We start from the raw sequence: 55,725 nt of genomic DNA on the forward strand, positions 1-55,725 counted from the left end.
CCCGGCCGGCGACGACCGCGCTGCTCTCGCCCGGCCCGCTGCGCAGCGCGGCGCGGCTGACCGGCAGCACACTGAGCTGCAGGTCGACGCGGTCGAGCAGCGGCCCGGACAGCTTGGCCAGATAGGTGCGTTGCACGAGCGGCGTGCAGGTGCAGCCCTCGCCGCGACCGACGCGGCGTCCGCAGCGGCACGGGTTGGCCGCGAGGATCAGCTGGAAGCGCGCCGGGAAGCAGACCATGCCCTGCCCCCTGGCCACGGTGACGCGCCCCGACTCCAGCGGCTGGCGCAGCGCCTCGAGCACGTCGCGTCGGAACTCCGGCACCTCGTCGAGGAACAGCACCCCGCGGTTGGCGCGGGAGATCGCCCCTGGCCGCACCCGACCCGTGCCGCCGCCGATGATCGCGCTCATCGACGCGCCGTGGTGCGGCGCCACGAACGGCGCGCGGTCGATCAGCGCCCGGTCGCCGAGCTCCCCGAGCACCGAGTGGACGGCGGTGACCTCGAGCGCCTGGGGCCGCGTCAGCCGCGGCAGCAGCCCGGGCAGCCGCTCGGCCAGCATCGTCTTGCCGGCGCCCGGCGGGCCGATCATCGCCAGGTGGTGGCCGCCCGCGGCCGCGATCTCCAGCGCCGCCCGCGCCTCGTCCTGCCCGGCGACGTCGGCGAGGTCCGGCCCCTGCTCGTCGTACGTCCGCAGCGGCTCGGGGATCGGGCGCGGCTCGACCGCTCGCCCGCGGTGCAGGTCGCGGCAGCGGCGCACCAGCTCGGCCAGGTCGGCGACCGGCACCACCTCGACGCCGTCGACGAGCGCGGCCTCGGCGGCGTTGGCGACCGGCACGACGACCGTGCGCACCCCGGCCGCGGCCGCGGCGAGCACGGCGGGCAGGACCCCGGGCACCGAGCGCACGGTGCCGTCGAGCCCCAGCTCGCCCAGGTGCACCACCCCGGCGACCTGCTCGGCCGGCACGGTCTGGCTGGCCGCCAGCACCGCCACGGCGATCGCCAGGTCGAAGCCGGCCCCGGTCTTGGGCAGCGACGCCGGCGACAGGTTCACCACGATGCGCTGCCCGTGCATCGGCAGGTCGGAGTTGGTGATCGCGGCGCGCACCCGCGACGGCGACTGCGCGCACGCCGTGTCGGGCATCCCGCTGATCCCGAAGTGGGGCAGGCCCGGACCGGTGTCTGCCTCGACGTCGACGAGCGTGCCCTCGATCCCGGTCACCGCGACGCAGCGCGTGCGCCCCAGGCTCATCCGGTCACGCCCTCGACGTGCAGGATCTGCGGCGGCGCGGAGCCGTCGACGATCACCCCGATGACATCGATGCGCACGTCGCCCGTGCCGGGGCCGTGCGCGCGGCACCAGGCGGCCGCCAGCCTGCGCAGCCGCGCCGCCTTGGCCCAGGTGATCGCCTCCAGCGGCGACCCGTAGGTCAGCGAGCGACGGGTCTTGACCTCGACCGCGACCACGCACCCGCCGTCGGGCGTGCGCGCCACGATGTCCAGCTCACCCTCGCGCCCGCACTGCCAGTTGCGGTCGAGCACGGCGTATCCCTGGTCGCCCAGGTAGCGCACCGCCATGTCCTCGCCGAACCTGCCGAGCGCGCCGCGCACCCCTGTCGCGGCCTGTCGTCCGGTCGCCATCGGCACCACCTCCTGGCACCACGGTGGCCAGGGACGGGACCGCCCACCAGGGCGCGGAGCGGGCCTGTGGAAACCGCCGTCGCCGACGGCGCCCTGTGCACGACGGGCCGCCGCCGGCGCGGACGTACGGCGCTCAGCCGGGGAAGGTGTCGCCCTTGGGGATCTCGATGTCGGACTTGGCGATCTCCTCGACGTTGACGTCCTTGAAGGTGATCACCCGCACCTTCTTCACGAACCGCGCGGGGCGATAGACGTCCCACACCCAGGCGTCGGTCATCCGCACGTCGAAGAAGACCTCGCTGCCCTCGCCGCGCACCTGCAGGTCGACGTCGTTGCACAGGTAGAACCGGCGTTCGGTCTCGACCACGTGGCTGAACAGCCCTACGACGTCTCGGTATTCGCGATAGAGCGCCAGCTCCTGCTCGGTCTCGTAGCGCTCCAGGTCCTCCGCACTCATACGAGCTCCTCCATCGGCGTGGACGCGGCGTCGGCCCGGGTCGCCCCGGTGTGCGCCTGTTCCTCGACCCCTTCGACAGCCTCGGCCACCTCGGCCTGCGCCGCGGCGAACCGGCGCCACGACCGGCGGTGCTGCACGCACGGCCCGTGCTCGTCGAGCGCGTCGAGGTGCTCCTTGCAGGAGTAGCCCTTGTTGCCGGCCCAGCCGTAGTGCGGGTGCTCCTGCGCCATCTCGACGAGCATGCCGTCGCGCTCGACCTTGGCGAGCACGCTCGCAGCCGCCACCGACGAGCAACGCATGTCGGCCTTGATCATCGTGCGCACCGGCGGCGTCACCGGCCCGTCGTCGCCGCACGCGAACAGTCCCGCGCGGGCCGGGTCGGTGAGCCAGTCGTGGTTGCCGTCGAGGATGACCAGGTCGGGCACGACGTCCAGCTGCGCCAGCGCACGCGTGCCGGCGAGCCGCAGGCAGGCCATGATGCCGTGCTCGTCGATCTCGGCGGCCGAGGCGTGCCCGACGGCGTACGCCCTCGCCCAGCGCCGCACCTTCGGCACCATCCGCTCGCGCGCCTGCGGCGACAGCAGCTTGGAGTCGCGCACCCCTGCGGCACCGTGCGGGTGCTCTCGTCGACCACGACGACGCCGACCGACACCGGGCCGGCGAGCGCCCCGCGGCCGACCTCGTCCATGCCGGCGAGCAGGGCGTAGCCCTCGCGCTGCAGCGACCGCTCGACGCGCAGGGTGGGCTTGCGCGGGGTCATCGGGACGGCACCTGGCTGAACACGGCGCGCCCGTCGGGCGGGGTGCCGAACCGGCCGATGGGCCAGACGACGGCCCACACCTTGCCGGTGACGACCGAGGTGGGCACCGAGCCCTCGGACCCGCCGGAGCGGCCGTCGTGGGCGCGGGAGTCCTCGGAGTTGCTGCGGTTGTCGCCCATGACCCACAGACGGCCGTCGGGCACCCGCACGTCGAACGGCACCGCGCTCGGCTGCACGCCGGGGCTGAGATAGGTCTCGTCGATCGCCGCGCCGTTGACCGTGATGCGGCCCCGGTCGTCGCAGCAGACCACGTGGTCGCCGCCGACGCCGATCACCCGCTTGACCAGGTGCTGCTCGCCCGCGGGGTAGAGCCCGACGAACTGCAGCGCCCGCTTGGCCGCGCCGCCCACGCCCTCGCTCTCGGGCACCGGCGGCAGCCAGCCGTTGGGGTCCTCGAACACCACGATGTCGCCACGCTGCAGGTCGTCGTTGCTGCCGGGCAGCTTGTTGACGACGATCCGGTCACCGGTGATCAGCGTCTGCTCCATCGACCCCGACGGGATCCAGAACGGCTGCACCAGGAACGTCTTGACCAGGAACGACAGCGCGATCGCGATGGCCACGACCATGGTGTACTCGCGCACCCGCCACCAGAACCCGTGCCGGGCCGGCTGGGGCTGGGGCGGTGTCTCGGGCTCGGTGTCGCGATCGCGTGCGGTCGCGTCGGTCTCGTCGCGCGAGGCGTCGTCGGTCACGGATCGTTCACCTTGTCGAAGGTCGAGGAGTAGTCGCTCAGCCACCCCATCCTGCCAACCGGCCACACGATGACCACCGCGCGCCCCGTGATCTTGTCGATCGGGACCGACCCGGCCCGGCCCGTGCCGTCGTCGTGGTAGCGCGAGTCGGAGGAGTCCGAGCGGTGGTCGCCCATCACCCAGACCCGCCCCGCGGGCACCCGCACGTCGAACCGCAGGTCGCTGGGGTTGTCACCGGGCTGCACGTAGGGCTCGGTCAGCGGGGTGCCGTTGACGGTCAGCCGCTGCTGCCGGTCGCAGCACACCACCCGGTCGCCGGGCATCCCGATCACCCGCTTGATCAGGTGGTTGTCGCCCGCCGGGTAGAGCCCGACGAACTCCAGCGCCGTCGCCACCGGCCCGCGCTCGGGCGTCTGGGTCTGCAGCCAGCCGCCCGGGTCCTCGAACACCACGACGTCGCCGCGGTTCAGGTCGAACGGCCCCGGAGTCAGCTTGCTCACCACGACCCGGTCACCCTCGATCAGCGTCTGGTTCATCGACCCCGACGGGATCCAGAAGGGCTGCGCCAGGAAGGTCTTGACCAGGAAGGAGATGACCAGCGCGATCGAGATGACCAGGCCGACCTCGCGCAGGAAGACCAGCCACCCGCTGCGGCGCGGCTCGTCGTCCTCGGAGCCGTCGGCCTCCTCCCCTCCTGCCGTACGCCGTCCGCCGGCTCGTCCTGACCGGCACCCGGCTCGGCCCGGCCGGCACCCTGACCGGCACCCGGCTCGGCCCGGCCGGCACCCCGGCCGGCACCCGGCTCGGCCTGGCCGGCCTCCTGCCCGGCGACGGGCGCACCCGCGCCGGGAAGGCGTACGGGCCGGTCGTGCTGCGGCAGCCGCAGGGCGGGCTGGGTGGCGGCCTCGTCGCGGCCGGCCGCCGGGGCGGGATCGCGCGGCGTCACCCCGGGCAGCGCGTGCCGGGACTGGGCCTGGGTGGTCTCCCCGTCGGACGGCGACGAGGTCTGCCCGGCCTCGCGGGCGTGCAGCGCGCTCAGGTCGATGCTGCGGGTGCGCCCACCGTCGAGGGCCTGGATCTCGACCGTCTCCTCGGTCGACTCCGGCCCGTCGGCCTGCCCGCCCGGGCGGCGCTCCGGCTGCGGCCGCCCCGCGCGCCCCGCGCGCTCCGGCCCACGCGCGCCCGAGGACTCCCCGGAGCGCCCACCGAAGCCGGGCAGCCGCCGGCGGCGGCCCTCGTCGGCGTCGCTCACAAAGGTCCCCGATCCGTGGTGAGGGTGGCGGAGGCCTCGAGGCCCCCGGCGCGGTCCAGCGGCCAGTATCTCCCGACCACCTGGCCGATCACGTCATCGACCGGCACCGTTCCGCCGCCCGGGCTGCCGAGGTGGTTCCGGGAGTCCTCGGAGGCGCCGCGGTTGTCGCCCATCACCCAGAGCCGACCCGGTGGGACCGTGATGTCGAACGGGCTGAACGTGCCGGTGCGGCTGGCGTACGGCTCGGCCAGCGGCCGCCCGTTGACGCTGACCCGCCCGGCCTCGTCCATGCGCACCCGGTCGCCGCCGACGCCGATGACGCGCTTGACGTAGTCGGCCTCGCCCTGGCGCACGCCGATCGCCTGACCGGCCTTGCGCACCAGCTCGGCGACCCCCGTGGCGGGCGCCTGCTCGAGGTCGGGCCCGAGCGAGCGCCGACCGTCGAACACGATCACGTCGCCGCGGCGCACCTCGTCGGCCGAGGGCTTCCAGACCACGATCCGATCGCCGCCGGCGAGCGCCGGCTCCATCGACCCGGTCGGCACGGTGAACGTCTCGACCACGAGCCCGCGGGCCAGGACGATCACCGCGAGCGCGACGAGCAGCAGCAGCGGCCAGCGCCGCCGGGAACGCGACGACGGCGCGACCGGGGAATCGGTCGCGCCGTCGTCGGACGATGCGGGGGTGGCGGGCTCGGTCATGGCCAGGCGAGCCTAACGGCGCCGGCTGTGGCCCGCGCTCCGCCTCAGGCCTGGTTGGCCGGGGTCTCGCGCTTCTCGCGGATCTTGGCAGCCTTGCCGCGCAGGTCGCGCAGGTAGTACAGCTTCGCGCGGCGCACGTCACCGCGGCTGACCAGCTCGATGTGGTCGATCACCGGGGTGTGCAGCGGGAAGGTGCGCTCGACACCGACACCGAAGCTGACCTTGCGGACGGTGAAGGTCTCGCCCACGCCCGAGCCGTGGCGGCGGATCACGACGCCCTTGAAGACCTGGACACGGGAGCGGCTGCCCTCGATGACCTTGACGTGGACGTTGACGGTGTCACCCGCGCGGAAGTCGGGGACGTCGTCCCGCAGGCTGGCCGCGTCGAGGGCGTCGAACTTCTTCATCGTGTGCTTCTCTCTCGTGGCGCCACAGGTCGCCACCGTCGAATGATCGGGTGCGCGTGCGCTTGTGTCGGCCGCATGACCGGGGGCGAGCTCGCCCTCCGTCACTCCCCCTGCGGCGGGGGCCGAACCGTGCACGACGCGACCACCCATGGTGCCAGATCCCGCGTCGTCCCGCGAAATCGTACGTCCGCTCAGGCCGTGAGATAACCGGCCGAGCGGCGGGGGTCGGCGTGCGAGGAGATGGTGCGGCGGTCCCAGTCCACGTCGAGGGCCTGGGTCGAGCCGAAATCGACGCGCCGGGCCTGCGGGACGACCTCGACGCGGTAGCCGCGCTGCGTCATCGCCTCGCGCAGCGCCGCCGTCTCCAGCTGCAGCCGCCCGTCGTCCAGCAGGAACCGGTCGGCCGGCACCGCCTGGGCCAGGCTCTGCCCGTGCAGCGCCCACCGGGTCACCACGTGCGCGGTGGTGTTGGGGATGTAGCGGCCGCCGGGTGTCCCGATCACCAGCACCGGGCGGCGCCGGTCGTCCAGCAGCATCGACGGCGCGCTCCAGGTGACCGAGCGGCGGCCGGGCTCGGGCTGGTTCGCGTCGGTGCTGCCGATGTCGTCGAACCGGCCGATCTGGTCGTTGAGGAAGAAGCCCGCGACGTACTGCCCGCTCCCCCAGTAGTTGGTGATCGTGTTGGTCATCGACACCGCCGTGCCGTCGGCGTCGACCACCGAGACGTGCGTGGTGTTGGGGGCGCCGGCGTACGGCTTGGTGCCGGCGGTCGGCTGCGCCGGCAGCGACCGGGCCAGCCGGGCGTTCTCGCTCGGGTCGGTGAGCCGGTCCACCGGCACCGAGACGAAGTCGGGGTCGCCGAGCACCGTCTGCACCGAGCGGTCGGCCACGTCCCACGCCTTCGACTGCAGGTCGACGAACTCCGCCGAGCCGGGCTCGGCGTCACCGATGCCCGCCGCCTCCGCGATCTGCAGCATCTGGATGATCGCCGCGCCAGGGAGGGCCGGCGCGCCGGACAGCACGGTGAAGTCGCCGAACGGGCCGCTCGCGGGCGCCCCCTTCTGGATCCGGTACGCCGCGAGCGAGCGCAGGTCGATGCCGTCCACCTTCACCAGCTGCCGGGCCAGCGCGCCGCGGTAGAAGTCGTCGGGACCCTCGGCGCCGAGCCGGCGCATGGTCGCGGCGAGGTCACGCTGCACCAGCCGCTGCCCCTCGGCCAGCGGCCGCCCACCGGCGCCCTGGAAGTGCTTCAGCGACCGGGTCACCCGGCGCCCGAGCGGCGCGCCGATCGTGTCGGCGAGGTATTTCGAGACCGGTGCACCGTCCTCGGCCAGCGCCACCGCCGGGGCCAGCAGGTCGGGCCACGCCACCGTGCCGTGCTCCTCGTGCAGCCGCGCCATCCCCGCCACGAACCCGGGGATGCCCGTGCCCGACTCGGGCACCTTGCCCGAGGCGTCGGCGACCTCGCGGTAGTCGTAGTTGGCGGTCGCGCCGCCCTTGACCACGATCGCCGCACCGCCCCCGCCGATCCCCGACGACGCCGGCTGCAGCACGGCGTCCGCGAACGCGGTGGCGATCGCCGCGTCCACCGCGTTGCCCCCGTCGCGCAGCACGTCCATGCCGGCCCGGCTGGCCAGCGAGTGACCCGAGCTCACGCCGTACGTCCCCAGCCGGGGCCGCGCGGACGTCGCCGGGGCCGGGGTCGAGGAGGTGGGCGCGGGCGTGCCCTCGGAGCTGCTGGTCGCCGGGCTGCGCGAGCCCTGCCCGGTGCACGCCGCCAGCGGCAGCGCCAGCGACGCCGCCGCCAGCACCCGCCGCCGCGACGGCCCCCGCGCTCCTCGCGCTCCTCGCCGCCGCTCATGGAGCCACCGGCCTGGTCGCCCCACCCACCGGCCGCAACCACGAGGCGCGCACCACCCGCTCCAGCGGGCCGATGGCGTACCTGCTGCGCCAGACCCAGGAGAAGACCAGCAGCCCGACCACGATCACCGCGCTCAGCACCATGCCGCCGGCCAGCGTCTCGGCCTTGCCCGTGGCGGCCAGCACCAGGTAGTGCCCGACGTAGCAGGTCAGCGCCAGCTGCCCGGCGTAGACCAGCGGCCGCGCCAGCGTGGCGATCCGGTCCCAGAACCGCAGCAGCAGCCCCAGCACCAGGATCGCGCCGCCCACGCTGCTGATCAGCCACAGCGGCATCTGCCCGTGCGCGGCACCGGTGAGCAGCTTGAGGTATCCCTCCTCGGCGGAGGCCCCGAGCAGCCCCGGCGTCACCAGGCTGGCCGCGAGGCCGCCCACCGCGGCCACCCCGCCCCACAGGATCATCGCGTGCTGCGTGCGCCGACGGCTCAGCTCGAGACCGGCGACCCACATCCCGACCATGAACGGCACCGCCCAGCTGAGCAGCGGGTAGGGCCCCGACACCAGCGAGCTGTGCACGATCTGCCCGACCGGGTCGGTCAGGGTCACCGGCTCGGTCAGGTGCCGCACGGCCGCACCGGCCGAGGTGTGCATGACGATCACGACCGGACCGGCCACCGCCCAGACCAGGGTGAGCCACAGCAGGGCGCTGCGCGGGACGTACTGCAGCGCCAGCGCCAGGGCGAACAGCAGACCGTACGTCGGCAGAATCACCCCGATCTGCGGCGTGAGCAGCTGCAGCGCCAGACCCCCGAAGAACAGCAGCCCGGCACGCCACAGCAGCACCGGCCAGCGGCGGGCGTCGTCCCGGCGCGAGCGCAGGAAGAACGACATCCCGAGGCCGGCGATGAGCACGAACAGGATCGACGCGCGGCCGTACGGCGCCAGGTAGAGCCGCCCCAGCACACCCTCGGTGCGGGTCGGGCCGACGTTGACGATCACCATGCCGACCATCGCGAGCCCCCGGGCAGCATCGATCGCCAGCAGGCGTCCGGTGCCGGACTGCCGCTGGGCACGGGTCGACGGGGTCGGTTCGGTCGAGCGGGCCATGAGGTCGGGCTCCCCGTCAGGTGCGGGACGGGCCTTCGCAGGTACGCATGTCACGCCGACACTAGGCCGGTCGCCTGGGAGCCGCATGGGTCTGCGCTGTTCGCCGGAGCAACGGCGCACGGGCGGGGCGTCAGCCCGACGGCGCCTCGAGCGCGCGGGCGAGGCGCGCGGCGTAGTCGGCCGACTCGGCCGCGTCGACGTACTTCGTGCGCGGCCAGAAGAACCCGCGCAGCCCGTCCCCCTTGGTGCGCGGCACGACGTGCTGGTGCAGGTGCGGCACCGACTGGCTGACCACGTTGTTGTTCGCCACGAACGCCCCCTGCGCCCCGAGGCCGTCCGTCACCGCGCGCACCAGCCGCTGCTGCAGGTCGACCCACTCCAGGTGCAGCTCGGTGGGCAGGTCGAGCAGGGTCTCCAGGTGCTCGCGCGGGACGAGCAGGGTGTGCCCTTGAACACCGGCCGCGCGTCGAGGAACGCCACGAACCGGTCGGTCTCCAGCACCACGTCGGCGGCGGTGTCGCCGGCGACGATCGCGCAGAAGACGCAGGGCCGCTCAGCCACGGTCGCCCTCGACGCCCGGCTCGACCTCCAGCGCCGCGAGGGCGGCGAGCAGGTCGGGCCGGCGCTGGGCGGTGCGGTCGAGGCGCTGCTGGTGGCGCCACGCCGCGATCCTGCCGTGGTCGCCCGACAGCAGGATCTCGGGCACCGAAAGCCCTTGCCACACAGCGGGTTTGGTGTAGATCGGGTATTCCAGCAATCCGTCCTCGTGCGACTCCTCGACGAGCGACTCGGCGTTGCCCACCACGCCCGGGAGCAGCCGCGCGACCGCCTCGACGATCGCGAGCACGGCCACCTCTCCCCGTTCAGCACGTAGTCGCCGAGCGAGACCACGCGCACGTCGAAGGTCTCCCGCGCCTTCTCGTAGACGCGCTCGTCGATGCCCTCGTAGCGCCCGCACGCGAACGCGATCCACGGCTGCTCGGCGAGCTCGCGGGCCATCGCCTGGGTGAACCGCTCCCCGCCGGGACCCGGGATGATCAGGACGGGTCGCGAATCTCCTTGCGCCGCAACGTGTTCCAGCGCCTCGCCCCACGGCTGGGGCTTCATGACCATGCCGGCGCCACCGCCGTACGGCGTGTCGTCGACGGTCCGGTGGCGGTCGTGGGTGAAGTCGCGCAAGTCGTGCACGTGCAGGTCGACGATGCCGTCGCGGCGGGCCTTGCCGATGAGCGACAGGTCCAGCGGCGCGAGGTAGTCCGGGAAGATCGTGACGACGTCGAGCCGCATCACGACTCCAGGTCGAGCAGGCCCGGCGGCGGGTCGAGCACCACGCGCCCGCCCTCGAGGTCGACCTCGGGGACCATCTCCGCCACGAACGGCACGTACGCCCTCCCCCGTCGGCCTTCTCGATCTCCAGCAGGTCCTGGGCCGGCCGGGTGTGCAGCGCGGCCACCCGACCGATCTCGGCACCGCCCGTGTCGACCACCGACAGACCGACCAGGTCGTCGGCGTACCACCCGTCCTCGTCCTCCTCCGGCTCGGTGGAGGCGGCGAGCAGCCGGGTGCCGCGCAGCTGCTCGGCGGCGGTGCGGTCGGGCGCCTCCTCGAACGCCAGCAGCTGGATGCCGTTGTGCACGCGCGCCGAGCGCAGGGTGAGCGGGCCCCGCTCGGGCGGCTCGGTCGCGAACGCGGCGCCCGGCACGAACCGCTCCTGCGGCGCGTCGGTGTGCAGCTGCACCGTCACCTCACCCTTGAGCCCGTGCGCCTTGCCGATGCGCGCGACCACCACGTCCGTCATGGCGCCCATCCTGGCAGGAGCGCCGATATGGCCCCGCGCGCGGCCCGGCGAACCTACGCTCGCGAAGCATGACCTCGCCGCACGTCACCCCTCCGCTGGTGCGCGACCCGCACGCCGACCCGGTCGAGCGCGCCTCGGGCGGCTGGATCGCCCGCGTGTCCCTGACCTGCATCGCCATCTGGATCGGCATGTACGGCCCGATCCAGGTGCTGCTCGGCCTGCAAGCCGCGCGCTTCTCCCCGACCACAAGGAGCTGACGCTCGGCATCGTGACCGGTGCCGGCGCGGCGGTGTCGACGATCGCGACACCGCTGTTCGGGGCGCTGTCGGACCGCACGACGTTCCGGATGGGGCGTCGGCTGCCCTGGGTGGTGGGCGGCACGATCGGCGGCGCGGCCTCGCTGGTGCTGCTGGCGTACGCGCCGGGTGTGGGCGTGATGATCCTCGGCTGGTGCCTGGTGCAGGCGTTCCTGCACGCCGCGATGGCGGCGGTGCTCGCGGCGATCCCCGACCAGGTGCCGGTCGACCAGCGCGGTGCGGTGAGCGGGTGGTTCGGCGTCACCCAGACCCTCGGCGTCGTGGTCGGCACCGGCGTCGCGGCGACGGTCGGCGGCATCCGGGCGGGCTACATCGCCTGCGCGGCGCTGCTGCTGGTCTTCGCCCTGCCGTACGTCCTGCGCAGCAACGACATCCACCTGCCGCGCACGCACCTGCGGGCGTTCAGCTGGCGGGAGTTCGCGCGCGGCTTCTGGATCGACCCGCGCCAGCACCCCGACTTCGGCTGGGCCTGGCTGACCCGGTTCATCATCAACCTGTCCAACGCGATCGGGCTGCTCTACCTGCTGTACTTCCTCACCGACGCCGTCGGCCGCGCGGACCCGCCGGGCGACCTGTTCGTCCTCACCCTGATCTACGCCGGCTGCCTGATCGTCACCGCCGTCGTCTTCGGGGTGCTGTCCGACCGGGTCGGCCGCCGCAAGATCTTCGTCATCGCCTCCGGCTTCGTCATGTGCGTCGCCGGCTTCACGCTGGCCTTCAGCCCGACCTGGACCGGCGCGCTGGTTGGCGCGGTGCTGCTCGGCTCGGGCTTCGGGGTCTACACCGCCGTCGACTTCGCGCTGATCACCCAGGTGCTGCCGGTCGCGACCGACCGCGCCAAGGATCTCGGCGTGGTCACCATCGCCGCCTCCCTGCCGGCCGTGCTCGCCCCCGTGGTGGCCGCCCCGATCATCGCCGCGTTCGCGGACAAGTCCACCGGCTACCGGGTGCTCTACCTCGTCGCCAGCCTGATCGGCCTCGTCGGCGCCTCGCTGGTGACCCGGATCCGCTCGGTGCGCTGACCCACCCCACCCGCCCCCGGCGTACGCCCGCCGCCCCCGGTGACGACGGCGGCACAGATACCACGACGGCGGCACAGAAATTATCTGTGCCGCCGTCGTACTTCATGGGCCGCCGTCGACGATGCCGGGTCCGGTGCGTCAGCGCACGCGATCGGTGTCGACGATGTCGACCCGGACGCTCTTGCCGCCGGCGAGCGCGCCGATGACGGTGCGCAGCGCAGAGGCCGTACGTCCGGAGCGGCCGATCACGCGCCCCAGGTCGTCGGGGTGGACCCGCACCTCGAGCAGGTCACCGCGGCGGCCCTGCTTGTGGCGCACGACGACCTCGTCGTCGTGGTCGACGATGCCCTTGACCAGGTGCTCCAGCGCTTCCTCGAGCACCGGATCAGGCCTCGGCCGACTCGCCGTCGCCGGCCTGGGCAGCCTCGCCACCGGCCGGCTCGAAGCCCGCGGCCTTGGCGGCGTCGGCGGAGCGGAACCAGACCTCGGCCTCGGTGGAGTCGTACCAGCGCGAACCGGGCACGTGGTACTTCATCGAGTCCTTGTTGCCCTTGACGTCGAAGCCCGCGGGAGCGGAGCCGTCAGCGTTGGTGCGGGCCGAGTCGGGGCCGAAGTCGCCCTCGGTCACCGAGGCGTCGACGACCTCCTCGCGGATGTCGGCCTTGCCCTCCTCGACCGGGACCTCGGTCTGCGGCGCGGCGGTCGCGGCGGCGGCCTCGTCGGCAGCCTCCTGCTTCTCGCCCTTGGCCTCGGGGGTCTCGGTCTTCTTCTCCGCCTTCTTCTTGGCGGTGGTCGCGCCGCCCTTGGCGGAGCTGTCGTCGGCGTTCTGCGCGGAGGCCAGCGCGGCCTCGTACAGCGCCTTCTTGTCCGGCTTCGGCTCGGCGACCTGCAGGGTGCCCTCGGCACCGGCCTCGCCCTTGTGCTTCTGCCAGTCACCGGTGATCTTCAGCAGCGCGGCGACCTGCTCGGTCGGCTGCGCGCCGACGCCCAGCCAGTACTGCGCGCGCTCGGAGTCGATCTCGATGAGGCTCGGCTGCTCCTTGGGGTGGTACTTGCCGATCTCCTCGATCGCCCGGCCATCGCGCTTGGTGCGCGAGTCCATGACGACGACGCGGTACTGCGGCTGGCGGATCTTGCCGAGGCGCTTCAGACGAATCTTGACGGACACGTGGTGTGTCTCCTGTTTCTGTGTCAGGTGAGGCACGGCGAGACCGGGTGGGGAACACGCGGGGAGCCGCAGCTCGGGGGTAGGCGTGCGGTCACGAGGTAGAGGGCTCGAGACGCACGGGTACGCCGCAACAGTGTGCCAGAGCCGGGCCGGAGCCCGGAAATCGTGCCGGCCGTACGCCTGCCGCACCTCCGGCGCCGCACCTCCGGCGTCGCGCCTCAGGCGGGCGCGTGCCGGTCGAGGAAGTCGTAGACCTCGGTGTCGTCGACGCCGGGGAACACCCCGGGCGGCATGGCGGCGAGCAGGTGGGAGTGGGCCCGGGCCGAGGGCCAGGCCTGCCCCTCCCACCGGTGCGACAGCGCGGCGGGCGGCTCGGCGCAGCAGCCGGGGTCGGGGCAGCGCGACTTCGAGCGCGAGGTCGTCTCGCGGCCACGCATCCACTTCACGTCCTGGTATCGCACGCCCACGTTGACCGCGAACAGCCCGTCGTGCGTGCGGTCGACGACCGCGGTGCACCAGTAGGTGCCGGTGCGGGTGTCGGTGTACTGCTGGTACGCCTGCGACAGGTCCGGCTGCAGGAACACCTGCCGCGCGGTCCACTCGCGGCACACCCGCTGCCCCTCGATCGCGCCGCTGGCGTCGGTCGGGAAGTTGACCCCGTCGTTCTCGTAGGCCTTGTAGATCACCCCGTCGCGCGAGATGCGCATGAAGTGCACGGGGATGCCCAGGTGGTGGGTGGCCAGGTTGGTGAACCGGTGGGCCGCGGTCTCGTAGGACACCGCGAACGCGTCGCGCAGGTCCTCGATCGCGATGTCCTTGTCCTTCTTGGCCTGCTGCAGCTGCGCCACGGCGTCGCGCTCGGGGATCAGCAGCGCCGCCGCGAAGTAGTTGATCTCGACCCGCTGGGACAGGAAGTCGGCATAGCTCTCGGGGACCTCGTGCCCGAGCACCAGGTGCCCGAGCGCCTGCAGCGCCAGCGAGCGCGAGTCGTGCTGACCGGCCTCGGGCTGCGGCAGGTAGACGCGCTTGTTGCGCATGTCGGTGACGGTGCGGGTCGAGCCGGGCAGGTCGGAGATGTGCACCAGCTGGTATCCCAGGTGGCCGGCGAGCCGGTCGACCGAGGCGCGACTGATCGGGCCGCCGGGGTGCTTGATCGCGGCCAGCAGCTCGCCGGCGGCGTCCTCGATCTCGCCGAAGTAGTTGTCGGCCGCGCGCATCCGCTCGCGCAGCTCGGCGTTCGCGAGCCGCGCGTGCTCGGGGTCGCCGCCCGCTCGGCCTGCACCGCGGCCATCGCCTCGTGCATGCCGACCAGCGCCTCTAGCGCCTCCATCGGCAGCCGCGGCCCGATCTTCACCGCCGGCAGCCCCAGCTGCTGGTAGGACTCGGCCCGCTGCGCGCGCTCGAGCCGGATCTCCAGCGAGGCGCGCCGGGTGGGCGGCGCGGTGGTGAGCAGGTCGGCGAGCGGGGTGTCGAGCGTCTCGGCCAGCGCGGTGAGCACCGACAGTCGCGGCTCGCGCTTGCCGGTCTCGATGAGCGACAGCGCCGAGGGTGACATGCCGACCTGCTCGGCGACGTCGCCCAGCGTGCGCCCGGCCTCGGTGCGCACGTGCCGCAGCCGCCGGCCGATGGTGAGCGCGTCGGGAGCCGCGGAACCCTTGGACTCCGGGGCCGTCTCGCGCCGGGGCCGGGTGAGGCGACCTTCGCGGGCGGGTGAAGAAGTCGTACTCATGACACCCATCATGCCTGGCGACCGGGCGAAAGCGCGAGCAAAACCCGTCAGTACGTCAAGATCGCCTGATCTTTACGTCTCCAGCGGGTGCACAACCGCTTCCGTGCTGCCCAGGATGGTTCACATCACACCGCAGGCGAGTCCGGCAGCCGCCGGAAACGAAAGGACGAGGGAGCCATGACCTCCACCGTGAACGAGTCGCAGCAGCTGAGCGAGCAGGGCCTGGACCCGCGCGCCACGCAGGCGGCCGAGATCCAGAAGGACTGGGACACCAACGAGCGTTGGAAGGGCGTCACGCGTGACTACACCGCCGACGACGTCGTCCGGCTCCGGGGCAGCGTCCAGGAGGAGTTCACCCTCGCCCGCCGCGGTGCCGAGCAGCTGTGGGACAAGCTGCACACCGAGGACTACGTCAACGCGCTCGGCGCGCTGACCGGCAACCAGGCCGTGCAGCAGGTCAAGGCGGGCCTGAAGGCCATCTACCTGTCGGGCTGGCAGGTCGCCGGTGACGCCAACCTCTCCGGCCAGACCTACCCCGACCAGTCGATCTACCCGGCCAACTCGGTGCCGAACGTGGTCCGCCGCATCAACAACGCACTGCTGCGCGCCGACCAGATCGAGTTCTCCGAGGGCACCAAGAGCGTCGACGAGTGGGTCGTGCCGATCGTGGCCGACGCCGAGGCCGGCTTCGGTGGCGTGCTCAACGCCTACGAGCTGATGAAGTCGATGATCGCCGCCGGCGCCTCGGGCGTGCACTGGGAGGACCAGCTCGCCTCGGAGAAGAAGTGCGGCCACCTCGGTGGCAAGGTGCTCATCCCGACCCAGCAGCACGTGCGCACGCTCAACGCGGCGCGCCTGGCCGCCGACGTCTCCGACGTGCCGTCGCTGATCATCGCGCGCACCGACGCCGAGGCCGCGACGCTGATCACCACCGACGTCGACGAGCGCGACCAGCCGTTCATCACCGGCGAGCGCACCGCCGAGGGCTTCTACAAGGTCAAGAACGGCATCGAGCCGTGCATCGCGCGGGCCAAGGCCTACGCGCCGTACGCCGACCTCATCTGGATGGAGACCGGCACCCCCGACCTGGAGGTCGCCCGGCAGTTCGCGGAGGCGGTCAAGGCCGACTTCCCCGACCAGATGCTGGCGTACAACTGCTCGCCGTCGTTCAACTGGAAGAAGCACCTCGACGACGCCACGATCGCCAAGTTCCAGAACGAGCTCGGCGCGATGGGCTTCAAGTTCCAGTTCATCACCCTGGCCGGCTTCCACGCCCTGAACTACTCGATGTTCGACCTCGCTCAGGGCTACGCCCAGGAGCAGATGAAGGCCTACGTCGAGCTGCAGGAGCGCGAGTTCGCGAGCGAGGGCCGCGGCTACACCGCGACCAAGCACCAGCGCGAGGTCGGCGCCGGCTACTTCGACCTGGTCGCCACCGCGATCGACCCGAACAGCTCCACCACCGCGCTGAAGGACTCCACCGAGTCCAGCCAGTTCTGAGCCGGTTCGAGCCGGACGGCTCGAACCGGGCTCCGCGGAGGAGCTCTCCAACCACCCGGGTCCCGCTCTGGTCACCTGGCTCCGGCCAGAGCGGGGCCCGGGTTCCTCCCCTTTCATCCCCTCTTCTTCATCCATGCAGCACCGGACGTCCCGCGAAGGAGGACGTGTCATGACCACCACCACCCGCGGCACCATGCATCCGCGATTCGACGAGATCCTGACCCCCGAGGCGATCGCGTTCGTCGCCAAGCTCGACTCGGCCTTCGCCGGGCGCCGCGCCGAGCTGCTGCAGACCCGACGTGACCGCGCCCGCCGGATCAGCGCCGGCGAGAACCTCGACTTCCGCTCCGACACCCGCCACATCCGGGCCGACGCCAGCTGGTCGGTGGCCGCGCCCGGCCCGGGCCTGCGCGACCGCCGCTGCGAGCTGATCTCGCCGGCGACCCGCTCGATGGGCGTGCACGCGCTCACCTCGGGGGCGCAGGTGTGGATCGCCGACCTCGAGGACGCCACCGCCCCCTCGTGGGAGAACGTCATCTCGGCGCAGGTCAACCTCTACGACGCCGTGCGCGGCCGCCTGGACGAGACCCGCGAGGACGGCAGTACGATCACCGCCGAGGACAGCCCGACGACGATCGTCGTGCGCCCCCGCGGGATGCACCTGTGCGAGAAGCACATCAGCATCGACAGCCGGCCGATCTCGGCCAGCCTGCTGGACTTCGGGCTCTACTTCTTCCACAACGCCCAGGCGCTCATCGACGGCGGGCGCGGGCCGTACTTCTACCTGCCGAAGATCGAGTCGCACGAAGAGGCGCGGCTGTGGAACGACATCTTCGTGATGGCCCAGGAGGAGCTCGGCATCCGCCGCGGCACCATCCGCGCGACCGTGCTGGTCGAGACGATCACCGCGGCGTTCGAGATGGACGAGATCCTCTACGAGCTGCGCGAGCACGCCGCCGGGCTCAACGCGGGCCGCTGGGACTACATCTTCAGCTACATCCGCACCTTCGCCCACCGCGGTGACGAGTTCGTGCTGCCCGACCGTGACCACATCACGATGACCACGCCGTTCATGCGCGCCTACACCCAGCTGCTGGTGTCGACCTGCCACCAGCGCGGGGCGTATGCCATCGGCGGGCCGGCCGCGGCCAACCCGACCCGGCAGGACGACGAGCACCGGCACCGCGCGCTGGCGCTGGTGCGCGCGGAGAAGGAGCGCGAGGCGGCCGAGGGCTTCGACGGCTCGTGGGTGGCCCACCCGGCGGTCGTGCAGACCTGCCAGGAGGCGTACGCCACCGTGCTCGGCGACAACACCTGCCAGCGCGACTTCCGGCACGGCCCGATCACCGCGCAGGACCTGGTCTCGCTGGAGGGCGTGCCGCAGACGATCACGCTCGGCGGGGTGCGCACCAACGTGTCGGTGGCGCTGCGCTACCTCGCCTCGTGGGTCGAGGGCACCGGCGCCGTGGCGATCGAGAACCTCATGGAGGACGCCGCGACCGTCGAGATCTCCCGCGCCCAGCTGTGGCAGTGGCTGCACCACGGCTCGCAGCTGGCCGAGGGCCCGACCGTCACCCGCGCCCTGCTGGACCGGGTGATCGAGGAGGAGATGGCGGTGCTGACCCGCAACGCTCCCCGGAGCGGGCGCGGCACTTCGAGCAGGCGCGCGACGTGCTGACCCAGACCGCGCTGGGCGACTACCTGCCCGGCTTCTTCACGCCGTACGCCTACGTCCGCTACCTCATCGACCGGCCGCTGCGCATGGACGGCCCGCTGTCGCCCGACGACCTGCGGCAGTCGGAGCAGGTCGCCACGCCCGTGACCAACGGGTCTGCGGCCTGAGCCGCGAGTACGCTGACCGGCGGTGATCCGGCCCGGCCCGCACCACGCGGGCCGGGCCGGTGCCGTAGCCGGCTGATTTGCAGTCGGGAACGAAAGTGGGGGTCGTCGCGTCCGATCGGCACCCCGATCTCGAAGGAGCGAAGATGTCCCCTCGTCCCAGCCGCACCCGCCGGTTGTCCCTGACCCTGTCGGCCGCCACTCTCGTCCTCGGCTCGCTCGCCGCGTGCTCCGAGGACGCCCCCTCCGTCTCGCAGCCGAGCTCGCCGGCCGGCGCGACCAGCTCGGCCCCCACCGCGAGCTCCCCGACGCCGTCGGCCGAGGCGCCCACCACCACCGAGGCGCCCACGAGCAGCACGAGCAGCACGAGCACTCCCCGGCTGCGCCGTCGACCGCGCCCAGCCCCGCCAGCTCCACGGTCGCCGGGGAGCGCTCCGACGCGGTGAAGCTGTGCGGCGCCGACTCTTCCAAGGACGACAAGACCTGCGGCTCGACTGCCTCGACGGTCAAGGGCAGCGCGATCTACTGCTCGGCCGACCTGCCGAGCGACATGCGCGGCGACGTCGACGCCGTGCTCTACCGCAACGGGTCGGAGGTCTACTCCGCGTCGATCAACCGCCCCGGGGGCATGGGCTCGGTGATCGTGAACTACTCCGTCGGCAAGCTGCAGCTGCCCGCGGGTGACTACACCTGCGCGCTCAAGGGCGGGGGCAAGACGTACGTCAACAGCACCAAGGTCGACGGGCCCGACGGGCGCGCGACGCAGGGCATGGCCTGCGACGGGTCGACGATGTACTCCCAGTCGAACGTCACGCACTGCGAGTCCAACAGCTCGACGCTGTCCAGCCCCTCGTCGGTCGGCTGCAGCGCGATGGTCACCGACCTGAAGGGGCGTTCGGTCTCGGCCACGCTGGAGACGCCGGAGGGGCCGAAGAGCCTGAACCTGTCGAACAGCTTCCAGCTGGGCTCGGCCGTGGTCTACCTGCGCGCCCCCGCCACCGCCTTCCCCGGCGGGATCCCGAGCGGTGCCTACACCTGCACCTTCAAGGTCGACAACCAGGACGTGATCCGCATCCCGTTCACGGTGAGCTGACCCCGCAATCGCAGGAATGCGCGAGGCGTACCGGCATGCCGGTACGCCTCGCGGCCCCTCAGCCGCTGGTGGCGCGGGCGTGCAGGGCGACGGCGACCAGCGTGCGCGGGTCGACCTCGCGGGAGGTGTCGACGCGCACGGTGGCGGGCAGGTCGAGCGGGTGGTTCTGCTCGGCGAGCTCGGCCCACGTGTCCTCCAGCCCGGTCTGCGGCCCGTGCACCGCGTGCCGCGCGCCGGCCTGCTCGCGCGCCTCGAAGCGCCCGCGGGCCAGCTCGACCGGCACGTCGCACCAGACCTGCAGCACCCGCGCGGGGGCGAGGCCGGCGTCGGCGAGCCCGGCGAGGACATGCGCCCGTGCGGGCGGTGCGAACCAGCTCTCGACCACGCCGCCCACCGGGGAGTCGGCGAGCAGCCGCCACAGCGCGGCGTGGCAGCCGGCGCCGAGGCGGGAGGAGCGGCCGCCGAGGCGCTGCAGGTCGGCCGGCTCGAGCTGGTCGCCGAGCGCCTCCTTGATGGTGTCCTTGCTGAGCAGCGGCACGGACAGCTCGGCGGCCAACCGGCGCGCGAGGGTGGTCTTGCCCGATCCGGGCAGCCCGTTGACCAGCGTCACGACCCGGGCCGGGCGGTGCGGCGGGTAGGCCTGCCCGCGCCACTCCTGCGCCGTGACCGCGTGCATGTCGTGGTCTCGCCAGGCGTGGTCGCCGGTGCTGTCGGCGAGCCACAGCATCTCGGGGATGCGGCCCTCGCGCCGGAAGCCGACCGCGCGCAGCACGCCGGCCGAGGCGACGTTGCCCGGCTGCACGTTGGCCTCGAGCCGGTGCAGCCCCATGCCGTGCGGCTCGGGCGCGAACGCCAGCTCGCACACCAGCCGCAGGCCCTCGGCGAACAGCCCGCGCCCGGCGTAGGGGTCGTAGGCGTCGTAGCCCATCGTCCCGTTCTGGAACCGGCCGCGCACCACGTTGCTGATGTTGACCTTGCCGACGATGCCGTGCGCGCCCTCGGGGTCGCGGGCGTGGATCACGAAGGTGCGGTGGCCCAGGGTCTGGTTGCGCAGGTGCCGCTCGAGGTCGCTCGGGTCGACCGGGTTCCACCGGGCGAGGCGCTCGCGCGAGGCCTCGACGGCGTCGCGGTAGGGGCCGAGATCGGCCTCGGTGACGGTGGCGACACTGACGCGGTCACCGAGCGCGGACAACGGGCGAGGCACGCCTGAGAGTCTAGGGAGCCGCGGCCGCGCCCACCGGCCGGCCGCGCAGCACGACCTGCCGGGGCCGCTTGAGCTCGGTGAGGTCTTCGCGCGGATCCGACTGATACACAACCAGATCCGCGCTCTCGCCCTCCTCGAGCCCGGGCCGCCCGAGCCAGGCACGGGCCGACCAGGTCGCCGCCCCGATCGCCTCGGTCGGTGACAGCCCGGCCGTGCCCAGCTCGATGACCTCGTCGGCCACCAGCCCGTGCGGCAGCTGCCCGCCGGCGTCGGTGCCGCAGAAGATCGGGACGCCGGCCTCGTGCGCGGCGGCGACGACGGCGTACCGCGTCTGGAAGAGGCGCTCCATGTGGTCGGCGTAGGTGGGGAACTTGGGCCGCCCCGCCTCGGCGAACGAGGGGAAGTTGGCGATGTTGACCAGCGTCGGCACGATGCCGATGCCACGGTCGGCGAAGGTCTGGATGCTGTCCTCCTGCAGCCCGGTCGCGTGCTCGATGCAGTCGATGCCGGCGTCGGCCAGGTCGCGCAGCGACTGCTCGCCGAAGCAGTGCGCGGTGACCCGGGCACCCTCCTCGTGCGCCGCGTCGATGGCCGGGCGCAGCGCCTCGGCCGGCCAGCAGACCCCGAGGTCGCCGGTCTCCCGGTCGATCCAGTCGCCGACGAGCTTGACCCAGCCGTCGCCGCGGCGGGCCTCGTGCCGCACGTACGCCACGAGGTCCTCCGGCTCGATCTCGTGCGCCAGCCCCTTGATGTAGCGCCGGGTCCGGGCGATGTGCCGCCCGGCCCGGATCAGCCGGGGCATGTCGTCGCGCTCGTGCATCCAGGAGGTGTCGACCGGGCTGCCCGCGTCGCGCAGCAGCAGCGCGCCGGCGTCGCGGTCGGTGATCGCCTGGGGCTCGGCCTGGGTGTCGTCGATGCCGTGCTCGGGGTCCATGCCCACGTGGCAGTGCGCGTCGACCAGGCCGGGCAGCACCCACCCCTCGACCGTCTGCACCTCGTGGCCCGCTCGGGTGGGCCGCTCGAAGGTCACCCGGCCGTCGACGACCCACAGCTCCGGGCGGATGTCGTCGGCGCCGACCATGATCCGGCCACGCACGTGCAGCACGGTTGCCATGCGCGTCACCGTATCCGGCCGGCGCGCCGTCCGGGTGCGCCCGCCGCGGCCGTGGCCTCAGACGTCGACCAGCACCAGGTGCGGCCCGGGCTCGGCGAAGGCGGTCGCGAGCGCCTGGTCCAGCTCGTCGCGGGTCGCGGCGGTCTCGACCGGCACGCCGTAGCCGGCGGCGATCTCGGCCCAGCCGACCGCAGGGTGCTCCGGGGAGGACAGTCGGATCGCACCCTGCGGACGGGGTCTGCCGTCCGCGCTGCGCAGCTCCTGGTGCCGCGGCTCGGCCGGTCGCGGCCGCGGGATGACCACGGTGACGTCGAGCTCCTCGCGCGCCACGGTCCACAGCGCCGGGGCGGTGTAGTGCGCGCCCGCCGGTGACTGCACGGCCAGCACCGACCGGTGCGGCGCAGCCAGCGCGGCGCCCACGGCGACGGGCAGGCCCTGACCGAGCGGCCCGCCCGGGGTGCTGAGCAGCGTGTGCGGCGCGGCCGTCGCGGCGGCCTCCGCGACGGCGTCGGCCCAGCGGTCGTCCTCCAGCGACAGCACCGCGTGCTGCGGCAGCCGCTCGGCGATGGTCTGCGCCGCCGTCGCGGTGTCCCACTCGCGGTGGCCGTCGGCGGCCGGCTGCGGGGCCAGCTGCAGCTGGTGGCGCGGCGGCGGCAGCGCGTCGACGAGCCGGCCGAGGGCGTCGGCGCACGCGTCGACCGGGCCGCACAGCACGACCATCCGCTCGGCGGACGCACCCGGCGGCAGGCGCTCGGGCTCGGTGCAGACGCTGGCCGGCGGCGGCGCTCCCACGAGCACCACCAGATCCGCTCGGCGGAGCACGCGGTGTGCTCCCTCGGGCCCGGACGGCAAGAGAGGCAGGGTCGGCCGTCCGGACCCTCGTTCGGCGAGCGCCGGGGTGGCCTCTGCGTAGCACCGAACGCCAGGACGCCGACCCAGTCGTTCGAGATACGGCAAGGCCTCCGCCCGCAGGGCGTCGCCACCGACCAGCAGCACCACGCGCCCGGCGGAGAAGATCCGCCGCGCGCAGTCGACCACCCGGTCCTCACCGACCGGGGCCCGGCGCACTCGCTCGGCGAGCACGACGGGAAGCTCTTCGGCCTCCGCCTCCTGGACGTCCACCGGGACGACGAGGGTGGCGGGGCAGCGACCCGACCGCGCGGCACCCACCGCGTCGATCAGGTCCCACCCGGCGTCGGCGACGCTCTGGGTCGTGGCGTGCCAGCCCGACACCGCCGCCGCGATCGCCTCGAGGGGGCCGCACCGCGGGCGTCCCCCGCCGGCTGCGTCGTCGCGTGGTCACCCACGACGGACACGACCGAGGAGTACGCCCGGCGCGCGTGGTGCAGGTTCGGCGCGGCGTGCGCGAGCCCCGGCCCGCGCATCAGCACCATCGCGGGCCGGCGCGCCACGCGCGCATAGCCGTCCGCGACACCGGTGGCGACGCCCTCGCACAGCGCCAGCACCGGACGTACGCCGGGCTCGCGGACGAGGGAGCGCACGAGCGGCAGCTCGGCGGCTCCGGGGTGAGTGAGGCACAGCCGCACTCCCTCGTCGTGGGCGGCGCGGACCAGCAGGTCGGCACCGGTAAGGGTCATCTTCATCGCACCTATGAGTGTCGTCCTCACCCCCGCGTTCTGGAAAGCAGATGTTTCCGCTGGTTTCCATCGACTGCAGCGATGCCTGGTGCGCCGGGGCCGCCGGACGCAGGATCATGCCAGGGTGAGCGAGGAGATCGGCTTCACGCTGATCCAGCTCGACCACTTCGTCGCGGTGGCCGAGTTCGGCAGCGTCAGCGGCGCCGCGCAGCAGCTGCACGTCTCGCAGTCGGCGCTGTCCGCGAGCGTGATGAAGCTCGAGCAGCACCTGGGCGTCCAGCTGCTCATCCGCAGCCCGTCGCGCCGGGTGACCCTCTCCCCCGACGGGCACGCCTTCCTCGCCGACGCGCGCAGCATGCTGCGCCAGGCCCGCGACGTGACCGCCGGCGCCCGCGCGGCGGGGTCGGCCGAGAGCGGCACCTTGTCGCTGGGCTGCTTCCTGCCGCTGGCACCCGTGTGCGTGCCGAAGGTGATGCACGAGCTGCGGCGGCGCGGGCTGGACATCCACCTCGACCTGATCGAGGGCGACGTGGACACGCTGCACCGCGCCGTCGTGACGGGCACCTGCGAGGTGGCCCTGAGCTATCTGCTGCGGCCGCTGACCGGCGTGGAGTTCGAGATCGTGCGCGACATGCGCTTCCACGCGATCGTCGCGGCGGGACACCCGCTGGCCGAGCGCGGCGAGGTCACCCTCGCGGAGCTGAGCCAGTTCCCGTGGATCCGGTTCAACATCCCCGAGTCGGTGCAGGTCATGGAGCTGCTGATGCTCGAGGCGGGCATCTCGGTCACCTCGTCGATGACCTCGACCAGCATCGCCACGATCCGCAGCCTGGTCGGTGCGTCCGACGGGTTCGCGCTGCTCACCATGCCCTGGGCGACCGAGCTCACCGCGGCCGGCGACCGGGTCGTGCGGCTGGAGATCTGCGACGCCGGGTCGCGGCTGAAGATGGGCCTGATCACCGCGCCCGGGCGCCACCCGAGCCGGCGCACCGAGCTGCTGAAGGAAGCGCTGCGCACCGCCGCCCTGAGCCTGTGACCCCCGAGCGCCGCGCGCGCCGGCCTGCGTCGCTCAGCCGGCCGAGAGGAACTGCCGCATCGCCGCGGTGAAGATCGCCGGCTGCTCGGAGTGCAGCCAGTGCCCGGCGCCCTTGACCGTGATCAGCCGGGTGCGCGGGAAGTATCCGCGCATCGCGTCGCCGAACTCCGGTCGTACATAACGAGACTCGGCGCCCGCGAGCCACAGCACCGGCCCGTCGTACGTCCTCCCCGGCTCGATCTCGTCGGCCGGCCAGCCCGCGAGGTCGGCGAGCGAGTCGCCCAGCAGCTGCAGGTTCATCTGCCAGCGGAAACCGCCGTCGTCGTCGCGCCGCAGGTTCTGCAGCAGGAAGGCCCGGATGGTCGCCTCGGGGACGTAGGGCGCCAGCAGCTCGTCCGCCTCGGCGCGACCGCTGAGCCGGTCCAGCGGCAGGGAACGCATGCCGGCGACGTAGTCCTCGAAGACGGTGCGCCCGCGATAGGCGACCGGGGACATGTCGACGACGGTGAGCCGGTCGACCAGCTCGGGCCGACGCAGCGCGAGGAGCATCGCGGTCTTGGCCCCCATCGAGTGCCCGACCAGCGCCCACCGCTCGTCGCCGCCGACGCTCGCGAGCGCCTCGGCGACCTGGTCGGCCATGCCGACGTAGGAGAAGGAGGTCGACCAGGGCGAGCGGCCGTGGTCGGGCAGGTCGATCAGCGTGACGCGATGGTCGGAGGCGAGCTCCTTGGCCATCTGGGTGAAGTTCTTGCCCTGCCCGAAAAGCCCGTGGCAGAAGGCAACTCGCGGCCCGGCCTCCCCGAGCGAGGTCGTGTGCAGCACCGCCGGGTCAGTCCTTGCGGTCGAGGAACTTCTCGAACCCCTTGGGCAGCTTCAGGTCGCTGAGGTCCTGCTCGCCCTGCTGCTCGCCGAGGTCGCCGAACGCGCTGCCCATCGCCGCGGCGCGTGCCCGCTCGGCCTTCTCGGCCGCCGCCTTCTCCTGCTGGGCGCGCTTGGCGGGGTTGCCGCTCTTGCCCTTCTTCTTGGGCTGCTGCTTGCCGCGCTTGGGACCGCCGCCACCCGGGGCGCCGCCGGGCATCCCCGGCATGCCGGGCATCCCGCCACCGCCGCGGCGCATCTGGCGCATCATCTTCTGCGCGCCCTGGAAGCGCTCGAGCAGCTGGTTGACCTCGGAGACGGTGACGCCGGAGCCCTTGGCGATGCGCGCCCGGCGCGAACCGTTGATCTGCTTGGGGTGGCTGCGCTCGAACGGGGTCATCGAGCGCACCATCGCCTCGACCCGGTCGAACTCCTTCTCGTCGAGCGCGTTGAGCTGGTCGCGCATCTGCCCCATGCCGGGCATCATCCCGAGCAGCGACTTCAGGTTGCCCATCTTCTTGATGGCCGCCATCTGCTCGAGGAAGTCGGTGAAGGTGAAGTCCTCCTCGGCCATGAACTTGCGGTGCATCTCGGCCGCCTGCTGGCGGTCGAAGGCCCGCTCGGCCTGCTCGATGAGGGTGAGCACGTCACCCATGTCGAGGATGCGCGAGGCCATCCGGTCGGGGTGGAAGACCTCGATGTCCTTGACCTGCTCGCCGACCGAGGCGTACATGATCGGGCGGCCGGTGACCGACGCGACCGACAGCGCCGCACCACCGCGGGCGTCACCGTCGAGCTTGGACAGCACGACGCCGGTGAAGTCGACGCCGTCCTGGAACGCGTGGGCGGTGTCGACCGCGGCCTGACCGATCATCGCGTCGATGACGAACAGCACCTCGTCGGGCTGCACCGCGTCGCGGATGTCGCGCGCCTGCTCCATGAGGTTCTCGTCGACGGCGAGGCGACCGGCGGTGTCGATGATGACGATGTCGTAGCCGCGCAAGGTCGCCTGGCCGACACCGGCCCGGGCCACCGCGACCGGGTCGCCGAACGAGCGGGTGCCCTCGCCCGACTCGGTGACCGCGTCGTGCCCGCCCACGTTGCCGCGCTCGGGCGCGAAGCTCAGCACGCCGGCCCGGTCGGCGACGACCTCGAGCTGGGTGACGGCGTTGGGGCGCTGCAGGTCGGCCGCGACCAGCAGCGGGTAGTGCCCCTGGTCCTTGAGCAGCTTGCCGAGCTTGCCGGCGAAGGTCGTCTTTCCCGACCCCTGCAGGCCGGCGAGCATGATCACCGTCGGCGGCTTCTTGGCGAAGGTGAGCTGGCGGGTCTCGCCGCCGAGCACCCGGATCAGCTCGTCGTTGACGATCTTGACGACCTGCTGGCCGGGGTTCAGCGCCTGGCTGACCTCGGCGCCGAGGGCCCGCTCGCGGATGCCGCGGGTGAAATCCTTGACGACCGGGAGCGCGACGTCGGCGTCGAGCAGCGCCATCCGGATGTCGCGGATGGTGGCGTTGACGTCGGACTCGCTGAGACGCCCCTTGCCGCGCAGGTTCTTGAAGGTCGCGGTCAGGCGATCGGACAGGCTGGTGAACACGGGCCCCAGGTTAACTGCCGGTGCGGGTCTCGCCCTATCCGACGGCCCCCGGGCGGGTGCCGTCGCAGGCGTCGATCAGCGCCGCGATGGCCCGAGCCACCTGCGGCGGGTCGATCGTGAGCCCCTGGGCGCCGGTGACGTAGAACGTGTCGAGCGTCTGCCCGGCGTACGTCGCCACGTGCGCCGAGCGCACCACCAGCCCGAGCCGGGTCATGGTCAGGCCGATGTCGCGCAGCAGGCCGGGCCGGTCGGCGGCCCGCACCTCGATGACGGTGGCGTCGTCGGACGCGCCGGGCTCGACGGTCGCGCGCGTGGGGCGTACGTCCGCGGCCGGCTCTCCCGAGCCCTCGCCCTGCCGCCCGAGCCCGCGCAGCGGCCCCGGTCGCCGCCGGCCAGCCGGCGCAGGTCGCGCGCGAGGTCGGCCGCGGCCGGCAGCTCGCCCGCGGGTGCCTCGACGTGCCACACGTCGACCGCCGTCTCCTCGACGGTGCGCAACCGGGCGGACCGCACGACCAGGCCGTGCGCGGCCAGCAGCCCCGCGGTGTCGGCGAACAGGCCCATCCGGTCGCGGTCGACGACCTCGACGCGGGCACCGCCCTCGACGGGCACGACCGCGACGTGCGCCTCCCCACGAGCAGCCGCTCCATGACCTGCGGGGTGAGCAGCTCCTCGGCGCCGCCCGGCTCGGTGCGCAGGGCTCGCCGGCCGGCGAGGCTGTCGCGGGCGAGCGTGCTGAGGTCCTGGACCAGCCGGGCGCGCCAGCTGGTCCAGGCGCTGGGCCCGGCGGCGACGGCGTCGGCCTCGGTCAGTGCCCGCAGCTGCTCCAGCAGCTCGGGCCGCTCCTCGACCACCGCCACGAGCTCGCGCACGGTGCTCGGGTCCTGCGGGTCGCGTCGGGTGGCGAGGTCGACCAGAGCCAGGTGCTGGCGTACGAGCAGCTCGACGGCCGCGACGTCGTCGGGGCCGAAGCCCATCCGCCGGGCGATCGAGGCGGCGACGGGCGCGCCCTCGACCGCGTGGTCGTGCACGCCGGCGATCTTGCCGATGTCGTGCAGCAGCGCGGTGACGAGCAGCAGGTCCGGTCGGTCGACGTCGCGCCGGCGTGCGGCGGCCTCGACGACGGTCTCGACCAGGTGCCGGTCGACGGTGTGCCGGTGCACCGGGCTGCGCTGCGGGCGGCTCGAGACGGCCTTCCACTCCGGGATCCACTGCGCGATCACGCCGGCCAGGTCGAGGGCCTCCCACACCTGCACCAGCCCGGGTCCGCTCGCGAGCAGGTCGACGAACGCCGCCCGCTGCGCCTCGCTCCACGGCTGCGGGAGCGGCGCCAGGTCGCGGGTGAGGTTGCGCACCGTGACGGGCGCGAGCGGCAGGTTGCGCCGGGCCGCGGCCGCCGCCGCGCGCATCAGCAGCAGCTGGTCGCCGGGCGGGGTGCGCCGGCCGAGCACGACCTCCCCGTCGTGCTCGAAGAGCCCGAAACCCAACGGCCGCAACGTCGGTCGACGCGGACCCACCCGCAGGGTGCGGGCGCGCTGGGCCTGCGAGGCGCGGCGCAGGGTGGAGTCGAGCGCGAACGCCACGCCGCGCGCCGAGCGCACGACCTCGGTGAGCAGCGCGTCGGCGTCGGGCAGCCCGAGCAGCGCGGCGGTGGCGTCCTGGTCCTCCCGGGCGAGCCGGTCGCGGCCCCGGCCGGTCACGACGTGCACGGCGTCGCGCACGTCGAGCAGCCGCTCGTACGCCTCGTCGACCGACCCGTGCGGGCGGTCGGTCAGCCACGCGGCGGTCAGCGACCGCAGGATCGTCATGTCGCGCAGCCCTCCCCTGGCCTCCTTGAGGTCGGGCTCGAGCGCGGTCGTGAGGTCGCCGTGGCGGGCGTGCCGCAGCCCCACCTGCTCGACCAGCTCGGGCAGCCGCTTGCGGGCGTTGGACCGCCAGTCGTGCGCGACCGACTGCTGCACCGCCGCCGACAGCACGGGGTCGCCCGCGACGTGGGCGATGTCGAGCAGGCCCACCGCCGCGCCCAGGTCGTCGGCGGCGACCTTGCGCGACTCGGCCGGCGTGCGCACCGCGTGGTCCAGGCGCACGCCGGCGTCCCACAGGGGTACCAGACCGCGTCGGCCACGGTGTCGACCTGCTTGCCGCGCACGGTGCGGCCGTCGTGCAGCAGCACCAGGTCGTAGTCGCTGAGCGGGCCGGCGTCTCCCCGGGCGAGGCTGCCGACGGCGGCCAGGGCGACCCCGGACGTACGCCCTCCGAGCGCGGCCGTGCACGCCTCGTCGAACAGCCCGGCGGCGTGCCGCAGGCCGAAGCTGCTGACCCGGTCGCGGCGGTCGCGACCCGCGCCGGGACGCGTGAAGTCACGCGTCCCGGCGAGGTCGAGCCGGTCGGTGGGGCGGTGGCCGGTGCGCAGGTCGTCCATGTCAGCCCCGCCGCGTCACAGCGCCGACGCGCCGTGCTCGCCGGTGCGCACCCGGACGACGTCCTCGACGGGGACGGTCCAGACCTTCCCGTCGCCGATGCGCCCGGTCTGGCTGGCCTTGACGATCACGTCGACGACGCTGGAGGCGTCCATGTCGTCCACGATCACCTCCAGGCGCACCTTGGGGACCAGGTCGACGTCGTACTCCGCACCGCGATAGACCTCGCTGTGCCCGCGCTGGCGGCCGTAGCCGCTGGCCTCGCTCACGGTCATGCCCGCGATGCCGTAGGCCTCCAGCGCCTCCTTCACCTCGTCGAGCTTGAACGGCTTGATGATGGCGGTGACGAGCTTCATGCCGTGACCTCTTCCTCGTCGTGGTGACGGGCGCCGGCCGCTTCGCGGTCGGCCGGTGCGGTGGAGCGCCGCGGGATGCGGCTGCCGGCGCCGAACGAGGCGAGCTCGTAGGCCGACTCGGCGTGGACGGCCTGGTCGATGCCGGCGACCTCGTCATCGGCGTGGATGCGCCAGCCCATCGTCTTGGCGAGCACGACACCGATGATCGCGGTGAGCACACCGGTGTAGACCATGGCGATCAGCGCGACCGCGGTCTGGATGCCGAGCTGGCGCAGGCCGTGGCCGTAGAGCAGGCCGGTCTCCGAGCCGAGCAGACCGATGGCGATCGTGCCCCACAGGCCGGCGACCAGGTGCACGCCGACGACGTCGAGCGAGTCGTCGTAGCCCAGGCGGTACTTCAGCCCCACGGCCAGCGCGCACAGCCCGCCGGCGACGACGCCGAGCGCCAGCGACCCGACCGGGGTCAGCGCGGCGCAGGCCGGGGTGATGGCGACCAGACCGGCGACCACGCCCGAGGCGGCGCCGATCGAGGTGGCGTGCCCGTCGCGGATGCGCTCGACGGCGAGCCAGCCGAGCATCGCGGCGCAGGTCGCGGCGGTCGTGTTGACCCAGACCAGGCCGGCGGTGCCGTCGGCGGCCAGCTCCGACCCGGAGTTGAAGCCGAACCAGCCGAACCACAGCAGCCCGGCGCCGAGCATCGTGAGCGGCACGTTGTGCGGACGCATCGGGGTCTTGCCGAAGCCGAGCCGGCGGCCGGTGAGGATCGCGAGGACGAGGCCGGCCATACCGGCGTTGATGTGCACGACCGTGCCGCCGGCGAAGTCGATCGGGCCGTACGCCGCGTCGCCCTCTCCCCGGCGAACCAGCCGTCGGCGCTGAGCACGCCGCCGCCCCACACCATGTGCGCGAGCGGGAAGTAGACCAGCGTCACGAAGACGCCCGCGAACACCAGCCAGGTGCTGAACTTCACGCGGTCCGAGAGGGATCCGCTGATCAGCGCGACGGTGAGCACGGCGAACGTGAGCTGGAAGGCGACGAAGACGACGGTGGGGATCCCGCTGGCCATCAGCGCGAACTCGCCGCCGGCGTCGTACATCACCTCACGCAGGCCGAAGTTGGTGAACGGGTTGGCGAAGAACCCGCCGACGTCGTTGCTGCCGAACGACATCGAGTAGCCCCACAGGACATAGATGACGCCCACGAGCCCGAGGGCCCCGAACGACATCATCATCATGTTGAGGACGGACTTGGAACGGTTCATGCCGCCGTAGAACAGGGCGAGGGCCGGGGTCATCAGCAGCACGAGCGCGGCGCTGATCAGCATCCAGGCCGTGCTGCCGGTGTCCAGCGTCACCGAGTCGGCGGTGGCGAGGGCGAGGTTTCTCATGGGCCACCACGGTGGGCCCGCGCCGTTTCGCCTCCGCGCGCCTTGTGTTACGCCCGTGTTGCGATGCCGCGGATCGTGTTAACGACCTGCAACAGCGGCCGGCTGGTCCCGGATGGTGGGACGCGGGGCCAGGCGAGCCCGGCGTACGCCCTCGCGGACCACCGCCGAACCGTGCGCCCCAGCGCACCCCCGGCGGACCTCCGCCGACGCGTGACAGGCGAACCAGCCGACCCGACCCGCTCGCCGGTCGCCGCCCGCCCGGACCCTCAGTCCAGGACGGCGTCGACGAACGCGGCCGGGTCGAACGGCGCGAGGTCGTCAGGGCCCTCGCCGAGGCCGACCAGCTTGACCGGCACGCCGAGCTGGCGCTGCACCGCGACGACGATGCCGCCCTTGGCGGTTCCGTCGAGCTTGGTGAGCACCACGCCGGTGACGTCGACGGCCTGGCCGAAGACCTCGGCCTGGCGCACGCCGTTCTGGCCGGTGGTGGCGTCGATGACCAGCAGCACCTCGTCGATCGGGCTCTGCTTCTCGACGACGCGCTTGATCTTGGACAGCTCGTTCATCAGGTTGGCCTTGTTGTGCAGCCGGCCCGCGGTGTCGATGAGCACCACGTCGGCCTCGGCCTCGTTGCCGCCGCGCACCGCGTCGAAGGCGACGGCCGCGGGGTCGGCGCCCTCGCGGTCGGAGCGCACCGTCGGCACCCCGACCCGGGCGCCCCAGGTGTCGAGCTGGTCGGCGGCGGCCGCGCGGAAGGTGTCGGCGGCGCCGAGCACGACGTCCTTGTCCTCGGCCACGAGCACGCGGGCGAGCTTGCCGACGGTGGTGGTCTTGCCGGTTCCGTTCACGCCGACGACGAGCACCACGGCGGGGCGCCCCTCGACCCGGCTCGCGGCGATGCGGCGGTCCATGGTCGGGTCGACCTGCTTGAGCAGCTCCTCGTGCAGCCAGCCGCGCACGGTCTCCTCGTCGACGGTGCCCGCGACCTTGGCGCGGGTCTTGAGCGCGTCGACGACCTCGGTCGTCGCCTCGACGCCCAGGTCGGCCGCGAGCAGGGTGTCCTCGACCTCTTCCCAGGCCTCCTCGTTGAGCTTGCCGCCGGCGAGCAGGTTGAGCAGCGCCTTGCCGAGCGCGGAGTTGGAGCGCGAGAGCCGCTCACGCAGCCGCACCATGCGTCCGCGGGCCGACTCCGGGCGCTCGAGGTCGGGAGCCTCCTCGGGCTCGACCAGCTCGTCACCGACGAGGGTGTCGTCAGGGCGGTCGACGGTCGAGACGTCGGGGTCGCCGGTCTTGGCGGTGGGTACGTCAGTGGTCGCCTCGGGCTGCTCGGCCACCTCGGGGGTGGCGCTCGGCTCGGTGGCGTCGGGCCGGGTGTCGCCCGGCACCGGGGTGCTCCGGTCCGTGGGGGTCGTGCCGGCGCTGCCCGGAGTGGTCGTGCCAGTCACCCCGGACGCGGGCCGGTCGATCGTGCCGGCCCCGGCGCCGCCCTTGCCGGTCGCGCCCGTGCCGCTGGTGTCGATCTTGACGCCGGCACCCGGCTTGTAGGTGTTCTTCTTCGGCGGCTTGCGCTCGATCGTGCTGGTGCCCGTGCCGCCGCCCCCGTCACCGGAGGCGCCCGCACCGGGGGTGCCGGTCGTGCTGGTGTCGTCTTGCTTCGGCGGCAGGTCCTTGGTGCGTCCGCCCTTGCCGCGGAAGAACCCGACGACGAGCAGAAGTCCCGCGACAGCCGCCGCGGTGATGACGAGCAGAATCTCCCAGAACTGATCCACGGGGCCATCATGGCAAACGGGGACGACAGCCCCGATCCCCGGCCAGGACGCCGCGAGGACGTACGAAGGACTAGCTGGCCTCGCGCCCCGCCTCGGCCTGGGCGCTGCGGCGACCGCTCACCGAGCCGCCGCGGGAGCGGGCGACCGAGGCGACGCTGCCGGTCGCGCCCTTGGCGGTCGAGACGACCTTGTCGGTGCGGCGCGCGACGCCGGAGACGACTTCTTCGCCCTTGGGCGTCAGCATCTGGCGTCCGTCACGACGCGCGGGCACCGCCACGATGCCGACGACGGCAGCGGCGAGCGCGAGACAGACCACCATCGCGAGGATCAGCCAGACCATGGGCATATCTTGCGGTGCGAACCTGTGGCTTCCCAAACCGCCACACCCGAGAAACCTGGGCGAATCCGGGAACCTTCACCCACTGTTCACGTCACCCCGGGTCACCTCGCGCACGAAACCGTCGGCGGCGTCGACCAGCTGGTCGAGACCGGGCTGCTCGATCGGGTAGTGCCCGGCGTTGGCGAGCTCGGTGACGCGCACCGGCACCCGGGTGATCCGGTCGAGGAACGGGGTGCTGAGGCGCAGCGGGCTCCACCGGTCCTTCGCCGGCTGGGTCAGCAGGATCGGGCAGGCGTCGAACTGCTCGGGCTGCACCGCCGGCTCGTAGCGCAGGTAGGAGTCGAGGAACGTCAGGGTCACCGCGTTGCCGGCCGAGGTCTTGTCGGCGAGGCACGCCTTGAGCGCGGCCTTGTCGTTGACCAGCGTGTGCATCTTGCTCACCAGGCGCATCGGGACCTTGACGCGGCGCAGCGGGCTGCTCGCCCCGAGCCGCATGGTGGTCTCGCCGGTGCGCCCGGCGATCTTGGTGATCGCGGTCTCGACCTGAACCTGAGGGTTGCGTTGGTCGAGGAAGGTCATCCCCACGATGCCCTTCACCTTCGGGTTGACGGCGGCGATGTGGTACGCCTCCATCCCGCCGGCGCTCAGGCCGTACAGCACGATCGGCCGGTCGTCCTTGGCCAGCTCGGCGTCGACGAGCGCCGACCCGGCGCGGACCCAGTCGTCGTACGTCACGAGCGCGTCCGGGCGCACCCGGCTCAGGCCATACGTCGGCATGTCGACCGCGATCGTCTCGAGCCCGCGCTCGGCGAGCGGGTGCCCGAGGATCGTGGTCATCTGGCGGCCGTTGGTGCCGACGCCGTGCAGCAGGATCACCTTCGCGGGGGCGTCGGGGTTGCGATAGGTGTCCAGGTGCAGCCGGTGCCCCTCCCAGTCCCACCACTCCTCGGCGGGCAGGTCGTCGGGGCCGAGCTGGTACGCCGTGGGCAGGAAGGACTGGATCCGGCGCCACTGCGGCTGGTCGGCATAGGACTCGGGCAGTTCGCTACTCACGAGTCTCACGGTGCCGCACCCGCCTGTGAAGCGGGGAAACGGCGTCCCAACCTCCGATATCGGCCGTCGTGACCGTCACGGGCGCGAAACCCGCGCAACAACCCCCGATATCGGGCCGTACGACCGTGGCCGGCTCAGGAGGCCGCGGCCACGTCCTGGTCCTCGCGGGCTCCCCCGCCGTCGCCCGGACCGCCGTCGCCACCGTCGTCGGCGACGTCGCGCAGCCGCTGACTGACCACCGTGGTGACACCGTCGCCGCGCATGGACACGCCGTACAGCGCGTCGGCGACCTCCATCGTGCGCTTCTGGTGGGTGATGACGATGAGCTGGCTGGAGTCGCGCAGCTCCTCGAACAGCGTGATGAGCCGGCCCAGGTTGGCGTCGTCGAGGGCGGCCTCGACCTCGTCCATGATGTAGAAGGGGCTGGGCCGCGCCTTGAAGATCGACACCAGCAGCGCGACCGCGACCAGCGACCGCTCGCCGCCGGACAGCAGCGACAGCCGCTTGATCTTCTTGCCGGGCGGGCGGGCCTCGACCTCGATGCCGGTGGTCAGCATGTCGCCGGGCTCGGTGAGCACCAGGCGCCCCTCGCCGCCGGGGAACAGCCGCGAGAAGACGCCCTCGAACTGCGTGGCGGTGTCGGCGAACGCGTCGGCGAAGACGGTCTTCACCCGTTCGTCGATGGTCGTGACGATGTCGAGCAGGTCCTCGCGGGAGCGGCGCAGGTCGTCCAGCTGCTCGGTGAGGAACTTGTGCCGCTCCTCCAGCGCCGCGAACTCCTCCAGCGCCAGCGGGTTGACCTTGCCGAGCTGGTTCAGCTTGCGCTCGGCCGAGCGCAGCCGCTTCTCCTGCGCCTCGCGCACGAACGCGATCGGCTCGGGGAAGTCCTCGTCGTCGGGCGACTGGTCGGGCCCGGGGACGTGCGGGACGAGCTGGTGCGGGCCGTACTCCTCGGTGAGCACCTCGGGGTCGATGCCCAGCTCCTCGACCGCCTTGGTCTGCAGCGCCTCGATGCGCAGCCGCTGCTCGGCGCGGGCGATCTCGTCGCGGTGCACGGTGTCGGTGAGCTCGCGCAGCTCCTCGGTGAGGTTCTCCATCCGGCTGCGCGTCTGGCTCATCTGCGTCTGCCGCTCGGCCTGGGCCTGCTCGGCGCTGCTGCGCCGCTCGGCGGCGATCTCGAGCAGCTGGGCGACGACGTCGACCGAGTACGTCGCGCCGGTGCGCACCGCCCGGGCCGCCTGGGCCTCGCGGTGCCGCCGCTCGCGACGGCGCTGGGCCTTCTCGCGCGCCTCGAGCTCGGAGCGTACGGCCGACTCCAGACTGCTCGCCCGTCCCGCGAGCGAGCGGGCCTGCTCCTCCTGGGTGCGCAGCGCGAGGCGCTGGTCGGTCTCGTGGGTGCGCGCCCTGGCCGCCGCCTGGGCCAGCTGCTCACGCTCGTCGGCGGTGGGCTCCTCGTCGGCCGGCTCCTGCTCGGCCGCGGCGAGCCGCTGCTCGAGCTCGGCCAGCGCGCCGCGGTCGGCCTCGAGCGCGGTCTCGGCGGTCTGGATGCCCTGCTCGAACCGCTGCTGCTCGGCGCCTGCCGAGCGGACGGTCTGACCCAGCTGCCCCAGCTGCTCGGCGACGGCCGACATCTTGGCGTCGGAGTCGTTGAGCTCATCCAGCGCCGCCTCGGCGTGCGACTTCAGCGACCCGACCCGCTCGCGCAGCTGGCCGAGCTGGAACTGCGCCCGCTCCTTGCGGCCGGTCGCGTCGGCGAGCGCCTTGCGGGCGTCGTCGACGGCCGACTGGATCTCCAGCAGGCTCGGCGCGTCGGCCGAGCCGCCGCGCACCACGCCGGGGGCGTAGACGTCGCCGTCGGGCGTGACCGCGGTGACTCGCTGGCCCAGCAGGCCGGTCGCGGTGGTCGCGTCGGGCACGAGCGCGACCCGGTCGAGCAGCTGGTCGAGCGCGGCACGTACGCCGTCGGGCGCCTCGACCACGTCGCGCGCCCAGGTGCACCCCGCCGGCAGCGACGGCCACGCGTCGGGCTCGACCGGGTGCGCGGTCTCCCCCACCAGCAGCACCACGCGCCCGCCCTCGTCGTCGCGCAGGCTGTCGACCGCGGAGGTCGCGGCGGCCAGGTCGTCGACCACGACCGCCTCGGCGGCCCAGCCGAGCGCCGCCGCGAGCGCGGCCTCGTGACCGTCGGCGACGCGCACGAGCCCGGAGACCGAGCCGCGCACGCCGTGCTCGTCGCGCCGCTCGAGCAGCGTGGCCGCGCCGTCCTTGCGCCGCAGCGACAGCTCCAGCGCCTCGACCCGAGCCTGGTGGCTGCTGCGGTCGCGGTCGGCGCCGCGCTCGTCGTCCTGCAGCTTCGCGAGCTCGGCCTCGGCGGCCTCCAGGTCGGCGACGGCCTGCTCGTAGCGCTCGTCGAGGTCGACCTCGCCGGCCTCGGTGTCGGCGATGGACCCCTCCAGCTCGGCGTACTTGCGCTCGGCGACGGCGGCCCGCTCCTGGGCCTCGCCGATGCGCTCGCGCAGGCGGCCGATCTCGGCCTCGCCCGCCTCGATGCGGCTGCGTCGCGCGGCGACCTGGCCCTGCAGCTTGGCGAGCCCCTCGCGGCGGTCGGCGGCGGCCCGGGCGAGCTGGGCGATGCGCCGCTGCTCGTCGTCGTAGGCCTTCTCGGCGGCGCCGCGCGCCTCGACTGCGGCCTGCAGCGCCGCCTGGGAGCCGGTGATCGTGGCCTGCAGCTGCTGCTCCTGGGCGCGCAGGTCGGCGGCCTGCCGCTTGAGCTGCTCGGGGTCGCGCCCGCTGGTGGGCTGCTCGTCGTCGGTGGCCAGCAGGCGTACGCGCTCGGCGGCGAGGCTCGCGGTGGCGCCGAGCCGCTCCTTCAGCGAGCCCAGGGCGTACCACTGCTCCTGCGCCTGCGCGAGCGCCGGCCGCGCCCGCTCGGCCTGTCGCTCCAGGGCGGACAGCTCGTCCTTGACGCGGGCCAGCTCGGTCTCGACGCGGGTGCGCCGCTCGATCATGGCGGTCTCGTCGGCGACCTCCTGCTCGAGCGTGCTCGTGAGCTGCACCAGGTCGTCGGCGAGCAGCCGCAGCCGGGCGTCGCGCACGTCGGCCTGGATGCTCGCGGCGCGGCGGGCGGTCTCGGCCTGACGCCCGAGCGGGCCGAGCTGGCGGCGGATCTCGTCGACGAGGTCGCGCAGCCGGTTGAGGTCGCCCTCCATCGACTCCAGCTTGCGCAGCGCCTTCTCCTTGCGCTTGCGGTGCTTCAGGACGCCGGCGGCCTCCTCGATGAAGCCGCGGCGCTCCTCGGGCGTGGCGCGCAGCACGGTGTCGAGCTGGCCCTGGCCGACGATGACGTGCATCTCGCGGCCGATGCCGGAGTCGGAGAGCAGCTCCTGCACGTCCAGCAGCCGCACGACCGTGCCGTTGATCCGGTACTCCGAGCCGCCGTTGCGGAACATCGCCCGCGAGATGGTGACCTCGGTGTAGTCGATCGGCAGGGCGCCGTCGGTGTTGTCGATGGTCAGCGTGACCTCGGCCCGGCCGAGCGGCGGACGGTTGGGCGTGCCCGCGAAGATGACGTCTTCCATCTTGCCGCCGCGCAGGCTCTTGGCACCCTGCTCACCCATCACCCACGCGAGCGCGTCGACCACGTTGGACTTGCCCGAGCCGTTGGGGCCGACGATGCAGGTGATGCCCGGTTCGAGCGTCATCGACGTCGCGGACGCGAAGGACTTGAAGCCCTTGAGGGTGAGGCTCTTGACGTACACGCGGGGCGGGCCCTCCAGGCGGCGAACGGTTCAGGTCACCATACCGAGGGGTGCCGGAGTGTCTGCGGACCTGGGCTCGGCCGCCACCCGCCAGGTGTCCCGCGACCAGCGCGTAGTTCGCCCTAGAACTATGCGTCGACTAACTACCCGCCGGTTGCGGCGCGTGTCCCCGCGTGGTCCAGACTTGGCGCATGTCCGCGAAGACCGACTACGCCGACGAGCACCTGGCGCGCTGGAGCGACCTGTTCCCCGACCCCGACGCGCGCGAGGCGCTGGTCGAGGCGGCGCTGGTGCGGATGAACCGCGTGATGCAGCGCACCGAGCGCGAGCTGCGCGCGATCGCCCAGGACGGGCCGCTGACGTACGAGGAGTTCCGCACCCTGCACGCGCTGATCGGCGGGGTGCAGCGCGGCAAGCCCTCCACCCCGGCCGAGCTCGCCGAGCGCACCGGCGTCTCGCGCGCCGGCATGACGAGCCGGCTCGACCGGCTGACCGGCGCCGGGATGGTCACCCGCACCCCCGACGAGAACGACCGGCGCAGCGTGCAGATCACCGCCACGAAGGCGGGCCACAAGGCGTGGCAGCAGATGCTCGACGCGTGGGCCGGGGCCGAGCAGCGGCTGTTCGCGGGGCTGAGCGAGCGCGAGCTGCAGCAGCTCAACACGGTGCTGCGCAAGGTGGTCCTCACCTCCGCGGAGCAGGGATGACCGACCCGGCGGGCTCCCCGGCGCTGCGCGACGCCGACGTGCCCGCCGTGTGGCGCTCGCTCGGGCTGCCGGGCCTCGCCGACATCCACGTGCACTTCCTCCCCGAGGGGATGCTGCGCAAGGTCTGGCAGTTCTTCGACGAGCGCGGCGAGCGCGACGGCGTGCCGTGGACCATCACCTACCGCGACCCCGAGGACGAACGGCTGGCGACCGTGCGCCGGCTCGGGCTGCGCGCGGTGCCGTCGCTGACGTACGCCCACAAGCCGGGCATGTCCGCCTGGCTGAACGAGTGGTGCACCGAGTTCGCGGCCCGGGTGCCGGACGCGCTGCACTCGGCGACGCTGTTCCCCGAGCCCGGGAACGCGGATTACCTTGCGCGCGCGCTGGACTCGGGCGCGCGCCTGGTCAAGATGCACGTGCAGGTCGGGGCGTACGACCCCTCCGACCGGATCCTCGACGACGCCTGGGACCAGCTGCAGCAGCGCGGCGTTCCGGTGGTCATCCACTGCGGGTCGGGACCGGCCCCGGGGCGGTTCACCGGGGTGGGCCCGGTGCGCGAGGTGCTGCGTCGCTTCCCCGACCTGAGCCTGGTGATCGCGCACGCCGGACTGCCGGAATATCTCGAGTTCGCAGACCTGGCAACGGAGTTCGCGAACGTGCACCTCGACACCACGATGGTCGGCACCGACTTCACCGAGCGCTTCGCGCCGATGCCGAGCGGCTATGCCGACCGGTGGCGCGACCTGCAGCACAAGGTCGTGCTGGGGTCGGACTTCCCCAACATCCCCTATCCCTACGCCCACCAGATCGAGGTGCTGCAGCGGCTCGACCTCGGCGACGCGTGGATGCGAGATGTGCTGTGGCACAACGGGGCTCGGCTGATGGGGCTCGACGCGGCGTCGCTGTAGGTCCCGCAACAGGTCCCCTCGGGGGTGGGCCGACCCGCCTCCGCCTGCCTAGCGTGGGGGCCATGACGACTCGAACGCGCGACGTGCTCTGGTCCGACGTGGAGGGCATTTACGACGAGATCCTCCACCACCCCTTCGTCACCGGGCTGCGCGACGGCTCGCTGCCGCACCCGGTCTTCCGGCACTACATCGTCCAGGACGCGCTCTACCTGCGCGGCTACGCCCGGTCGCTGGCCGCCTGCGCCGCCCGCGCGCCCGAGGTCGACGCCACGGTGATGTTCGCCGAGCACGCCGCGGGCGCGGTCGCCGCCGAGCGCGAGCTGCACGCCGAGCTGCTGGGCGACCTCGGGGTCGACCCCGACGACCTGGGCGCGCCCGCCCCGGCGACACAGGCGTACGTCAGCTATCTGGCCGCGACGGTGCACGCGGGCTCCTACGCCGAGGCCGTCGCGGCCGTCCTGCCCTGCTACTGGATCTACGCCAAGGTCGGCGAGGCGCTGCTCGAGGCCGGCTCCCCCGACCCGCTCTACCAGCGGTGGATCGACCTCTACGCCGGCGAGGAGTTCCAGGCCGTCGTCGACGCGGTGCTCGACGAGACCGACCGTGTCGGCGCGACCGTGTCGGACACCGAGCTGGCGCGCATGCGTGAGCACTTCACGACGACCTCGCGCTACGAGTGGATGTTCTGGGACGGGGCCTACCGCCAGGAGACCTGGCCGGTCTGAGCCGGCGAGGGCGTCCGGACACCCCTTCCGCATTTCGTTCACCGGTGCACGAAATGTGGAGCGCCACTCCCGGGATCCCGGGAGGTCGGCGCCACAGATCGTTCACAAGTGCACGAAATGCGGAGGCGCAGCCCGGCGAGGGCGTACGTCAGTCGCGGGCGGTGAGCACGAGCGGGCCGTCCTCGGTGATGGCGATGGTGTGCTCGGAGTGGGCGCCGCGGGAGCCATCGGCGCTGCGCAGGGTCCAGCCGTCGTCGTCGGTGTAGATCTCGTCGGTGGTGGCCATGAGCCACGGCTCGATGGCCACGACCAGGCCCGGGCGCAGCCGCAGGCCCCGGCCCGCGCGGCCGTCGTTGGGCACGTGCGGCTCGCCGTGCATCGTGCGCCCGACGCCGTGGCCGCCGAACTGGGTGTTGACGGCGTAACCGCCGGAGCGGGCGACGTCACCGATCGCCGCGGAGATGTCGCCGATCTTGGCGTCGACCTGGGCGGCGTCGATGGCCACCGCGAGCGCCCGCTCGGTGTGCTCGATGAGGCGCAGGTCCTCGTCGCGCGGGGTGCCGACGGCCACCGACAGCGCCGAGTCGGACACCCAGCCGTCGATCGACGCGGCGAAGTCGACCGACAGCAGGTCGCCGTCGCGCAGGACGTAGTCGTGCGGCAGCCCGTGCAGCACGGCGTCGTTGACCGAGGTGCACAGCACCTTGCCGAACGGGCTCGCGCCGAAGCTGGGGTGGTAGTCGATGTAGCACGACTCTCCCCCGGCGTCGCGGATCATCCGGTGCGCCAGGGCGTCGAGGTCGAGCAGGTTGACCCCGACGTCGGCGGCCTCGCGCAGCGCCGTCAGCACCGAGGCAACGAACCGGCCGGCGGGCCGCATGGCCTCGATCTCCGCGGGGGTCTTGAGCTCGATCACGCCCCCACGGTAAGCCCGGTGCGCACCGGCCCGGGAACGGGCCGGACGGCGGCCGGGGTTACCCGAGCGGCCAGAGCAGCGCGGCGAGCGCGAAGGCGGTGACGCCGATCGTGGTCTCCATGACCGTCCAGGTCTTCAGCGTGGTCTTCTCGTCCATCTGGAAGAAGCGGCTGACGAGCCAGAAGCCGGAGTCGTTGACGTGCGAGAGCACGGTGGCGCCCGCGGCGATGGCCACGACCAGGAGCGTCAGGCGTACGTCCGACAGGTTCGCCGCGGTGGCTGCCTCGGCGACCAGGCCGGCGGTCGTGGTGATCGCGACCGTCGCCGAGCCCTGCGCCACGCGCAGCGCGGTGGCGATGACGAACGACTGGAGCAGCAGCGGCATCCCGAGGTCGCCGAGCGAGGCGGTGAGCGCGTCGCCGATGCCGCTGGCGCGCAGCACCCCGCCGAACATGCCGCCCGCGCCGGTGATCAGGATGATCGAGCAGATCGGGCCGAGCGCGTCGTCGAGAATGTTGCGCAGCGGCGCCATCTTGCCGGGGCGCACCATGGTCGCGATCGCGACCAGCAGCGTGATCAGCAGCGCGACCGGCGTCTGCCCGAGCAGCACCAGCGCCTGCGCCCACACCGCCTCGTCGTCGATCGTTCCGGCGGTCCCGAGCGTCGACACGATCGTGTTGCCCGCGATGAGCACGAACGGCAGCAGCAGCAGGAGCAGCACGTGCCCGAACCGCGGGCGGCGCAGGTCGGCCTGCTTCTCGTCGTCGTCGCCGTCGTTCATCTCGCCGAACAGCAGGTCGGGCACGTCGACGTGCACGCGCTTCCCGAGCACCTGGGAGACGAGGTAGGAGCCGACGAACCAGGTGACGACCGCGACCGGCAGCCCGATCAGCAGGCCGATGCCGATGTTGCCGCCGAGCGCGTCGGCCGCGGCCACCGGGCCGGGGTGCGGCGGGACGATCGCGTGCATGGCGGCGAACGCACCCGCGGCGGGGAGGGCGTACAGCAGGACGGAGCCGCCGAAGCGACGGGCCACGGTGAGGATGATCGGCAGGAAGACGACCAGGCCGGCGTCGAAGAAGATCGGGATGCCGAACAGCAGCGCCGCGACGCCGAGCGCCAGCGGTGCGCGCTTCTCGCCGAAGCGGTTCACCAGCACGTCGGCGAGCACCTGCGCGCCGCCGCTCACCTCGAGCAACCGCCCGAGCATGACGCCGAACCCGACCAGCAGCGCTACGGATCCGAGGGTGGAGTTGAAGCCGGTGCTCATGGCTTCGGGCACGTCGCCGATGGGGATGCCGGCGGCGACGGCGGTGATGACGCTCACCAGCACGAGCGCGATGAAGGCGTGCAGCTTGACCTTCATGATGAGGAACAGCAGCAGCACGACTGCGGCCCCCGCCACGAGCAGCAGCGTGGCGGTGGGGTAGGTCGCGACGACTCCGTCGTCCATGGTGTCTCTCCCGATCAGTCGGTGCCGGGCTCGCGGGAGAGCCAGGCGGCGTAGGCGTCGAAGGTGTAGGGGCGGCCGAGGAAGTCCTCGACCAGGTCGGCGGCGTCGCGGGACCCGCCCGGCGCCAGGATGCGGTCGCGATAGCGCTCGGCCACCTCGGACGCGAACAGGTCACCGGGGTCGAACGCCGAGAACAGGTCCTTGGCGATGACGAGCGACCACATGTACGTGTAGTACGCCGACGCGTAGCCCGACAGGTGGCCGAACGAACAGTGCATGTGCGTGTCGGGCAGGGCCGCGAACACGGAGTACTGGCGCTGCAGCTCGCCGATGCGCTCGGTGAGGTCGTCGGGCAGCGCGTGGTGCAGGTCGTAGCTCACGGCGGCGTAGAACATCTGCGTGCGCGCCTGGAACCCCTTGCCGAACTCGTGGGCGGCGCGCATCCGCCGCACCAGGTCGGCCGGGATCGGGTTGCCGTCGGCGTCACGCGCGAACGACGCGAGCACGTCGGCGTCCCAGGCCCACTCCTCGAGCATCTGGCTCGGCGCCTCGACGAAGTCCCACTCGGTGGCGACGCCCGAGAACCGTTGCCACTGCTGGCGACCCGCGGTCACGTGGTGGATCAGGTGGCCGAACTCGTGGAAGAGGGTGACGACCTCGCTGTGCTCCATCAGCCCGCGGCTGAAGTTGCAGACGAGCACGCCCTCGGGCAGTGCGCGCTCGAAAAGCCCTGAGACCAGGGTGAACTGGGCCGCGTGCTTGAACTTGCCGTCGCGCGGGTGCAGGTCGAGGTAGATCCGCCCGATCCGTTCGCCGGCCAGCTCGACGTCGTACGCCGTCACGTCCTCGTGCCAGGTCGTCGCCTCGACGGGGGTCCAGGTGAGACCGAACAGGCGACCGGTCACGTCGAGCAGCCCCCGGCGAACGTCCTCGAAGGCGAAGTATCGACGGACCTCCTGCGCGTCCACGTCGAGCTGCTCCCGGCGTACGAGCTCGGAGTAGTAGGTCGCGTCGGCGGTGTCGACGTCGGCCAGGTCGGGGCGGTCCTGCCGGGCGCGCTCGAGCAGGCGCTGCTTGTCGCGCTCGGCGCTCGGACCCGCGAGATCGGTGATGCGCGCGATGAACTCGGCCTCCGCCTCGGCCGTCTCGATCATCTTCACCTCGGTGTCGAGGTCGACCCAGGTGGGGTATCCCAGCAGCCGCGCGTGCTCGGCGCGCAGCTCGAGCAGGCGGCGCAGCACCGCGTCGTTGTCGGGCCAGGCCACCGTCAGCGACGCCGACGAGACCGCGACCCGCGCGTCGCGGTCGTGGGCGAACGTGCGCACCGGGATCGAGTCGGGGTAGTCGGTCGTGACCTCGACGAGGCCGTCCGCACCGGCCGGGTGCTGCTCGCGCCAGTCGTCGGGCAGGCCGTCGAGCTGGTCGGGGCGCAGGCGCACGGTCTTGGTGCCCTCGCGGATGTTGCGGGCGAACTCCTGGCTGGTCTCCAGCTCCAGGCGGTTGAGCTCGCGCAGCCGCTCGCGCGTGGCCTCGTCGCGGTCGACGCCGCTGCGCCGGAAGTCGCGCAGCACCTTGTCGAGCATCCGGGTGGCGTCGGCGTCGAGCCCGTCCGGATCGACCCCGGCGACGACGGCGTAGATCTCGGTGTCGAGCGACAGGTCGGTCGCGAAGGCGTCGAGGTCCTGGGAGTGCTTGTCGGCTGCCTCGCGCACCTGCGCGTCGGGGTGCACCTCCGACAGCAGCGACGCCGCAGCCCCCGCGTCGCCCAGCGCCGTCTGCAGCGCGTCCCAGGTCTGCAGCACCTCCATGGCCGGCGCGTCGCTCATGCCCCGCAGGCGGTCGGCCAAAACCCTTGCCGCATCAAGGCTTTCGTCGGTTCGGGCACGGAGCCAGGGTCCGGTTGCCGCGGCCTCGGGGAGGGCGATCGGCTGCAGATCGGTCACCGGCTCAGGCTAGTCGCGCACCTCCCCACCACGCTCGCCGACGCGAGCACCCGCTGAAACGCGGTTTGAGCGCGGGCGGGGTGACGCGGGCCTCAGCGCGGGGCGGTGCGGCGCGGGCGGGGCTGGCAGCGCGGGCAGAAGAAGCTCGAGCGGTTCATGAACACCTCGCGGCGCATCAGCGTGCCGCAGCGACGGCACGGCTCCCCCACCCGGCCGTACGCGTTCAGCGACCGCTCGAAGTAGCCGCTCGCGCCGTTGACGTTGACATAGAGCGCGTCGAACGAGGTCCCACCCTGGTCGAGCGCGGCCTCCATCACCTCGCGGGCGTGCCCCAGCACCCGCGCCAGCGCCGGCTTGGTCAGCAGGTCGGTGCGCCGCGCGCCGTGCACCTGCGCCCGCCACAGCGCCTCGTCGGCATAGATGTTGCCGATGCCCGAGACGAGCGACTGGTCCAGCAGCGCCCGCTTGACCTCGGTGTGCCTGCCCTTCATCCGCCGTACGACCGCGGCCGGTTCGTAGGCCGCCTCCAGCGGGTCTGGGGCGATGTGGGCGATCGTGGCCGGCACCCGGCGCGGCCCGACGTCGGCGAGCTCGTCGAGCTGCAGCCCGCCGAAGGTGCGCTGGTCGACGAACCGCAGCTGGCGTCCGTCGTCGAGGTCGAGCACCGCGTGGGCGTGCTTCTCCAGGGGCGCGTCGGCGTCCTCGACCAGCAGCTGCCCGCTCATGCCGAGGTGGGCGATCAGCGCCTGCTCGTCGTCGAGCAGCAGCCAGAGGTACTTGCCGCGGCGCTCGGCCGCGGCGACCGTGCGGCCGGTGAGCCGGTCGGCGAGGTCGAGCGGCCCGGGCAGGTGACGGCGCGCGACCCGCGCCCCGGTGACCTGCACCCGGTCGAACCGGCGCCCCACCACGTGGTCGGCGAGGCCGCGGCGAACCACCTCGACCTCGGGCAGCTCGGGCACGGATCAGGCCCCGTCGACCGGGGGTGCCGTGTCGCTCACGGCGTCGGCGCGCTCCTTGAGCGTGGTCCACGCCTGCTGCGCGGCCTCCTGCTCGGCGGTCTTCTTGTTGCGGCCCTCGCCGCGCCCCAGCTCCTCGTCGCCGACCAGCACCTTGGCGGTGAAGATCTTGTCGTGGTCGGGGCCCTCGGCGGTCACGGAGTACGACGGCGAGCCCAGCTCGGCCGCGGCCACCGCCTCCTGCAGCGAGGTCTTCCAGTCCAGCCCGGCCCCGAGCTGGGTCGACTGCTCCAGCAGCGGGTCGAGGATGTGGTGCACGAAGCGGCTGGCCGGCTCCAGCCCGCCCATCAGGAACACCGTCCCGATGACCGCCTCCATCGTGTCGGCAAGGATCGAGTCCTTGTCGCGCCCGCCGGTGGCCGCCTCGCCCCGGCCGAGGAAGACGTACTCCCCGAGGTCCAGGCCACGAGCGACGTCGGCGAGCGCCCGCGAGTTGACCACCGAGGCGCGCAGCTTGGCCAGCTGCCCCTCCGGCAGGTCGGGGTGCTCGCCGTAGAGGTGGTCGGTGACGACCAGCCCGAGCACGGCGTCGCCGAGGAACTCCTGGCGCTCGTTGTGCGGGGCGCCGCCGTTCTCGTACGCGTAGGACCGGTGCGTCAGGGCACGCGAAAGCAGCGGTTCGTCGATGACCGTGCCCGAGACCTCGGTGAGGATCTGGGCCAGGTCAGCGACGGACCGCTGCGCTGCGCTGAGGTGCCGTGAGCGCTTGGACTGCGACCCCACGGCGGGGGTCAGCTCTGGTGCTCGGTGCGCTCGGCCGAGGCGTAGTGCCGGCCGGCGTAGGTGCCGCAGTTGGGGCACGCGATGTGCGGCTGCTTGAGCGCCGAGCAGTTCGGGCAGGCCTGGGTGGCGACCGGCGTCGCCTTCCAGTTCGCGCGGCGCGAGCGGGTGTTGGAGCGCGACATCTTCCGCTTCGGGACGGCCACGTCAGTTCCTCTTCTGGTCGTCGGTGGCGGCCTGGTCGCGCAGTGCGGCCAAGGCTCCCCACCGGGGGTCTACCTGGTCATGGTGGTGGTCCGGGTCGTCGGCCAGCCTGGCTCCGCACTCGGAGCACAGGCCTGGGCAGTCGTCCCGGCACACCGGCTGGAACGGCAGCGAAGGCACCACTGCGTCCCGGAGCACGGGCTCCAGGTCGGCAAGGTCACCGTCCAGCTCCCGCAGCTCCTCGTCGTCCTCACCTCCCACCTCCTGGTGGTGAGCGGCACGATCGGCGTAGGCGAACAGCTCCTGGAGGTGCACGTCGACAGGGACGTGAACCTCCTCCAGGCACCGCACGCACGCGCCGGTCGCGGTGGCGCGAGCCGAGCCGGTGACCAGAACCCCCTCGACGACGGCCTCCAGCCGCAGGTCCAGCTCGATGGGCTGGCCCTCCGGGACGGAGATCACGTCGGTGCCGAGAAGCTCTGGCGCCTCGACCTCGCGGTGCACCTCGAGCATGTTGCCTGGGCGGCGCCCCAGCTCCCGGGTGTCCAGGACCAGTGGGCCGCGTGGGTCCGCATGCGTCATCAGGTGCTCACGAAGATCGTTGGGTGGCTCGGCCCACGTCATGACGACGAGGCCGAGGGCCAAGGCTACCGGAGCGGCGCTCCCGGCCCAAAACGTACGTCCTGGGCCGGCTCCCGCCCATCCCGAGGGGTGGCGCGTGGCCGGCCGCGGCGGCCACCTTGGCACACTGTCGCGCGTGACCCAGCCCACCCCCGACCGTCGCCACGTGGCGCTGCTGACCAACCCCGCCTCCGGGCACGGCAAGGGCGGGCGCGCGATCCAGCCGGTGCTCGACCGGTTGCGGGCCTCAGGGGTGCGCGTCGACCACGTCGCCGAGGACGGTCGCGACGCCGCCGAGGCCGCGGTGCGCGAGGTCGCCGGGCAGGGCGCCGACCTGATCCTCAGCGTCGGCGGCGACGGCACGCACGGCGTCGCGCTGCAGGCCGCCGTCGCGACGGGCACGCCGCTCGGCGTGGTGCCCGCCGGCACCGGCAACGACCTCGCGCGCGCCCTGCGCATCCCTCGCTCCGACCTCGGCGACGCGGTGACGCTCGCGCTGGAGGCGCCGGTCCGCTCGATCGACGTCGGCCGGGTGCGCACGGGCGAGCAGGAGCGGTTCTTCGCGACCATCGTCACCGCCGGCTTCGACTCCCTGGTGACCGACCGCACCAACGCGATGCGCTGGCCGAACGGCAAGGCCCGATACCTGCTCGCGATCGGGATGGAGTACTTCCGGCTCGCCCCGCGCGACTTCCGCGTCGAGATCGACGGCGAGCTCGTGCACGACGGCCCGGCGATCCTCACGGCCGTGGGCAACACCGAGAGCTACGGCGGCGGCATGCGCATCCTGCCCACCGCCGACCCCGCCGACGGGCTGCTGGACGTGACGATCCTGGAGGGCGTGCGCTACCCGCGGGTGGAGCTGCCGGCCGTCCTGCCCCGGATCATGCGCGGCACGCACGCGACCCACCGCGCCGTGCGCACCCTGCGGGGCCGGCAGGTGCGGCTGGAGAGCGGCGTGATGAACGCCTACGCCGACGGCGACCCGGTCGGCGCGCTGCCGGTGACGATCGACGTCGTGCCCGGCGCGCTGCAGGTCGCCGCGCCGACCGCCTGACCGACCCCGCCGTACGCCCTCGCCGGGCTCAGCTCGGACGCACCCGCTCCAGCAGCGGCGCGAGCACCGGCGCCGGCACCATCGAGGCGACGTCTCCGCCGAGCGAGGCGACGGTGCGGATCAACGAGCTGGAGTAGTGCCCGAGCGCCGGGTCGCCGGGCAGCAGCAGCGTCTCGACGCCGGTCATCTCGCGGTTCATCTGCGCCATCGGCTGCTCGTAGTCGTAGTCGACCGACCCGCGGATGCCCTTGAGCAGCACGCCCGCGTCGAGCTCGCGGCACACGTCGACGATCAGTCGCCGGCCGAACTCCTCGGCGCGCACGTTGGGCAGCCCGGCCGTCGACTCCTCGATCAGGGCGATGCGCTCCTGCGGGGTGAACGTGCCCTGCTTGTCGGGGTTGTGCAGCACCGCGACAACCACTTCGTCGAACAGCGCGCTGGCCCGGGTGATGACGTCGAGGTGCCCGACGGTGATCGGGTCGTAGGAGCCGGGGCACACGCAGCGTCGGGGGTTGCCGGTCATGCGCGCCAGGCTATGCGTTCGCCGGCTCAGGCGACGTCGCCCTCGGGCACGAACTCGGCGAACCAGACGGTGGTCTCGCCGTAGCGCCGCGGCCCGATGAGCTCGACGTCGGCCGGCCAGGTGGGCTCGGGCGAGCGGGCCGAGCGCTCGACCGCCAGCACGGCGGAGTCGGCCAGCCACGGACGTACGGCGGTGAGGACGGCGGCGAGCTCGGCCTCGCCGATGTCGTAGGGCGGGTCGCACAGCACCAGGTCGACGTCGGGCGGGTCGGGCGGGTCGGCGAGCGCCCGCTCGACGCCGGCCGCGACGACCCTGGCCCGGTGCAGGCCGAGATCGGCGATGTTGCGCCGGATGGTCTCGGCCGCGCGGCGGTCGGACTCCACGAGCAGCACCGAGGCGGCGGCCCGCGAGGCGGCCTCGAGGCCGAGGGCGCCGGACCCGGCGTAGAGGTCGAGCACCCGCGCGCCGTGCAGCACGTCGAGGTGCTCCAGCCGGGAGAACATCGCCTCGCGCACCCGGTCGCTGGTGGGCCGGGTGCCGCGGCCGGGCGGTGTCTGCAGCCGCCGGCCGCCCGCGCTGCCGGCGATGACGCGGGTCATCAGCCCCGCTCCAGGAAGGCGACCTGCTGCTCGTCGAGCCGCTCGGTCACGGCCCGCTCGAGACCGGGGTAGCGCAGCAGCTCGGGGTCGTCGCCCACGAGCTCGCCGGCGTCGCCGCGAGCCTGCTCGATGAGGTCGGCGTCCTGCTTGAGGCGCAGCATGCGCAGCTGCGAGCGCCGCCCGCTCTGCTGGGCGCCGAGCACGTCGCCCTCGCGGCGCAGCGAGAGGTCGAGGTCGGCGAGCCCGAAGCCGTCGGTGGTCTCGGCGACCTTCTGCAGCCGGTTCAGCGCGGCCTCCTCGTTGCGGGTGGCGAGCAGGCACACTCCCCGGCGTCGCCCCGGCCGACGCGGCCGCGCAGCTGGTGCAGCTGGGAGATGCCGAACCGGTCGGCGTCGAGGATGACCATCGCGGTGGCGTTGGGCACGTCGACGCCCACCTCGACCACGGTCGTCGCGACGAGCACGTCGACCGCGCCGGAGGCGAACGCGGCCATCACGGCGTCCTTCTCGTCGGTGGGCAGCTGCCCGTGCATCGACTCGATGCGCAGCCCGGCGAGCGCCGGCTCCTCGCGCAGCTGGGCGAGCACCTCGTGCACCCCGCGCATGGGTGGCGGCTCCGCGTCGTCGGCACCGTCCTCGACGGTGCCCTCTCGCCAGGCCCGCTCCAGCTCGGCGAGCACCTGGTCGTCCTCCGGCGTCTCCTCGCCGATGCGTGGACAGATGACGTACGCCTGGTGCCCCCGGGCGACCTCCTCGGCCACCCGCTGCCAGGTGCGCTGCATCCAGCGCTCGTTGGTCGAGGGCACGACGAACGTCTCGATGGGCTGACGACCGCGGGGCAGCTCGCGCAGGGTCGAGGTCTCCATGTCGCCGAACACCGTCATGGCGATGCTGCGCGGGATCGGCGTGGCGGTCATGACGAGCAGGTGCGGGGCGCGAACGGCCTTGTCGCGCAACGCATCTCGCTGCTCGACGCCGAACCGGTGCTGCTCGTCGACGACCACGAGCCCGAGGTCGGCGAACATCACCTCGTCCTGGATCAGCGCGTGGGTGCCGATGACGATGCCGACCGGGCCGGTGGTGATGTCGAGGAGGACCTTCTCCTTCTGCCTGCGCGTCATGCTGCCGGTGAGCAGCGCCACCTGGGTGCCCTGGGCTGAGCCGCCGAGCATCCCGCCCTCGGCGAGCGGCCCGAGCATGGCGCGGATCGAGCGGGCGTGCTGCTGGGCCAGCACCTCGGTGGGCGCGAGCAGCGCGGCCTGCGCGCCGGAGTCGACGGCCGCGAGCATCGCGCGCAGCGCCACCACCGTCTTGCCCGAGCCGACCTCACCCTGCAGCAGCCGGTGCATCGGCACGTCGCGGGCCATGTCGGCGGCGATCTCGTCGGCGACCTCGCGCTGGCCGGCGGTCAGCTGGAACGGCAGCTGCGCGTCGAAGGCCTCGAGCAGCCCGCCCTTCGGGGCGGTGCGCGGAACCGCTTGCTCCGCAAGGTATTTCGCGCGTCGCTGCGCCAGGACGGTCTGCACGACCAGCGCCTCTTCGTAGCGCAGGCGCTGCTTGGCCGACTCGACCTCGGCGAGGGTGCGCGGCAGGTGCAGCCAGCGGTACGCCTCCCGCTCGTCGATCAGCCCGCGCCGCTCGCGCAGGTGGTCGGGCACGGCGTCGGCGCCGACCTCGAGCTGCTCGAGCACCAGCTTGAGCGTCTTGGTGAGGCCCATGTCGGTGATGCCCTTGGTGGCCTTGTAGATCGGCACCAGGCCACCGGCGTAGACGTCGAGGTCACTGCCCTCGGCATCGGCGTCGAGCACGGTGTAGGTCGGGTGGGCCAGCTGCGGGCGCCGCCGGAACTCCCCAGCTTGCCCCGGGCCAGCACCCGCCGCCCGGGCTGCAGCGCCTGCTCGTGGCCGTAGGGACGGAAGAAGACCAGGTTGAACTCGTTGTCCTCGGCGTCGACCAGGGTGGCCTCGAACCGGCTGCCGCGGCTGGCCCGGTTGCGGCTGGTGGTGCCCGAGACGACGGTGGCCACGATCGCCACGTGGTCGTCCAGCGCGAAGTCGGTGATCCGCCCGGAGGTCTCGACGTCGATGTATCGGCGCGGGTGGAAGTCGAGCAGGTCGCCGACGGTGACGATGTCGCGCTCGGTCGCGAGCTTCTTGGCGGGCGCACCGACGACCTTGCTCAGCCTGGTCTCGCGGGTGATCGGGTCGGCCATCACTCACATCCCACGGCCAGCGCCGGCTGCGCGGCGCCGCTCTCCAGCACGGTCACCTCGGCATACTCCGCCACGGCACCGACAAGGTCCACGACGGCCCGCAGCTCCTCGGACCGCAGCGCCGCCCCGGCGACCACCGACACCAGCTCGGCGCCGGCGAGCGCGTCGGTGAGCTCGGCGCGCGCGACGGCCAGGTCGAACGGGTCGGGATAGCTCAGCACCGCGATCTCGCCCTCGAGGTCGTCGAGCTGCTGGTCCAGCGGCTTGGCCCGGCGGTCGCGCTCGAGCAGGTCGAGGGCCGCCAGCAGCGTCACCGGGTCGTCGCAACCGACGGTGACCCCCTCGCGCCCGGTCGCCGCCCGCTCGGCTGCGCGGCGCGTCTCGGGCGAGTCGCACACGACCACGACCGGCGGCGCGCCCACGACCTCCTCCAGCAGCGCGGAGTCACCGGCCTCGACGGGGGTGCCACCGCGCTGACGCACGCGGTCGGCCAGGCCCGCGCCGGAGACCACGGCCGCGAGACGTACGTCGTCGTCGCCTGCCCGCGGCGCGTCACCCGGGCACGGCTCGGCCCCGAGACCCGGCTGGTCGGCGAAGCGGGTGACCGCGAACCGGTGCGGCCGACCGTTGCTCGCTCCCGCTTCGAGCGCGGCGGCGATGTCGTCGGTGTGCACGTGGACGGAGAACAGCGCGGGCCCGCCGGCGATGACGACCGAGTCGCCGATCGACTCCAGCTGCGCCGACAGCGACCGGGCGCGCTCGTCGTCGGTGTCGTCGAGGAGATACATGACCTCGTACGCCGGCCCCCGGAGTCCGCGTGCGCGCCCAGCCCCTGGGCCGGCACGGCGCGCGCGGCGCCGGTCGCGGGCAGCCACGCGGCGGGGCGGTCGGGGTCGGCCAGCCCGTGCTCGCCGCGCACCACCCGCAGCAGCGCCTCGAGCACGAGGAGATATCCGGCGCCGCCCGCGTCGACCACCCCGGCCTCGCGCAGCGTCTCGAGCTGGCGCGGGGTCGACTGCAGCGCCGAGCGGGCCGCGTCGACCGCGCCCTGGGTGACGTCGTCGAGCGACCCGCCACCGACCGCCTCGGCCCCCTCGGCCGCCGCGCGCGCGACGCAGAGGATGGTGCCCTCGACGGGGCGCGCGACGCCCGACCAGGCGAGGTCGCTGGCTGCGCGCAGGGCCGCGGTCAGCGCCGGACCGTCGAGCGGGCGCCCGCCGGTCTCCTCGACGACCGAGGCCAGGCCGCGCACGAGCTGGCTGAGGATGACGCCGCTGTTGCCACGGGCGGAGACGAGCATGGCCCGGGCCAGCACGGCGGCCGCCTCGGTGAGGCTGGTCGCGTCCGCCGCCGCGAGCATGCGCACGGCCTGCTGCACGGTGACCCGCAGGTTGGTGCCCGTGTCGCCGTCGGGCACCGGGAAGACGTTGAGCCGGTCAAGCGCCGCGGCGTGGGTCGCGAGATCGGTGCGTGCCGCGACGAGCCACCGCCGCAACGCCGCCAGGTCCAGCTCGCTCAGGACCGCCACGACACCTCCGCCTGTTGCTCGCACATCCGCCGTGCGCGAGGCTAACCGCCCGCGCGTGACTGTGCACGGCACGCGGTACGTCCTCGCGCGGCTGCCGGGTGTCCTGCACGGCCACGGCGGGGCAGCCGGCGGTGAGCGGGGCCGGGGGTCTCCGTTTTGGCTTGTGCCGAGGTGCTCGGCTACGCTTGTCCGGTTCCCCCGCGTGGTCCGCTGCCATCAGGCGCGTCCGCATGACGGGCGGGCACCGAGACCAGAGCTTGACCAGAACGACGACGACACCGTCCCGACCTCAGGAGCAACCGTGGCTGCCACTTGCGACGTCTGCGGCAAGAAGCCGAGCTTCGGCCACAACATCTCGCACTCCCACCGCCGCACCAAGCGGCGCTGGAACCCCAACATCCAGCGTGTGCGCGCCAAGGTCGGTGTGAACGGCTCGACCCCGAAGCGCCTCAACGTGTGCACCTCCTGCCTCAAGGCCGGCAAGGTCACCCGCTGACCCTTCGCCCGCGAGGCGAGACACCAGGCCGATCCCCGGGCGCCGGGGGTCGGCCTCGTTGTTTCCTGGGGGTCGTGAGGACGCCCTACACCCACGGCCACGCCGAGAGCGTGCTGCGCTCGCACCGGTGGCGCACCGCCGAGAACTCCTGCGCCTACCTGCTCCCCGGCTGCGCCCGGGCCTTGACCTGCTCGACGTCGGCGCCGGGCCCGGCACCATCACCGTCGACCTCGCCCGCCGCGTCGCCCCCGGCCAGGTCAGCGCCCTCGAGCTGGGCGAGGCCGCCGCGTCGGTGACGCGCGAGGGGGTGGCCGGCACCGACGTACGCGTCCTGGTCGGCGACGTGCACGCGCTCGACCTGCCCGAGGCGTCCTTCGACGTGGTCCATGCCCACCAGGTACTGCAGCACGTGCCCGAGCCGGTGCGGGCGCTGCGCGAGATGGCGCGGGTGACGCGGCCGGGCGGCACGGTCGCGGTGCGAGACACCGACTACTCCGCGTTCACCTGGTGGCCGCGACTGCCCGAGCTCGACACCTGGCTGGACCTGTACGTGCGCGCCGCACGCGCCAACGGCGGCGAGCCCGACGCCGGACGCCGGCTGCTGTCGTGGGCGCACGCCGCCGGACTGCAGCAGGTCGAGCCGTCGGCCTCGGTGTGGTGCCTGGCCACGCCCGAGGACCGCGCCTGGTGGGGCGGCATGTGGGCCGACCGGATCCTGACCTCGGCGATCGCGACGCAGCTGCTGGACGCCGGCTGGGCGAGCCGGGAGGACCTCGAGGGCATCTCGGCCGCGTGGCGCACCTGGGCCGCCGATCCCGACGGCTGGCTGATCGTGCCGCACGGGGAGCTGCTGATCACCGCCTGACGGGCGAGACACCCACGCACGATCGAGCGTGTCTCACGGGTGGAAGTGGTCCCAGCCGCCGCCCGAGCGCGGCCGGCCGTCGACCGTCACGCCCTCGCCCGCGCCCACCTGACCGATCCGGCGCCACCCGTCGGGCAGCGCGACCTCGGGCGGGAAGCAGGCCAGCAGCGAGTGCTCCTCTCCCCGGTGAGCACGCAGCCCAGCGCGGCGTCGTCGTCGAGCACCCCGGTCAGCCGGTCGAGGTCGGCGCGCAGCAGCTCGGTGCTCAGCTCGAGCCGCACCCCCGACGCCGCGGCGACGCGTCCCGCGTCGCGCACCAGGCCGTCGCTCAGGTCGATCATCGCGGTGGCGCCGGCCGATCTCGCCACCGGGCCCTGCTCGTACGGCGGGCGCGGGCGGACGTGCTCGCGCACCAGATCTTCGTCGTCGTCAGCCCGATCCTGTTGCAGCAGAACGAAACCCGCGGCCGAACGACCCAGCGTGCCGGCGACGGCGACCACGTCTCCCGCGCGCGCGCCCGAGCGCAGCACCGGGTCGCCGTCGACGTCGCCGAGGGCGGTGATCGAGACCATGAGCGTGCCGGCGGGCGCGGACGACAGGTCGCCGCCCGCGATCGGGACCTCGATCTCGGCCGCCGCCGCGCCGAGACCCGCGGCGAAGTCGAGCACCCACGCCACGGGGGTCTCGGGGTCGGCCACGAGCGTCACGAGCAGCGCGGTGGCCCGCCCGCCCATCGAGGCGATGTCGGCGACGTTCTGCGCGACGGACTTGCCGCCCACGTCGGCGGGCGAGGACCACTCGTCGAGCCAGTCACGCCCGCGCACCATCGTGTCGGTCGTGGCCAGCACGCTGCCGTACGCCGTGCGCACCAGCGCGGTGTCGTCACCCGGCGCGACGACCACCGGGCCGCCGCGGGGCAGCAGCGGGAAGATCTGGGCGAGCAGCTCGTCCTCGCTGACGTCGCGCAGCCGGGGACCCGGCCCGTCCGTCCAACGGTTGGTCACGTGACTCCTCCGGCCTCGGGCATCAGCCCCAGACGGTAGCGTCTGCCCCGACACCACGGCTCCCACCTTGCGGGTGCCGCACCGACCCCGACGACGGAGGCGAGATGGTCCAGGCCTACATCCTCATCCAGACCGACATGGGCAGGGCCGGCGACGTGTCGGCCGCGTGCGCCGAGATCGACGGGGTCGTGAGTGCCGAAGACGTCACCGGCGGCTACGACGTCATCGTCAAGGTCGAGGCCAACACCGTCGACGAGCTCGGCAAGCTCGTGCTGGCCAAGATCCAGAAGGTCCAGGGCATCGTCCGCACCCAGACGTGCACCGTCGTCCACGTCTGACCGCCCT

The 55,725-nt window shown here is 73.2% G+C and carries 54 protein-coding genes and 10 pseudogenes (2 of these 64 cut by a window edge); 15 read left to right on the forward strand and 49 right to left on the reverse strand.

Features of this window, described 5'->3' with window-relative positions; translation table 11 throughout:
* From QUE40_RS11115 to rimM, 16 genes and pseudogenes are all read right to left on the reverse strand, one after another.
* On the reverse strand, positions 1-1,249 hold the 5' portion of the coding sequence (locus tag QUE40_RS11115) for a YifB family Mg chelatase-like AAA ATPase (protein ID WP_289230998.1). It extends 290 nt beyond the left edge of the window; 1,249 of the gene's 1,539 nt are visible here — the first part of the coding sequence; it begins with the start codon at positions 1,247-1,249; the stop codon falls past the left edge of the window.
* Positions 1,246-1,638, reverse strand: a complete 393-nt coding sequence (locus QUE40_RS11120) for a YraN family protein (protein WP_289230999.1) — start codon at positions 1,636-1,638, stop codon at positions 1,246-1,248. The genes QUE40_RS11115 and QUE40_RS11120 overlap by 4 nt, the downstream gene beginning before the upstream one ends.
* Positions 1,639-1,771: 133 nt before the next feature.
* Positions 1,772-2,095 (reverse strand): DUF2469 domain-containing protein, encoded by a 324-nt coding sequence (locus tag QUE40_RS11125; RefSeq protein WP_142005697.1) that lies wholly within the window; start codon positions 2,093-2,095, stop codon positions 1,772-1,774.
* Positions 2,092-2,855, reverse strand: a pseudogene (gene rnhB / locus QUE40_RS11130) (ribonuclease HII). Before rnhB ends, QUE40_RS11125 begins: the two are co-directional and overlap by 4 nt.
* Positions 2,852-3,610 (reverse strand): signal peptidase I, encoded by a 759-nt coding sequence (gene lepB, locus QUE40_RS11135; protein WP_289231000.1) that lies wholly within the window; start codon positions 3,608-3,610, stop codon positions 2,852-2,854. The pseudogene rnhB and the gene lepB (QUE40_RS11135) overlap by 4 nt, the downstream one beginning before the upstream one ends.
* Positions 3,607-4,251, reverse strand: a complete 645-nt coding sequence (gene lepB / locus QUE40_RS11140; RefSeq protein ID WP_350227152.1) for a signal peptidase I — start codon at positions 4,249-4,251, stop codon at positions 3,607-3,609. Before lepB (QUE40_RS11140) ends, lepB (QUE40_RS11135) begins: the two co-directional genes overlap by 4 nt.
* Positions 4,143-4,862: a hypothetical protein gene (locus QUE40_RS11145; RefSeq protein ID WP_289231001.1), complete on the reverse strand. Its 720-nt coding sequence runs from the start codon at positions 4,860-4,862 to the stop codon at positions 4,143-4,145. The genes lepB (QUE40_RS11140) and QUE40_RS11145 overlap by 109 nt, the downstream gene beginning before the upstream one ends.
* Positions 4,859-5,563, reverse strand: a complete 705-nt coding sequence (gene lepB, locus QUE40_RS11150) for a signal peptidase I (RefSeq protein ID WP_289231002.1) — start codon at positions 5,561-5,563, stop codon at positions 4,859-4,861. The genes QUE40_RS11145 and lepB (QUE40_RS11150) overlap by 4 nt, the downstream gene beginning before the upstream one ends.
* A gap of 44 nt (positions 5,564-5,607) precedes the next feature.
* Complete coding sequence (gene rplS, locus QUE40_RS11155) at positions 5,608-5,970, reverse strand: 50S ribosomal protein L19 (protein ID WP_142005700.1); 363 nt, start codon at positions 5,968-5,970, stop codon at positions 5,608-5,610.
* A gap of 191 nt (positions 5,971-6,161) precedes the next feature.
* Positions 6,162-7,781 carry a gamma-glutamyltransferase gene (locus tag QUE40_RS11160; protein ID WP_289231003.1) on the reverse strand — a complete coding sequence of 540 codons (1,620 nt, stop codon included), beginning with the start codon at positions 7,779-7,781 and terminating at the stop codon, positions 6,162-6,164.
* Positions 7,782-7,827: 46 nt separating this feature from the next.
* Positions 7,828-8,934, reverse strand: coding sequence for a DUF418 domain-containing protein (locus QUE40_RS11165; RefSeq protein ID WP_289231004.1), 1,107 nt, complete (start codon positions 8,932-8,934; stop codon positions 7,828-7,830).
* Between the two features lie 130 nt (positions 8,935-9,064).
* A complete protein-coding gene (locus QUE40_RS11170; RefSeq protein WP_350227153.1) occupies positions 9,065-9,373 on the reverse strand; it encodes an HIT family protein in 309 nt (102 codons plus the stop codon).
* Positions 9,274-9,495 carry an HIT family protein gene (locus tag QUE40_RS11175; protein ID WP_289231005.1) on the reverse strand — a complete coding sequence of 74 codons (222 nt, stop codon included), beginning with the start codon at positions 9,493-9,495 and terminating at the stop codon, positions 9,274-9,276. Before QUE40_RS11175 ends, QUE40_RS11170 begins: the two co-directional genes overlap by 100 nt.
* A gap of 25 nt (positions 9,496-9,520) precedes the next feature.
* Positions 9,521-10,221 (reverse strand): annotated as a pseudogene (gene trmD, locus QUE40_RS11180) (tRNA (guanosine(37)-N1)-methyltransferase TrmD); the annotation flags it as partial.
* Positions 10,221-10,316 carry a hypothetical protein gene (locus tag QUE40_RS19855; RefSeq protein WP_491018182.1) on the reverse strand — a complete coding sequence of 32 codons (96 nt, stop codon included), beginning with the start codon at positions 10,314-10,316 and terminating at the stop codon, positions 10,221-10,223. The gene QUE40_RS19855 and the pseudogene trmD, both read right to left, overlap by 1 nt.
* A gap of 74 nt (positions 10,317-10,390) precedes the next feature.
* A pseudogene (rimM, locus tag QUE40_RS11185) lies at positions 10,391-10,741 on the reverse strand (ribosome maturation factor RimM); the annotation flags it as partial.
* A gap of 59 nt (positions 10,742-10,800) precedes the next feature.
* Between rimM and QUE40_RS11190 the strand changes: the two are divergent.
* Both QUE40_RS11190 and QUE40_RS11195 read left to right on the forward strand, forming a co-directional pair.
* Entirely contained in the window at positions 10,801-10,989 is a 189-nt protein-coding gene (locus QUE40_RS11190; RefSeq protein WP_289231006.1) for a hypothetical protein, read from the forward strand.
* 11 nt (positions 10,990-11,000) lie between these two features.
* The gene (locus QUE40_RS11195; RefSeq protein WP_289231007.1) at positions 11,001-12,071 is read left to right on the forward strand and encodes an MFS transporter; all 1,071 of its coding nucleotides are present in this window, start codon (positions 11,001-11,003) and stop codon (positions 12,069-12,071) included.
* Between the two features lie 138 nt (positions 12,072-12,209).
* Here QUE40_RS11195 and QUE40_RS11200 read toward each other — a convergent pair whose 3' ends face one another.
* The 4 genes and pseudogenes from QUE40_RS11200 to QUE40_RS11210 form a co-directional block, all read right to left on the reverse strand.
* Positions 12,210-12,452 (reverse strand): RNA-binding protein, encoded by a 243-nt coding sequence (locus QUE40_RS11200; protein ID WP_142005707.1) that lies wholly within the window; start codon positions 12,450-12,452, stop codon positions 12,210-12,212.
* Between the two features lie 4 nt (positions 12,453-12,456).
* Positions 12,457-12,699: a sunset domain-containing protein gene (locus QUE40_RS19690; RefSeq protein ID WP_433997081.1), complete on the reverse strand. Its 243-nt coding sequence runs from the start codon at positions 12,697-12,699 to the stop codon at positions 12,457-12,459.
* A 99-nt stretch (positions 12,700-12,798) separates the two neighbouring features.
* Positions 12,799-13,239, reverse strand: a pseudogene (gene rpsP / locus QUE40_RS19695) (30S ribosomal protein S16); the annotation flags it as partial.
* Positions 13,240-13,457: 218 nt separating this feature from the next.
* A pseudogene (locus QUE40_RS11210) lies at positions 13,458-14,980 on the reverse strand (helix-turn-helix domain-containing protein).
* Between the two features lie 165 nt (positions 14,981-15,145).
* Between QUE40_RS11210 and aceA the strand changes: the two are divergent.
* The 4 genes from aceA to QUE40_RS11230 all read left to right on the forward strand — a co-directional run bounded on the left by aceA (position 15,146) and on the right by QUE40_RS11230 (position 19,400).
* On the forward strand, positions 15,146-16,468 hold the full coding sequence (gene aceA / locus QUE40_RS11215; RefSeq protein ID WP_142005709.1) for an isocitrate lyase: 1,323 nt from the start codon (positions 15,146-15,148) through the stop codon (positions 16,466-16,468).
* Positions 16,469-16,637: 169 nt separating this feature from the next.
* Positions 16,638-18,146, forward strand: coding sequence for a malate synthase A (aceB, locus tag QUE40_RS11220; protein WP_289231008.1), 1,509 nt, complete (start codon positions 16,638-16,640; stop codon positions 18,144-18,146).
* Positions 18,140-18,310: a hypothetical protein gene (locus QUE40_RS11225; protein ID WP_289231009.1), complete on the forward strand. Its 171-nt coding sequence runs from the start codon at positions 18,140-18,142 to the stop codon at positions 18,308-18,310. The genes aceB and QUE40_RS11225 overlap by 7 nt, the downstream gene beginning before the upstream one ends.
* A 223-nt stretch (positions 18,311-18,533) precedes the next feature.
* On the forward strand, positions 18,534-19,400 hold the full coding sequence (locus tag QUE40_RS11230; RefSeq protein WP_289231010.1) for a hypothetical protein: 867 nt from the start codon (positions 18,534-18,536) through the stop codon (positions 19,398-19,400).
* Between the two features lie 58 nt (positions 19,401-19,458).
* On the opposite strand, the gene QUE40_RS11235 is transcribed toward QUE40_RS11230, so the two are convergent.
* From QUE40_RS11235 to QUE40_RS11250, 4 genes are all read right to left on the reverse strand, one after another.
* On the reverse strand, positions 19,459-20,604 hold the full coding sequence (locus QUE40_RS11235) for a GNAT family N-acetyltransferase (RefSeq protein ID WP_289231011.1): 1,146 nt from the start codon (positions 20,602-20,604) through the stop codon (positions 19,459-19,461).
* A 10-nt stretch (positions 20,605-20,614) separates the two neighbouring features.
* Entirely contained in the window at positions 20,615-21,718 is a 1,104-nt protein-coding gene (locus tag QUE40_RS11240) for an amidohydrolase family protein (RefSeq protein ID WP_289231012.1), read from the reverse strand.
* Between the two features lie 57 nt (positions 21,719-21,775).
* Positions 21,776-22,540 carry a thiamine pyrophosphate-dependent enzyme gene (locus tag QUE40_RS11245; RefSeq protein ID WP_289231013.1) on the reverse strand — a complete coding sequence of 255 codons (765 nt, stop codon included), beginning with the start codon at positions 22,538-22,540 and terminating at the stop codon, positions 21,776-21,778.
* 356 nt (positions 22,541-22,896) lie between these two features.
* A complete protein-coding gene (locus tag QUE40_RS11250; RefSeq protein ID WP_289231014.1) occupies positions 22,897-23,322 on the reverse strand; it encodes a thiamine pyrophosphate-binding protein in 426 nt (141 codons plus the stop codon).
* A gap of 118 nt (positions 23,323-23,440) precedes the next feature.
* On the opposite strand from QUE40_RS11250, the gene QUE40_RS11255 reads away from it, so the two are divergent.
* On the forward strand, positions 23,441-24,352 hold the full coding sequence (locus QUE40_RS11255) for a LysR family transcriptional regulator (RefSeq protein ID WP_170206834.1): 912 nt from the start codon (positions 23,441-23,443) through the stop codon (positions 24,350-24,352).
* 33 nt (positions 24,353-24,385) lie between these two features.
* On the opposite strand, the gene QUE40_RS11260 is transcribed toward QUE40_RS11255, so the two are convergent.
* The 10 genes and pseudogenes from QUE40_RS11260 to smc all read right to left on the reverse strand — a co-directional run bounded on the left by QUE40_RS11260 (position 24,386) and on the right by smc (position 37,884).
* Positions 24,386-25,174, reverse strand: a complete 789-nt coding sequence (locus tag QUE40_RS11260) for an alpha/beta fold hydrolase (protein ID WP_142005714.1) — start codon at positions 25,172-25,174, stop codon at positions 24,386-24,388.
* Positions 25,175-25,181: 7 nt separating this feature from the next.
* A complete protein-coding gene (gene ffh / locus QUE40_RS11265; protein WP_289231015.1) occupies positions 25,182-26,804 on the reverse strand; it encodes a signal recognition particle protein in 1,623 nt (540 codons plus the stop codon).
* Complete coding sequence (locus QUE40_RS11270; protein ID WP_289231016.1) at positions 26,777-28,888, reverse strand: [protein-PII] uridylyltransferase family protein; 2,112 nt, start codon at positions 28,886-28,888, stop codon at positions 26,777-26,779. The genes ffh and QUE40_RS11270 overlap by 28 nt, the downstream gene beginning before the upstream one ends.
* Before the next feature lie 101 nt (positions 28,889-28,989).
* Positions 28,990-29,223, reverse strand: a pseudogene (locus QUE40_RS11275) (hypothetical protein); the annotation flags it as partial.
* A 15-nt stretch (positions 29,224-29,238) separates the two neighbouring features.
* Positions 29,239-29,577 carry a P-II family nitrogen regulator gene (locus QUE40_RS11280; protein WP_142005717.1) on the reverse strand — a complete coding sequence of 113 codons (339 nt, stop codon included), beginning with the start codon at positions 29,575-29,577 and terminating at the stop codon, positions 29,239-29,241.
* Positions 29,574-30,964 (reverse strand): annotated as a pseudogene (locus QUE40_RS11285) (ammonium transporter). Before QUE40_RS11285 ends, QUE40_RS11280 begins: the two are co-directional and overlap by 4 nt.
* Positions 30,965-31,230: 266 nt before the next feature.
* Positions 31,231-32,409: a signal recognition particle-docking protein FtsY gene (gene ftsY, locus QUE40_RS11290; protein ID WP_433997082.1), complete on the reverse strand. Its 1,179-nt coding sequence runs from the start codon at positions 32,407-32,409 to the stop codon at positions 31,231-31,233.
* 394 nt (positions 32,410-32,803) lie between these two features.
* A complete protein-coding gene (locus QUE40_RS11295) occupies positions 32,804-33,073 on the reverse strand; it encodes a hypothetical protein (protein ID WP_142005720.1) in 270 nt (89 codons plus the stop codon).
* 75 nt (positions 33,074-33,148) lie between these two features.
* Positions 33,149-34,126: an alpha/beta fold hydrolase gene (locus tag QUE40_RS11300; RefSeq protein ID WP_211344569.1), complete on the reverse strand. Its 978-nt coding sequence runs from the start codon at positions 34,124-34,126 to the stop codon at positions 33,149-33,151.
* Between the two features lie 134 nt (positions 34,127-34,260).
* Positions 34,261-37,884, reverse strand: coding sequence for a chromosome segregation protein SMC (smc, locus tag QUE40_RS11305; RefSeq protein WP_289231018.1), 3,624 nt, complete (start codon positions 37,882-37,884; stop codon positions 34,261-34,263).
* 191 nt (positions 37,885-38,075) lie between these two features.
* On the opposite strand from smc, the gene QUE40_RS11310 reads away from it, so the two are divergent.
* The 3 genes from QUE40_RS11310 (at position 38,076) to tenA (ending at position 40,224) form a co-directional block, all read left to right on the forward strand.
* Positions 38,076-38,591, forward strand: a complete 516-nt coding sequence (locus QUE40_RS11310; protein WP_142005722.1) for a MarR family winged helix-turn-helix transcriptional regulator — start codon at positions 38,076-38,078, stop codon at positions 38,589-38,591.
* Positions 38,588-39,499, forward strand: a complete 912-nt coding sequence (locus QUE40_RS11315) for an amidohydrolase family protein (RefSeq protein WP_289231019.1) — start codon at positions 38,588-38,590, stop codon at positions 39,497-39,499. The genes QUE40_RS11310 and QUE40_RS11315 overlap by 4 nt, the downstream gene beginning before the upstream one ends.
* Positions 39,500-39,561: 62 nt before the next feature.
* Entirely contained in the window at positions 39,562-40,224 is a 663-nt protein-coding gene (gene tenA / locus QUE40_RS11320) for a thiaminase II (RefSeq protein ID WP_142005724.1), read from the forward strand.
* A 148-nt stretch (positions 40,225-40,372) separates the two neighbouring features.
* Here the strand turns inward: tenA and map are convergent, their stop codons facing one another.
* From map to QUE40_RS11355, 7 genes are all read right to left on the reverse strand, one after another.
* On the reverse strand, positions 40,373-41,140 hold the full coding sequence (gene map / locus QUE40_RS11325; protein WP_289231020.1) for a type I methionyl aminopeptidase: 768 nt from the start codon (positions 41,138-41,140) through the stop codon (positions 40,373-40,375).
* Between the two features lie 58 nt (positions 41,141-41,198).
* Complete coding sequence (locus QUE40_RS11330; RefSeq protein WP_289231021.1) at positions 41,199-42,593, reverse strand: GntP family permease; 1,395 nt, start codon at positions 42,591-42,593, stop codon at positions 41,199-41,201.
* Between the two features lie 14 nt (positions 42,594-42,607).
* Positions 42,608-44,419, reverse strand: coding sequence for a M3 family metallopeptidase (locus QUE40_RS11335; RefSeq protein ID WP_289231022.1), 1,812 nt, complete (start codon positions 44,417-44,419; stop codon positions 42,608-42,610).
* 209 nt (positions 44,420-44,628) lie between these two features.
* Entirely contained in the window at positions 44,629-45,495 is an 867-nt protein-coding gene (gene mutM / locus QUE40_RS11340; RefSeq protein WP_289231023.1) for a bifunctional DNA-formamidopyrimidine glycosylase/DNA-(apurinic or apyrimidinic site) lyase, read from the reverse strand.
* A 3-nt stretch (positions 45,496-45,498) separates the two neighbouring features.
* Positions 45,499-46,275: a ribonuclease III gene (gene rnc, locus QUE40_RS11345; RefSeq protein ID WP_142005735.1), complete on the reverse strand. Its 777-nt coding sequence runs from the start codon at positions 46,273-46,275 to the stop codon at positions 45,499-45,501.
* Positions 46,276-46,283: 8 nt separating this feature from the next.
* Positions 46,284-46,478, reverse strand: a complete 195-nt coding sequence (gene rpmF / locus QUE40_RS11350; protein WP_142005736.1) for a 50S ribosomal protein L32 — start codon at positions 46,476-46,478, stop codon at positions 46,284-46,286.
* A gap of 1 nt (position 46,479) precedes the next feature.
* Positions 46,480-47,058: a YceD family protein gene (locus QUE40_RS11355; RefSeq protein ID WP_142005737.1), complete on the reverse strand. Its 579-nt coding sequence runs from the start codon at positions 47,056-47,058 to the stop codon at positions 46,480-46,482.
* A gap of 175 nt (positions 47,059-47,233) precedes the next feature.
* Between QUE40_RS11355 and QUE40_RS11360 the strand changes: the two genes are divergently transcribed.
* A complete protein-coding gene (locus QUE40_RS11360) occupies positions 47,234-48,154 on the forward strand; it encodes a YegS/Rv2252/BmrU family lipid kinase (protein WP_289231024.1) in 921 nt (306 codons plus the stop codon).
* A gap of 28 nt (positions 48,155-48,182) precedes the next feature.
* Here the strand turns inward: QUE40_RS11360 and coaD are convergent, their stop codons facing one another.
* The 7 genes and pseudogenes from coaD to QUE40_RS19240 form a co-directional block, all read right to left on the reverse strand.
* Entirely contained in the window at positions 48,183-48,677 is a 495-nt protein-coding gene (gene coaD, locus QUE40_RS11365) for a pantetheine-phosphate adenylyltransferase (protein ID WP_289231025.1), read from the reverse strand.
* A 26-nt stretch (positions 48,678-48,703) separates the two neighbouring features.
* Positions 48,704-49,276 carry a 16S rRNA (guanine(966)-N(2))-methyltransferase RsmD gene (rsmD, locus tag QUE40_RS11370; protein WP_289231026.1) on the reverse strand — a complete coding sequence of 191 codons (573 nt, stop codon included), beginning with the start codon at positions 49,274-49,276 and terminating at the stop codon, positions 48,704-48,706.
* Entirely contained in the window at positions 49,276-49,599 is a 324-nt protein-coding gene (locus QUE40_RS11375) for a hypothetical protein (RefSeq protein WP_289231027.1), read from the reverse strand. Before QUE40_RS11375 ends, rsmD begins: the two co-directional genes overlap by 1 nt.
* Entirely contained in the window at positions 49,560-50,993 is a 1,434-nt protein-coding gene (locus QUE40_RS11380) for an ATP-dependent DNA helicase RecG (protein WP_350227154.1), read from the reverse strand. The genes QUE40_RS11375 and QUE40_RS11380 overlap by 40 nt, the downstream gene beginning before the upstream one ends.
* Positions 50,900-51,487, reverse strand: coding sequence for a hypothetical protein (locus QUE40_RS11385; protein ID WP_289231028.1), 588 nt, complete (start codon positions 51,485-51,487; stop codon positions 50,900-50,902). The genes QUE40_RS11380 and QUE40_RS11385 overlap by 94 nt, the downstream gene beginning before the upstream one ends.
* Positions 51,487-52,275 (reverse strand): DAK2 domain-containing protein, encoded by a 789-nt coding sequence (locus tag QUE40_RS11390; RefSeq protein ID WP_289231029.1) that lies wholly within the window; start codon positions 52,273-52,275, stop codon positions 51,487-51,489. Before QUE40_RS11390 ends, QUE40_RS11385 begins: the two co-directional genes overlap by 1 nt.
* Before the next feature lie 197 nt (positions 52,276-52,472).
* A pseudogene (locus QUE40_RS19240) lies at positions 52,473-52,847 on the reverse strand (DAK2 domain-containing protein); the annotation flags it as partial.
* Between the two features lie 469 nt (positions 52,848-53,316).
* Here QUE40_RS19240 and rpmB point away from each other — a divergent pair.
* Positions 53,317-53,511, forward strand: coding sequence for a 50S ribosomal protein L28 (gene rpmB / locus QUE40_RS11400; RefSeq protein WP_142005743.1), 195 nt, complete (start codon positions 53,317-53,319; stop codon positions 53,509-53,511).
* Between the two features lie 74 nt (positions 53,512-53,585).
* Positions 53,586-54,376 (forward strand): annotated as a pseudogene (locus QUE40_RS11405) (class I SAM-dependent methyltransferase).
* A gap of 86 nt (positions 54,377-54,462) precedes the next feature.
* Here the strand turns inward: QUE40_RS11405 and thiL are convergent.
* The gene (thiL, locus tag QUE40_RS11410; protein WP_350226951.1) at positions 54,463-55,380 is read right to left on the reverse strand and encodes a thiamine-phosphate kinase; all 918 of its coding nucleotides are present in this window, start codon (positions 55,378-55,380) and stop codon (positions 54,463-54,465) included.
* 104 nt (positions 55,381-55,484) lie between these two features.
* Here thiL and QUE40_RS11415 point away from each other — a divergent pair, with 104 nt between their 5' ends.
* Positions 55,485-55,718, forward strand: a complete 234-nt coding sequence (locus QUE40_RS11415; RefSeq protein WP_142005746.1) for an Lrp/AsnC family transcriptional regulator — start codon at positions 55,485-55,487, stop codon at positions 55,716-55,718.
* Positions 55,697-55,725, forward strand: a pseudogene (locus QUE40_RS19700) (hypothetical protein); its annotated part runs 175 nt beyond the window's last position; the annotation flags it as partial. The gene QUE40_RS11415 and the pseudogene QUE40_RS19700, both read left to right, overlap by 22 nt.

The sequence above is a fragment of the Barrientosiimonas endolithica genome (assembly GCF_030296655.1).
In the GTDB taxonomy this organism is placed as follows: domain Bacteria; phylum Actinomycetota; class Actinomycetes; order Actinomycetales; family Dermatophilaceae; genus Barrientosiimonas; species Barrientosiimonas humi.

Coding starts and splice junctions, on each gene's coding strand:
- QUE40_RS11125 (WP_142005697.1), bottom strand. CDS start 2,095: ATGAGTGCGGAGGACCTGGAGCGCTACGAGACCGAGCAGGAGCTGGCG.
- QUE40_RS11415 (WP_142005746.1), top strand. CDS start 55,485: ATGGTCCAGGCCTACATCCTCATCCAGACCGACATGGGCAGGGCCGGC.
- aceB (WP_289231008.1), top strand. CDS start 16,638: ATGACCACCACCACCCGCGGCACCATGCATCCGCGATTCGACGAGATC.
- aceA (WP_142005709.1), top strand. CDS start 15,146: ATGACCTCCACCGTGAACGAGTCGCAGCAGCTGAGCGAGCAGGGCCTG.
- QUE40_RS11280 (WP_142005717.1), bottom strand. CDS start 29,577: ATGAAGCTCGTCACCGCCATCATCAAGCCGTTCAAGCTCGACGAGGTG.
- lepB (WP_289231002.1), bottom strand. CDS start 5,563: ATGACCGAGCCCGCCACCCCCGCATCGTCCGACGACGGCGCGACCGAT.
- rplS (WP_142005700.1), bottom strand. CDS start 5,970: ATGAAGAAGTTCGACGCCCTCGACGCGGCCAGCCTGCGGGACGACGTC.
- coaD (WP_289231025.1), bottom strand. CDS start 48,677: ATGACCGGCAACCCCCGACGCTGCGTGTGCCCCGGCTCCTACGACCCG.
- QUE40_RS11380 (WP_350227154.1), bottom strand. CDS start 50,993: ATGGGCCTCACCAAGACGCTCAAGCTGGTGCTCGAGCAGCTCGAGGTC.
- QUE40_RS11190 (WP_289231006.1), top strand. CDS start 10,801: ATGACCTCGCCGCACGTCACCCCTCCGCTGGTGCGCGACCCGCACGCC.
- QUE40_RS11240 (WP_289231012.1), bottom strand. CDS start 21,718: ATGGCAACCGTGCTGCACGTGCGTGGCCGGATCATGGTCGGCGCCGAC.
- QUE40_RS11310 (WP_142005722.1), top strand. CDS start 38,076: ATGTCCGCGAAGACCGACTACGCCGACGAGCACCTGGCGCGCTGGAGC.
- QUE40_RS11355 (WP_142005737.1), bottom strand. CDS start 47,058: ATGACGCATGCGGACCCACGCGGCCCACTGGTCCTGGACACCCGGGAG.
- QUE40_RS11335 (WP_289231022.1), bottom strand. CDS start 44,419: ATGAGCGACGCGCCGGCCATGGAGGTGCTGCAGACCTGGGACGCGCTG.
- QUE40_RS11330 (WP_289231021.1), bottom strand. CDS start 42,593: ATGGACGACGGAGTCGTCGCGACCTACCCCACCGCCACGCTGCTGCTC.
- QUE40_RS11385 (WP_289231028.1), bottom strand. CDS start 51,487: ATGGCCGACCCGATCACCCGCGAGACCAGGCTGAGCAAGGTCGTCGGT.
- QUE40_RS11390 (WP_289231029.1), bottom strand. CDS start 52,275: ATGTATCTCCTCGACGACACCGACGACGAGCGCGCCCGGTCGCTGTCG.
- QUE40_RS11120 (WP_289230999.1), bottom strand. CDS start 1,638: ATGGCGACCGGACGACAGGCCGCGACAGGGGTGCGCGGCGCGCTCGGC.
- QUE40_RS11295 (WP_142005720.1), bottom strand. CDS start 33,073: ATGGTCTGGCTGATCCTCGCGATGGTGGTCTGTCTCGCGCTCGCCGCT.
- QUE40_RS11250 (WP_289231014.1), bottom strand. CDS start 23,322: ATGAAGATGACCCTTACCGGTGCCGACCTGCTGGTCCGCGCCGCCCAC.
- QUE40_RS11315 (WP_289231019.1), top strand. CDS start 38,588: ATGACCGACCCGGCGGGCTCCCCGGCGCTGCGCGACGCCGACGTGCCC.
- QUE40_RS11165 (WP_289231004.1), bottom strand. CDS start 8,934: ATGGCCCGCTCGACCGAACCGACCCCGTCGACCCGTGCCCAGCGGCAG.
- rsmD (WP_289231026.1), bottom strand. CDS start 49,276: ATGACCCGCGTCATCGCCGGCAGCGCGGGCGGCCGGCGGCTGCAGACA.
- tenA (WP_142005724.1), top strand. CDS start 39,562: ATGACGACTCGAACGCGCGACGTGCTCTGGTCCGACGTGGAGGGCATT.